The 57,671-nt window shown below is 69.2% G+C and carries 48 protein-coding genes (1 of these 48 running past the window's edge); 19 read left to right on the top strand and 29 right to left on the bottom strand.

Going from position 1 to position 57,671, the window contains the following annotated elements:
- The 3 genes from ABGB08_RS42350 to ABGB08_RS42340 all read right to left on the bottom strand — a co-directional run.
- Positions 1-507, bottom strand: partial view of a hypothetical protein gene (locus ABGB08_RS42350; RefSeq protein ID WP_347602531.1) — the 5' portion only. It extends 390 nt beyond the left edge of the window; 507 of the gene's 897 nt are visible here — the first part of the coding sequence; the start codon lies at positions 505-507; its stop codon lies off the left edge, out of view.
- Positions 508-663: 156 nt separating this feature from the next.
- Positions 664-1,590, bottom strand: coding sequence for a hypothetical protein (locus tag ABGB08_RS42345; RefSeq protein WP_347602528.1), 927 nt, complete (start codon positions 1,588-1,590; stop codon positions 664-666).
- A gap of 107 nt (positions 1,591-1,697) precedes the next feature.
- Positions 1,698-3,533, bottom strand: coding sequence for an AMP-dependent synthetase/ligase (locus ABGB08_RS42340; protein WP_347602525.1), 1,836 nt, complete (start codon positions 3,531-3,533; stop codon positions 1,698-1,700).
- A gap of 119 nt (positions 3,534-3,652) precedes the next feature.
- Here ABGB08_RS42340 and ABGB08_RS42335 point away from each other — a divergent pair, with 119 nt between their 5' ends.
- Entirely contained in the window at positions 3,653-4,267 is a 615-nt protein-coding gene (locus ABGB08_RS42335) for a trimeric intracellular cation channel family protein (RefSeq protein WP_347602522.1), read from the top strand.
- Here the strand turns inward: ABGB08_RS42335 and ABGB08_RS42330 are convergent.
- The gene (locus ABGB08_RS42330) at positions 4,251-5,663 is read right to left on the bottom strand and encodes a PLP-dependent aminotransferase family protein (protein WP_347602570.1); all 1,413 of its coding nucleotides are present in this window, start codon (positions 5,661-5,663) and stop codon (positions 4,251-4,253) included. The genes ABGB08_RS42335 and ABGB08_RS42330 overlap by 17 nt on opposite strands.
- A 79-nt stretch (positions 5,664-5,742) precedes the next feature.
- Here ABGB08_RS42330 and ABGB08_RS42325 point away from each other — a divergent pair, with 79 nt between their 5' ends.
- Entirely contained in the window at positions 5,743-6,342 is a 600-nt protein-coding gene (locus ABGB08_RS42325; protein WP_347602519.1) for a hypothetical protein, read from the top strand.
- Positions 6,343-6,346: 4 nt separating this feature from the next.
- A complete protein-coding gene (locus ABGB08_RS42320) occupies positions 6,347-8,149 on the top strand; it encodes a glycoside hydrolase family 15 protein (RefSeq protein WP_347602516.1) in 1,803 nt (600 codons plus the stop codon).
- A gap of 62 nt (positions 8,150-8,211) precedes the next feature.
- On the opposite strand, the gene ABGB08_RS42315 is transcribed toward ABGB08_RS42320, so the two are convergent.
- Both ABGB08_RS42315 and ABGB08_RS42310 read right to left on the bottom strand, forming a co-directional pair.
- The gene (locus ABGB08_RS42315) at positions 8,212-9,096 is read right to left on the bottom strand and encodes a hypothetical protein (protein WP_347602513.1); all 885 of its coding nucleotides are present in this window, start codon (positions 9,094-9,096) and stop codon (positions 8,212-8,214) included.
- A gap of 95 nt (positions 9,097-9,191) precedes the next feature.
- Positions 9,192-10,109, bottom strand: coding sequence for an LD-carboxypeptidase (locus ABGB08_RS42310; protein ID WP_155356620.1), 918 nt, complete (start codon positions 10,107-10,109; stop codon positions 9,192-9,194).
- Positions 10,110-10,140: 31 nt separating this feature from the next.
- Between ABGB08_RS42310 and ABGB08_RS42305 the strand changes: the two genes are divergently transcribed.
- Entirely contained in the window at positions 10,141-11,034 is an 894-nt protein-coding gene (locus ABGB08_RS42305) for a sulfotransferase (RefSeq protein ID WP_347602509.1), read from the top strand.
- Here the strand turns inward: ABGB08_RS42305 and ABGB08_RS42300 are convergent.
- From ABGB08_RS42300 to ABGB08_RS42245, 12 genes are all read right to left on the bottom strand, one after another.
- Positions 11,009-12,892, bottom strand: coding sequence for an ABC transporter ATP-binding protein (locus ABGB08_RS42300; RefSeq protein ID WP_347602506.1), 1,884 nt, complete (start codon positions 12,890-12,892; stop codon positions 11,009-11,011). The genes ABGB08_RS42305 and ABGB08_RS42300 overlap by 26 nt on opposite strands.
- Positions 12,893-12,953: 61 nt before the next feature.
- A complete protein-coding gene (locus ABGB08_RS42295; RefSeq protein ID WP_347602567.1) occupies positions 12,954-13,769 on the bottom strand; it encodes an enoyl-CoA hydratase/isomerase family protein in 816 nt (271 codons plus the stop codon).
- Between the two features lie 124 nt (positions 13,770-13,893).
- Entirely contained in the window at positions 13,894-14,109 is a 216-nt protein-coding gene (locus ABGB08_RS42290) for a helix-turn-helix domain-containing protein (RefSeq protein WP_155336977.1), read from the bottom strand.
- Between the two features lie 114 nt (positions 14,110-14,223).
- Positions 14,224-15,822 carry an ABC-F family ATP-binding cassette domain-containing protein gene (locus ABGB08_RS42285; protein ID WP_347602503.1) on the bottom strand — a complete coding sequence of 533 codons (1,599 nt, stop codon included), beginning with the start codon at positions 15,820-15,822 and terminating at the stop codon, positions 14,224-14,226.
- A 263-nt stretch (positions 15,823-16,085) separates the two neighbouring features.
- Complete coding sequence (rpiB, locus tag ABGB08_RS42280; protein WP_347602500.1) at positions 16,086-16,535, bottom strand: ribose 5-phosphate isomerase B; 450 nt, start codon at positions 16,533-16,535, stop codon at positions 16,086-16,088.
- Positions 16,532-18,304, bottom strand: coding sequence for a dihydroxyacetone kinase family protein (locus tag ABGB08_RS42275; RefSeq protein WP_347602497.1), 1,773 nt, complete (start codon positions 18,302-18,304; stop codon positions 16,532-16,534). Before ABGB08_RS42275 ends, rpiB begins: the two co-directional genes overlap by 4 nt.
- The gene (locus tag ABGB08_RS42270; protein WP_347602494.1) at positions 18,301-18,963 is read right to left on the bottom strand and encodes an HAD family phosphatase; all 663 of its coding nucleotides are present in this window, start codon (positions 18,961-18,963) and stop codon (positions 18,301-18,303) included. The genes ABGB08_RS42275 and ABGB08_RS42270 overlap by 4 nt, the downstream gene beginning before the upstream one ends.
- A gap of 309 nt (positions 18,964-19,272) precedes the next feature.
- Positions 19,273-20,841 carry an FGGY family carbohydrate kinase gene (locus ABGB08_RS42265; protein WP_347602491.1) on the bottom strand — a complete coding sequence of 523 codons (1,569 nt, stop codon included), beginning with the start codon at positions 20,839-20,841 and terminating at the stop codon, positions 19,273-19,275.
- Positions 20,838-21,932, bottom strand: a complete 1,095-nt coding sequence (gene hisC, locus ABGB08_RS42260) for a histidinol-phosphate transaminase (RefSeq protein ID WP_347602488.1) — start codon at positions 21,930-21,932, stop codon at positions 20,838-20,840. The genes ABGB08_RS42265 and hisC overlap by 4 nt, the downstream gene beginning before the upstream one ends.
- Positions 21,933-21,986: 54 nt before the next feature.
- The gene (locus tag ABGB08_RS42255) at positions 21,987-23,462 is read right to left on the bottom strand and encodes an APC family permease (RefSeq protein ID WP_347602485.1); all 1,476 of its coding nucleotides are present in this window, start codon (positions 23,460-23,462) and stop codon (positions 21,987-21,989) included.
- Between the two features lie 46 nt (positions 23,463-23,508).
- Positions 23,509-24,243: a GntR family transcriptional regulator gene (locus ABGB08_RS42250; protein WP_347602482.1), complete on the bottom strand. Its 735-nt coding sequence runs from the start codon at positions 24,241-24,243 to the stop codon at positions 23,509-23,511.
- A gap of 312 nt (positions 24,244-24,555) precedes the next feature.
- Positions 24,556-25,215, bottom strand: a complete 660-nt coding sequence (locus ABGB08_RS42245) for an acVLRF1 family peptidyl-tRNA hydrolase (protein ID WP_347602479.1) — start codon at positions 25,213-25,215, stop codon at positions 24,556-24,558.
- Positions 25,216-25,482: 267 nt separating this feature from the next.
- Here ABGB08_RS42245 and ABGB08_RS42240 point away from each other — a divergent pair, with 267 nt between their 5' ends.
- Positions 25,483-26,739, top strand: coding sequence for an EAL domain-containing protein (locus ABGB08_RS42240; RefSeq protein ID WP_347602476.1), 1,257 nt, complete (start codon positions 25,483-25,485; stop codon positions 26,737-26,739).
- A 4-nt stretch (positions 26,740-26,743) separates the two neighbouring features.
- Here ABGB08_RS42240 and ABGB08_RS42235 read toward each other — a convergent pair whose 3' ends face one another.
- The 3 genes from ABGB08_RS42235 to ABGB08_RS42225 form a co-directional block, all read right to left on the bottom strand.
- Positions 26,744-27,472, bottom strand: a complete 729-nt coding sequence (locus tag ABGB08_RS42235) for a carbonic anhydrase (protein WP_347602473.1) — start codon at positions 27,470-27,472, stop codon at positions 26,744-26,746.
- A gap of 66 nt (positions 27,473-27,538) precedes the next feature.
- On the bottom strand, positions 27,539-28,384 hold the full coding sequence (gene hisG / locus ABGB08_RS42230) for an ATP phosphoribosyltransferase (protein ID WP_347602470.1): 846 nt from the start codon (positions 28,382-28,384) through the stop codon (positions 27,539-27,541).
- A 63-nt stretch (positions 28,385-28,447) separates the two neighbouring features.
- The gene (locus ABGB08_RS42225) at positions 28,448-28,711 is read right to left on the bottom strand and encodes a phosphoribosyl-ATP diphosphatase (protein WP_155356633.1); all 264 of its coding nucleotides are present in this window, start codon (positions 28,709-28,711) and stop codon (positions 28,448-28,450) included.
- A 327-nt stretch (positions 28,712-29,038) separates the two neighbouring features.
- On the opposite strand from ABGB08_RS42225, the gene ABGB08_RS42220 reads away from it, so the two are divergent.
- The 3 genes from ABGB08_RS42220 (at position 29,039) to ABGB08_RS42210 (ending at position 32,245) form a co-directional block, all read left to right on the top strand.
- Positions 29,039-29,971, top strand: a complete 933-nt coding sequence (locus tag ABGB08_RS42220; RefSeq protein WP_347602463.1) for a sugar ABC transporter substrate-binding protein — start codon at positions 29,039-29,041, stop codon at positions 29,969-29,971.
- Complete coding sequence (locus ABGB08_RS42215; protein WP_347602564.1) at positions 29,971-31,512, top strand: sugar ABC transporter ATP-binding protein; 1,542 nt, start codon at positions 29,971-29,973, stop codon at positions 31,510-31,512. The genes ABGB08_RS42220 and ABGB08_RS42215 overlap by 1 nt, the downstream gene beginning before the upstream one ends.
- A 64-nt stretch (positions 31,513-31,576) precedes the next feature.
- Complete coding sequence (locus ABGB08_RS42210; protein ID WP_347602460.1) at positions 31,577-32,245, top strand: FadR/GntR family transcriptional regulator; 669 nt, start codon at positions 31,577-31,579, stop codon at positions 32,243-32,245.
- Between the two features lie 93 nt (positions 32,246-32,338).
- Here ABGB08_RS42210 and ABGB08_RS42205 read toward each other — a convergent pair whose 3' ends face one another.
- Complete coding sequence (locus ABGB08_RS42205; protein ID WP_347602457.1) at positions 32,339-33,169, bottom strand: FAD binding domain-containing protein; 831 nt, start codon at positions 33,167-33,169, stop codon at positions 32,339-32,341.
- 195 nt (positions 33,170-33,364) lie between these two features.
- Between ABGB08_RS42205 and ABGB08_RS42200 the strand changes: the two genes are divergently transcribed.
- From ABGB08_RS42200 to ABGB08_RS42165, 8 genes are read left to right on the top strand one after another with little or no spacing between them, the layout of a single operon-like run.
- Complete coding sequence (locus ABGB08_RS42200; RefSeq protein ID WP_347602454.1) at positions 33,365-34,384, top strand: ABC transporter permease; 1,020 nt, start codon at positions 33,365-33,367, stop codon at positions 34,382-34,384.
- On the top strand, positions 34,381-35,796 hold the full coding sequence (hydA, locus tag ABGB08_RS42195; RefSeq protein ID WP_347602451.1) for a dihydropyrimidinase: 1,416 nt from the start codon (positions 34,381-34,383) through the stop codon (positions 35,794-35,796). The genes ABGB08_RS42200 and hydA overlap by 4 nt, the downstream gene beginning before the upstream one ends.
- 12 nt (positions 35,797-35,808) lie before the next feature.
- Positions 35,809-36,672: a carbon-nitrogen hydrolase family protein gene (locus ABGB08_RS42190; RefSeq protein ID WP_347602448.1), complete on the top strand. Its 864-nt coding sequence runs from the start codon at positions 35,809-35,811 to the stop codon at positions 36,670-36,672.
- Between the two features lie 29 nt (positions 36,673-36,701).
- The gene (locus ABGB08_RS42185) at positions 36,702-38,384 is read left to right on the top strand and encodes a thiamine pyrophosphate-binding protein (protein ID WP_347602445.1); all 1,683 of its coding nucleotides are present in this window, start codon (positions 36,702-36,704) and stop codon (positions 38,382-38,384) included.
- Between the two features lie 21 nt (positions 38,385-38,405).
- Positions 38,406-38,894: a (2Fe-2S)-binding protein gene (locus tag ABGB08_RS42180; RefSeq protein ID WP_347602442.1), complete on the top strand. Its 489-nt coding sequence runs from the start codon at positions 38,406-38,408 to the stop codon at positions 38,892-38,894.
- Complete coding sequence (locus ABGB08_RS42175; protein ID WP_347602439.1) at positions 38,884-41,238, top strand: xanthine dehydrogenase family protein molybdopterin-binding subunit; 2,355 nt, start codon at positions 38,884-38,886, stop codon at positions 41,236-41,238. Before ABGB08_RS42180 ends, ABGB08_RS42175 begins: the two co-directional genes overlap by 11 nt.
- Before the next feature lie 23 nt (positions 41,239-41,261).
- Positions 41,262-41,894, top strand: coding sequence for an SRPBCC family protein (locus ABGB08_RS42170; RefSeq protein ID WP_347602436.1), 633 nt, complete (start codon positions 41,262-41,264; stop codon positions 41,892-41,894).
- Positions 41,891-43,381, top strand: coding sequence for a CoA-acylating methylmalonate-semialdehyde dehydrogenase (locus ABGB08_RS42165; RefSeq protein ID WP_347602434.1), 1,491 nt, complete (start codon positions 41,891-41,893; stop codon positions 43,379-43,381). The genes ABGB08_RS42170 and ABGB08_RS42165 overlap by 4 nt, the downstream gene beginning before the upstream one ends.
- Before the next feature lie 5 nt (positions 43,382-43,386).
- On the opposite strand, the gene ABGB08_RS42160 is transcribed toward ABGB08_RS42165, so the two are convergent.
- Positions 43,387-44,808, bottom strand: a complete 1,422-nt coding sequence (locus ABGB08_RS42160; RefSeq protein WP_347602431.1) for a serine/threonine-protein kinase — start codon at positions 44,806-44,808, stop codon at positions 43,387-43,389.
- 291 nt (positions 44,809-45,099) lie between these two features.
- Here ABGB08_RS42160 and ABGB08_RS42155 point away from each other — a divergent pair, with 291 nt between their 5' ends.
- The 3 genes from ABGB08_RS42155 to ABGB08_RS42145 all read left to right on the top strand — a co-directional run bounded on the left by ABGB08_RS42155 (position 45,100) and on the right by ABGB08_RS42145 (position 47,627).
- Complete coding sequence (locus ABGB08_RS42155; RefSeq protein WP_347602428.1) at positions 45,100-45,930, top strand: transposase; 831 nt, start codon at positions 45,100-45,102, stop codon at positions 45,928-45,930.
- Positions 45,931-45,935: 5 nt separating this feature from the next.
- Entirely contained in the window at positions 45,936-46,541 is a 606-nt protein-coding gene (locus tag ABGB08_RS42150; protein ID WP_347602425.1) for a transposase, read from the top strand.
- A gap of 225 nt (positions 46,542-46,766) precedes the next feature.
- On the top strand, positions 46,767-47,627 hold the full coding sequence (locus tag ABGB08_RS42145; protein WP_347602422.1) for an alpha/beta hydrolase: 861 nt from the start codon (positions 46,767-46,769) through the stop codon (positions 47,625-47,627).
- A 1-nt stretch (position 47,628) separates the two neighbouring features.
- Here the strand turns inward: ABGB08_RS42145 and fxsT are convergent, their stop codons facing one another.
- From fxsT to ABGB08_RS42115, 6 genes are all read right to left on the bottom strand, one after another.
- Positions 47,629-51,561 (bottom strand): FxSxx-COOH system tetratricopeptide repeat protein, encoded by a 3,933-nt coding sequence (gene fxsT / locus ABGB08_RS42140; protein WP_347602419.1) that lies wholly within the window; start codon positions 51,559-51,561, stop codon positions 47,629-47,631.
- A complete protein-coding gene (locus tag ABGB08_RS42135; RefSeq protein WP_347602561.1) occupies positions 51,554-52,828 on the bottom strand; it encodes a TIR-like protein FxsC in 1,275 nt (424 codons plus the stop codon). Before ABGB08_RS42135 ends, fxsT begins: the two co-directional genes overlap by 8 nt.
- 37 nt (positions 52,829-52,865) lie before the next feature.
- Entirely contained in the window at positions 52,866-53,732 is an 867-nt protein-coding gene (locus tag ABGB08_RS42130; RefSeq protein WP_347602416.1) for an AAC(3) family N-acetyltransferase, read from the bottom strand.
- 11 nt (positions 53,733-53,743) lie between these two features.
- Positions 53,744-55,966, bottom strand: a complete 2,223-nt coding sequence (locus ABGB08_RS42125; RefSeq protein ID WP_347602413.1) for an FxsB family cyclophane-forming radical SAM/SPASM peptide maturase — start codon at positions 55,964-55,966, stop codon at positions 53,744-53,746.
- 958 nt (positions 55,967-56,924) lie between these two features.
- On the bottom strand, positions 56,925-57,089 hold the full coding sequence (locus tag ABGB08_RS42120; protein ID WP_347602410.1) for a hypothetical protein: 165 nt from the start codon (positions 57,087-57,089) through the stop codon (positions 56,925-56,927).
- Positions 57,090-57,173: 84 nt separating this feature from the next.
- Entirely contained in the window at positions 57,174-57,383 is a 210-nt protein-coding gene (locus ABGB08_RS42115; RefSeq protein WP_347602407.1) for a hypothetical protein, read from the bottom strand.
- Positions 57,384-57,671: the final 288 nt, after the last annotated feature.

Below are 57,671 nucleotides of genomic sequence, written 5' to 3'. Positions count from 1 at the left end.
CACGAACCGGGTCCCCTTCGGACTCTTCGGCGGAGTCCAGGTGTGGTGCTTGACGAAGAACGAGCTGTCGCCGAAAACCTTCCGGCCGTTGACGCCCTCGGCGACAACGCGCACGCTCCACGAGCCGACCGGGTCGTTCCAGCCGATGGTCTTGGAGAACGTCTCCGCGAACCAGATCGGCTTGTACTCCGGGGCCGGCGTCTTCTCGTCATCCTTCTTGTCCCACGGACCGTTGCCGCCGCCGTGGCCGCCGCCGTCCCAATGGTGCCCCTTGGGAACGAAGTAGACCTGTGCGGACTTGAGATCCACACCCTTGACGGTGACCGATACGGTCTCCGAGTCGTGGCGGTGCTTGAGCACCACCTCGCTGGGGTTGACCACGATGCTCGTGATCTTCGGGTCGGGCCCGGGATGGTGCCCATCATTCGGGCCGGGATCCGCGTACGCGGGCCCCGCCACCGCGAGCGCCGAGGCGCCCACGGCGGCCGCCACTAAGGCGGTTGCCATTCGTCTGACCATAGAGGGTGCTTCCTCTCCCCGTTAACACACACGCTCTGAGGTAGAGCGCGCCTACGTCATAGACGCGTCAAGACAGGGAAAAGTTGCGTTAAAGACAGTGAAAAACTGATCACGATCTGGCAACGGAACCGTCATCCCGTGCGTCTAATTACGCCGTGGGCGCCGCTCGGGGCTGACATCCGCCGCATAACGCGAGGTAGCGGGGAATTCCACCCGATAAACCCCCTCTCCCGCTGGTTTGACCCGCTGGTCGAACGATCCGTCCCGCCGGGTCAGCGCGGACGCCACCGTCTGCCACTCCCCGCCCGTCCCCCGGAACCGGATGAGCACCTGCTTCCGCTTACGGAACGGCCGGCGGCCCAGCAGCCCGTACGGATCCAGGCGCATCAGCGTCCCGGAGACCCGGACCTTCTTCCGCTCGCTCACCGCGACCCCCTGCAGCGACGTCTCCCGCCGCAGGTGGAACGTCGTGTACGCCTTGACCTCGTTACCCGCCTGATCGGTGGCCGTGGCGGCGATCGTCCACACGCCGCTGGGATACCACCGCGTCAGCCCCACCTGCGGATTGAACCGCCAGGTCTGCCACCCCTCCGCGGCCAGCCGGAACCGGTGGAACCCCACCGGCGGGCGGACCGCCGTCGCCGTCAGCTCCGCGACCGCGGGCTCGGCCACCGGAACGGCGGGCGCCGCGGGCGGAACGGCCGGCGCCACGGGCTTGGTCTCCGGAACAGCGGGCGCCGCAGGCGGGACCGCGGGCTCGGCCGGGGTTTCCGCAGGGGTTTCCGCAGGAGTTTCCGCCGGGGTGAGCTCCGGGTTCACGCCCGTCAGATTCGTGGCGCCCGCCGGCGGGCGCCCGGGCTCGACCAGCACGGTCACGCCCCGCACTCCGTGCGCCCCCCGGGCCACCACATCGATGACCAGTTTCACCGCGCCGGTGGCCCGGACCACGGGCTCCGCCGGCCGCAAACTGATGGACCTGATCGCCAGCTCCGTCTCCGCGGCCCGGGCCGGAACCCCCGGCCAGGCCAGCGTCGTGACGGCGGTCAGCGTCGCGAGAATTCGTCTCGTCATGGCGCAGAACGCTAGGCAGCCCACGGCAAAACGAACGGACCCGACACACACCCCGAATGGCAAACGAACAGGGCCGCCCGGAACGGACGGCCCTGGCGGGAAGCGGATCAGTCGCGGTACATGTCGTCGATGATCTCCGCGTACTTTGCGTGGATCACCCGGCGCTTGAGCTTCAGGCTGGGCGTGAGCTCCTCGGTCTCCGCCGTCCACTCCACCGGCAGCAGCCGCCACTTCTTCACCTGCTGCACCCGGGCCAGCTTCTCGTTGGCCGTCTCGATGGCCGCCTCCACGGCCTTGAGCACGTCGGGGTGCTCGGCCAGTTCGGCGAGGGATTCGTAGGCGATGCCGTTGGCCTGGGCCCAGCCGGGGGCGACCTCGCCGTCCAGGGTGAGGATGGCGACGGGGAACGGGCGGCGGTCGCCGTAGGCGAGGGCCTGGCCGATGAGGGGGTGTTCCTTGAGGTAGTTCTCGATGTTGGCCGGGGAGATGTTCTCGCCGCCGGCGGTGATGATGAGCTCCTTCTTGCGGTCCACGATCCGGACGAAGCCATCCTCGTCGATGGAGCCGACGTCGCCGGTGTGCAGCCAGCCGCCGGAGTCCAGGAGCTCGGCGGTGGCCTCGGGGCGGTCGAGGTAGCCGGTGGTGTTGAGCGGGCTGCGGGTGATGATCTCGCCGTCCTCGGCGATGCGGACCTCGACGCCGGGTTCGGCGCGCCCGACGGTGCCCAGGCGGTAGCTGGCGGGGCTGTTGGCGGTGAAGGCGCCGGTGGTCTCGGTCATGCCGTACACGTCGAGGACCTTGAGGCCGAGGCCGGCGAAGAAGCGCTGGACCTCCAGGGGCATCGGCGCGGCGGCGGTGGCCAGCCAGCGGGCGTTCTCGAAGCCGATCATCATCCGGATGATGCCCAGCAGCGCGGCGTCGGCCTGCTCGTAGGCGGCCTGGACCTCGGGGCTGGGGGTGCCGCCGTGCTGGCCGGCCTCCACGTAGGCGAGCCCGGCGGCCATCGCGGCGCGCACGTTCTCCTGCTGCTCCTCCGGCTGGGTGGCCAGCAGGGCCTGCAGCCGGGCCATCATCTTCTCCCAGACCCGGGGCACGCCGAAGAACATGACCGGCTTGACCGCGCCCAGCGTGGCGCCCAGGTTGGCCAGGTCGGTGCAGAAGTGCACGTGCGAGACCTTGAACACCGGCAGGTAGAGGGACAGGACCCGCTCGGCGATGTGCGCGTAGGTGAGGTAGGAGATCTGGGTGCCCTGGGTGGGCAGCGAGGTCATCCGGTCGGTGGCGCCCACCTCGAACAGCACGTTGCGGTGGGTCAGCGGCACGCCCTTGGGCATACCGGTCGTGCCGGAGGTGTAGAGCACGGTCACCGTGTCGTCGGGGCCGACGGCCCGCCACCGCTCCTCGGCCGCGGCAGGGTCGGCCGCGAGCGAGGACGCGCCGAGGGCCAGGAAGTCCGCCCAGGACAGCTGGTCGCCGGTGGCCCCCTCCAGCATGATGATCTTCGTCAGGCCCGGCAGCTCGGCCAGGATGGGCTCCCACCGGGATAACTCGCGCGGCCCGCCGAGCACGACGACCTTCGCGCCGACGTTCTGGGCCACGAAGGAGACCTGATCGGGCGCGAAGGTGCTGTAGACCGAGACCGGCACCGCGCCCGCGTGCACGGCGCCCAGGTCGGCCAGGACGTGCTCGCTGCGGTTGACCATCATCAGCGCGACCGCGTCGCCGGGCTGGAGGCCGAGGGCGGCGAAGCCCGCCGCGATCTCCAGGACCCGCTGCCGGGCTTCGGCGTAGGTCAGGGTGGACCAGCCGCCCTCCACCGGGTCGGAGTAGGCGGGCGAGTCGGGATACCGCTCGGCCGTCTCCGCGAACTGCTGACAGATGGTCCGGCCGGCGATGTCCTGCTCGATCGCCGCACGTTCCTGAAGGACCTGAGGATCCGCCATTCCACCCTCCGTATGGTTCGTACAGGTGGCCTGCATCGCATCATGTGTAAGCAATCCCTGACAACCCCCCATTTCGACGAGAATTTTCGGCATAGAGCCGGTGATGGGATGATTATTCGGTGACTTCCGTACTCGATCTCGCCGGGATCTTCGTCTTCGCCACCTCCGGGGCGCTGCAGGGCGTGCGGAAGCGGCTGGACGTGGTCGGCATGGCGGTTCTCGCGTTCTTCACCGCCGTCGGCGGGGGCGTGCTGCGAGATCTGTTCATCGGCATCCAGCCCGCCGCCTTCCGCGACGTCGGCTACCTGCTCGTCCCGGTCGCCGCGACCGCCGTGGTGTTCCTCTGGCACCCGCAGGTGGCCCGGCTGATGCCCGCCATCCTGGTGTTCGACGCCGCCGGGCTCGGCCTGTTCTGCGCGGTCGGCACCGAGAAGGCGCTGCTGTTCGGCCTGTCCGCGCCGCACGCGGTGCTGCTCGGCGTCTGCACGGCGGTCGGCGGCGGCATCCTGCGCGACCTGCTCTCCGGCGAGACCCCCACCCTGCTCTACGACCGCCAGCTCTACGCCGTCCCCGCCATGCTCGGCGCGACCCTGATGGCCGTGCTGTCCCGCCTGGGCGTGTACGACTTCGCCGCCACCCTCGCCGCCGCCCTGCTGGCCTTCACCCTCCGCATGCTCGCGATGCGCTACTCCTGGCGGGCGCCCCTGGCCCGCGGGGTCACAACGCCGGAATGAGCGAGGCCCGGGGGCTGCGACCGGCCGCCCCCCTGGACGCGGCGATCCGGCGCACCGCGTCCACGAGCACGTCCGGGGGCTGGGTGAACGGCAGCCGCAGGTGGCCCTCCAGGGTTCCGTCGACGCCGAACCAGGGGCCGGGCGCGAGCCGTACCCCCGCGGCGGCGGCCGCCTCGGAGAGCGGCGTCGCGATCGGCGCGCCCAGCCGGATCCAGAGCGAACCGCCGCCGCCGGGGACGCGGAAGCTCCAGTCCGGGAGTTCGCGGCGGAGCACGTCCACCAGGGCCGCGCGGGAGGCGGCGAGGGCGCGCCGCCGTTCGGCCCTGGTCTCCTCGATGCGGTCGAACAGGCGGGCCACGACGAGCTGCTCGAACAGGGCGCTGGCGATGTCCACGGAGGCGCGCAGCACGGCCAGGCGGCGGACCAGGGCGGCGCCGGCCCTGATCCAGCCGATGCGGAGGCCGCCCCACCACAGCTTGGAGGCGGATCCGACGCTGACGACCCGGCCGTCGGTGTCGAAGACCGCCGTGGGCGGCGGCTGTTCCAGGTCGTCGACGGCGAGTTCGGCCCAGGTCTCGTCCACGATCACGGTCAGGTCGTGGCGCCGCGCGGCGGCCACCAGGGCGGCCCGGTCGTCGGCGCTCATGAGATGGCCGGTCGGGTTCTGGAAATCGGGGATCAGGTAGGCCAGCCGGGCCCCGGACTGCCGGGCCGCGCTGATCAGCAGGTCGAGGTGGCGCCCGTCGGCCGGGATGCCCACCGGCACGATCCTGGCCCCGCGCAGGCGGGCCAGGTCGATCACGTGCGGGTAAGTCGGCGACTCCAGCAGGACCGGATCCCCCGCCCCGGCGTAGAGCGTCATCAGCAGGTGGATGGCCTGCTGCGCGCCGGTCGTGACGATGATCTGCTCGGGCCGGGTGGCCAGCCCGCGCGCCGTGTACCGCGCCGCGATGGCCGCCCGCAGCTCCGGCAGGCCGATCGGGTCGTATCCCATGCCCAGGGTGAACCGGTGGTATCCGGCGCCCGCGTGCGCGAGCGCCTCGTCCAGGAAGCGGGACGCGGCCGGGGCGGCGGCGTGCAGCGGGAGCAGGCCGTCGTCGTCGGCGCTCACCCACGGATTGTCGACGCAGGCGCTCGGGTCCGGCAGCGCCGTCCAGCTGCCCGCGCCCTGGCGGCTCTCCAGGTAGCCCTGGCCGCGCAGCCGATCGTAGGCGGCGGTCACGGTGGTCCTGCTCACTCCGAGCGCCTCGGCCAGCTGCCGCTCCGCGGGCAGCCGCACCCGCACCGGCAGCCGCCCGTCCAGGATGCGATCCCGCACGGCCGAGGCCAGCGCCCGATAGTACGGCCGCGCGTCCTGCGGCACCTCGACCAGCCGGGCCAGCTGCCCCGCGCTCATATCCACCCGCCCAATATAGGGCCATTTCCCGAAATTGGCCCTTTATCAGGACTTTCCGCGCCGGGAGGATGGGGGCACTATGACTGAGCTCACCATTCCCGTCGCGTCCTTTCCGGCCCGCCTGCTCCGCCTCTACTCCGGCCTCGCCCTGTACGGCGCGGGCATCGGCCTGCAAGTCGAGTCCGCGCTCGGCAACGACCCCTGGGACGTCTTCCACCAGGGCCTGGCCGTGCGCACCGGGTGGTCGATCGGCACCTGGATCATCCTGGTCGGCGCGCTGGTCATGGTGTTCTGGATCCCGCTGCGCCAGAAACCCGGCCTGGGCACGATCAGCAACATCGTCCTGCTCGGCCTGTGCGCCGACGCCACCATCTGGCTCGCCCCCACCCCAGGGCACTTGGCCGTCCGCTGGGCGTACCTGCTGGCGGCGGTCATCCTGGTGGCCTTCGCGACCGCCCTCTACATCGGCGCGGGCATGGGCCCGGGACCGCGCGACGGGCTGATGACCGGCCTGCACCGGGCGGGCCTGTCGATCCGGCTGGCCCGCACGATCATCGAGGTCGGCGTGCTGGCGATCGGCTGGCTCCTCGGCGGGACCGTCGGAGTCGGCACCCTGGTCTTCGCCACCGCGATCGGGCCGCTGACTCAGTTGTTCATGCGGTTACAGCGTGTAGCGTGACGGCATGCGGATCGAGGATTACGCGCTCATCGGGGACATGCAGTCGGCGGCCCTGGTCGGGCGGGACGGTTCGATCGACTGGCTGTGCCTGCCCCGGTTCGACTCCCCCGCGTGCTTCGCCAAGCTGCTCGGCGAGGAGTCCCACGGCTCCTGGTGGCTGGGCCCCAGCTCGGGCGGGCCCGCCACGCGCCGCGCGTACCGGGGGGAGACGCTCATCCTGGAGAGCGTCTGGGACACCCCGGGCGGCACGGTCAAGGTGATCGACTTCATGCCGCCCCGGCACATCAACCCGGACCTGGTCCGGGTCGTGGAGGGCGTGGCCGGCACGGTGGAGATGAGCACCGAGATCCGGATCAGGTTCGACTACGGCAGGATCGTGCCGTGGGTGCGGCGCGCGGACGGCCACGTGCAGGCCATCGGCGGCCCCGACTCGGTCTGGCTGCGCTCCTCGATCCCGCTGAAGGGCGGCGACTACAAGCACAAGGCCACCTTCCGGGTCTCCGCCGGGGAGCGCCAGACGTTCGTGTTCACCTGGCACCCCTCGCACCAGCCCCGCCCCGAGGACATCGACCCGATCGACCAGCTCGCCGAGACCGAGGACTTCTGGACGGACTGGGTGGCCTCCGGCCGCCACGGCGGCCCCTGGCGGGACGCGGTGGTCCGCTCCATGGTCACCCTCAAGGCCCTCACCTACGCGCCCACCGGCGGCATCGTGGCCGCCCCCACCACCTCGCTGCCCGAGGACCTCGGCGGCGTCCGCAACTGGGACTACCGCTACTGCTGGCTGCGCGACGCCACCATGACCCTGGACGCGCTCATCCAGTCCGGCTACCTGGAGGAGGCCGGGGCCTGGCGGGAGTGGCTGCTCCGCGCGATCGCGGGCCGCCCGCAGGACCTCCAGATCATGTACGGCGTGGCCGGCGAGCGCCGCCTCCCCGAGATGACCCTGGACTGGCTGCCCGGCTACGAGGGCTCCCGCCCGGCCAGGATCGGCAACGGCGCGGTCGACCAGCTCCAGCTGGACGTGTACGGCGAGGTCATCAACTGCCTCTACCAGTCCCTCCGCCACGGCCTGCCCCAAGACGACCACGCCTGGCAGCTGACCCGCAAGATGCTGGACTTCATCGAGACCGGCTGGGACCAGCCCGACGAGGGCCTGTGGGAGGTCCGCGGCCCCCGGCGGCACTTCACCCACTCCAAGGTGATGGCCTGGGTGGCCGCCGACCGCGCGGTCCGCGTGGTCAAAGAGCTGGGCCGGGCGGGCCCCGCCGAGAGGTGGCAGGCGCTGGCCGACCACATCCACGCCGAGGTCCTCCGCAAGGGCTTCGACGCGGAGCGCAACACCTTCACCCAGTCCTACGGCTCCCGCGAGCTGGACGCGGCCCTGCTGCTGATCCCGATGGTCGGCTTCCTGCCGCCGGAGGACCCCCGCGTGCACGGCACCGTCGACGCCGTGGAGCGCGAGCTGAGCAGCGACGGCTTCATCCTGCGCTACCCGATCGCCGAGGCCAACAGCGTGGACGGCCTGCCCGGCGGCGAGGGCGCGTTCCTGGCCTGCAGCTTCTGGCTGGCCGAGGCGAAGGCCAGGATCGGCCGCAAGGAGGAGGCGGTGGAGCTGTTCGAACGCCTGCTGGGGCTGCGCAACGACGTCGGCCTGCTGGCCGAGGAGTTCGACCCGCGTTACGACCGCATGGTGGGCAACTTCCCGCAGGCGTTCAGCCACGTGCCGCTGATCCACACCGCGCACGGCTTGGCCGCGCCTGTGTCTGGACTGAGGAACGCAGGGTCGCGAAGCGGCCCGGAGTGACGAGGGAAGACACAGGCGCGGCCAAGCCCGCCGTGCCGGAGGTGCGGCCATAGACACAGCCCTCAGTTAGCCCCTCCGGCCAGGCGGGCCAGCAGCCGGGCGAACTCGGCGGGCGGGGTGACCACCAGGCGCACCTGGCCGTCCTGGGCCACCAGGTCGGCCTGGATGCGGGTGAGCCGGTCGTGGTGCCACCAGTACACGTGCGGGCTGAGCCCGTCGGCGCGCCGCTCGTCGAACTCGCGCTGGGCGTAGACGCGCAGGCGTTCCAGGGCCCGTACGACGCCGATGCCCTCGACCGGATGCACAGCGATCGCGCCCGAGTGCGGGAGCACGACCAGCACGCCGTCGGCGGGGGCGGGCATGCGGCGCAGGTGGGCGACGGCGGTGGGCGCGGTCAGCAGGCGCACGTTGACGCCGCCGAGGTCGAGGTGCTCGGCCGTGAGGCGCTCGTCGGCGAGGGCGTTGTCCAGCGCCACGTCGAGGGCCTCGGCGGGCGGGATCGGCCAGCAGAACGCCTCTTCAGGACGGACCGGGCGGCCGCCGATGGTGAGCACCTCGATCAGGTCGGCGCTCAGGTGGCGGCCGATGATCCGGGACGGGTCGGGGATGGACGGGTCGTCGGCGGCGTGCACCCGGGTGCGCAGCAGCGGCTTGATCCGCGGCAGGTTGCAGGCGTCGAACGGCTCGCCGGAGATCGCGCGGGAGAGGTGCTCGGAGACCAGCATCGGCCAGTCCTCGCGGGACCGCCGGGCGGCCTCGCGGCGCAGGCCGACCAGGTTGACGGTGCGGACGGGGCCGGAGCCGTCCCCGGCGCGGTCGCCCATGAGCAGCGAGGTGCCGTCGTTCTCGAAGGTGCACGTGTAGCCCATCGTCTCCACGACGAGCCCGAGCAGCGAGTCGAGGTCCACGTCCTCGGCCGCTCTGGGCTCAGGCTGCACGGGCTGCACGGGCCGGATCCGACCGCGTAGCCGCCGCAACAGACCCAACGCACCCATCCCTTCGCCGCGTTTCAGTTGAAAAGGGCATGCTGAGAAATCCAGCTTCAGGGTGCCTTGTCCGTGTCGCTAATGAGGCCAGTCAGAGAGCACGATTCGGTATCAATGACCCCATCTGCCCCTAGCCACACACTGAACTGTGGTGATCCATGCCCGATCGGCAGCCCCGCGACGATCGGCACTCCCAGCGGAATCAGCCGTTCGGCCAGAATGGGTAGAACGTTCCCGCAGTCCACCCAGGATCCGAGCGCGAAGCCCTTGACCCCGTCGAACGCCCCGTTCTGCGCCAGCTGGGTGAGCATGCGATCAATCCTGTACGGATCCTCCCCCACATCCTCAAGCAGCACGATATGCCCTTCCGCCCGCATCTCGTACGGCGTTCCGCACATCGCCGCCAGCAGCGTCAGATTGCCGCCGATCATGGGCCCGACCGCCCGGCCCTCCGACATCACCCGGTCCCCGGTGACGGCCGTCGGCGTGTGCCCGTGGAACAGCGTCGTGTGCAGGTGCCCCAGCGAGTACGGCTCAGGCCCCTCCGGGTCGGCCAGCGTGGCGCAGGCGGGCATCGGGCCGAACACCGTGGCCAGGCCGAGCCGCCGGGCGAACGCCAGGTGCAGCGCGGTGATGTCGCTGGAGCCGACCAGGATCTTGGATCCGGCCGACTTCATGGCATCCCAGTCGATCAGGTCCAGCAGGCGGCCGGCGCCGTACCCGCCGCGGGCGCAGATGACCGCGGCCACCTCGGGATCGCACCAGGCCTCCTGGAGGTCGGCGGCGCGCGCCACGTCGGGGCCGGCCAGGTAGCCGCGGCGGGTGAAGATCCGGGAGCCGAGGACGACATTCAGCCCCAGGTCGGTGAGGACACGGCGGCCCCGCCAGAGGCGCTCGGCGTCGAGCGGTCCGGATGGGGCGACCAGGGCTACGGTATCGCCGGGAGCAAGCCTCGGCGGGGTGCGTTCGTGCACCCCCCAAAGGGTGTCAGACTAGGGCTCACCTATGCGACATCCGACCCACATTCTCGTGGTAAACGGCGTAAAGGTCCGACAGCCGGTCTTCGTGCTCGGCGCCCCGCACTCCGGCGCGGACCTGCTCGCGCGTGCCCTGAAACGTTCCCCGGGCTTCCATCTCACGATGGGCCGGGCGCCGGTGGCACGCGTGGTCTACGCGTTCGCCCGCAAGCCGTCCATCGCCAGGAGCGGCGGCGCGCCGCGGGTGCTCCGCGACGTGCTGGCCGAGGCCTGGCAGGTGATGCCGGGCGCGTGCGGGGAGTGCGCGGCGCCGTGCCGGGAGGCGGGCGGCATCATCGGCGCGGGCCCGTGCGCGCTGGAGCAGATCGGCGCGGGCACGCTGGCCAGGTTCGGCGACGCCAGCCCCGACCTGCTCTACAGCGCGCCGGTGCTGCTCCAGGCCTTCCCGGACGCCCGGTTCGTGCAGCTGATCAGGGACGGCCGGGACGTGGTCGCCGACATGCTGGCCGACCCGGCGGCGATGGCCTGGTTCAAGCCGCACATGCTGGCCGAGGACACCGAGTTCCCCAACCCGTTCCTGGGCGTGAACGCGGCCGCGCACCGGGACCGCTGGAAGGCGATGGCCACGGCGGGCAAGAGCGCCCTGCGCTGGCGGGCCGCCATCCGGCTCAGCGCCGTCCTGCGCAAGGAGCTCCCGCCCGAACAGCTGCTCACGGTCCGCTACGAGGACCTGCACCGCTCCCCCGCCGAGGCGATCGACACGGTCTCCGCCTTCCTGGACACCAAGATCTCCACCATCGCCCTGTACGGCACCAGCGCCCCCAAGGTCGGCGCCTGGCGACGCCGCCTCACCCCGGACGACCTCAAGATCGTGGAGAAGGTGGCCAGGGAGGAGCTCAAGCGGCTGGGCTACCAACGGTGAACTGCGTGCGGTAGAGCTCGGCGTAGAGCCCGCCCCTGGCCAGCAGCTCCTCGTGGCGGCCCCGCTCGGCGACCCGGCCGTCCTGCATGACCAGGATCGTGTCGGCCTCCCTGATCGTGGAGAGCCGGTGCGCGATCACCAGCGAGGTCCTCCCTTGCAGGGCGGTCTTGAGTGCCTTCTGCACGGCCGCCTCGGACTCGGAGTCGAGGTGCGCGGTGGCCTCGTCTAGGACGACGACGGCGGGGGCCTTGAGCAGTAGCCGGGCCAGTGCGATGCGCTGCTTCTCGCCGCCGGACAGCCGGTAGCCTCGGTCGCCGACGACGGTCTCCAGCTCGTCGGGCAGGCTGTGGATCAGGTCGGCTATCTGCGCTGCCCGTAGTGCCTCCCAGACCTCCTCGTCGGTGGCGTCAGGGCGCGCGTAGCGGAGGTTGTTGCCGATGGTGTCGTGGAACAGGTGGGCGTCCTGCATGACCACGCCCACGGTGTCGCGCAGGCTGTCCAGGGTGGCGTCCCGGACGTCCACGCCGTTGAGCCGCACCACGCCCTCGTTCACGTCGTACAGGCGGGACACCAGGGAGGTCGTGGTGGTCTTGCCCGCGCCGGAATGCCCCACCAGCGCGACCAGCTCACCCGGACGCGCGGTGAACGACACGCCGTTGAGCACCTGGGCGGGTTCGCCCGTCTCAGGCCTGGCCACGGTCTCCAGCGAGGCCAGCGACACCTCGGCCGCGGCCGGGTAGTGGAAGCGCACGTCGTCGAACTCGATCGTGACCGGGCCCGGCGGGATCGCGCGGGCGCCCGGCTTCTCGGCGACCATCGGCTTGAGGTCCAGGACCTCGAAGACCCGGTCGAAGCTGACCAGGGCCGTCATCACGTCCACGTGCACGTTGGAGAGGCTGGTCAGCGGGCCGTACAGGCGCATCAGCAGGGCGGACATGGCGACCAGGGTGCCGAGCTGGAAGGTGTCGCCGATGGCCAGGACGCCGCCGAAGCCGTACACCAGGGCGGTGGCGAGGGCGGCGATGAGGCCGAGCGCGATCCGGAAGACCGTGCCGGCCATGGCCACGGTGATGCCCAGGTCGCGGACCCGGGCGGCGCGCTGGCTGAAGTAGACCGCGTCCTCGTCGGGGCGGCCGTAGAGCTTGGCGACCATCGCGCCCGCCACGTTGAAGCGCTCGGTCATGACCGAGCCCATCTCGGCGTCCAGCTGCATCTGCTCGCGGGTCAGCTGGGACATCTTGCGGCCGACCAGCTTGGCGGGGATCACGAAGATGGGCAGCATGGCCAGCGCCACGAGGGTGATCTGCCAGGACAGGACCAGCATGGTGGCCATCACGATGACCAGGCCGATCACGTTGGACACCACCGACGACAGGGTGCTGGTGATCGCCCGCTGGGCCCCGATCACGTCGGAGTTGAGGCGGGACACCAGCGCGCCGGTCTGGGCGCGCATGAAGAACGCCACCGGCATGCGCTGGACGTGGTCGAACACCTCGGTGCGCAGCTTGTAGATCAGGCCCTCGCCGATGCGCGCGGAGAACCAGCGCTCGCCCATGCTCAGCATCGCGTCCAGCACGGCCAGGCCGGCGATGGCCAGGGCCAGCCAGACCACCAGGTCGATCCGCTTCTGCGGGATGCCGGTGTCGATGATCGCCTTCACCAGCAGCGGGTTGGCGATGACGATCATCGAATCCGCCACGACGAAGGCCAGGAAGGCCGCGATCTGCCAGCGGAACGCGCCCGCGTACCGCGTGATGCGCCGGACCGTGCCCGGCTTGAGCCGCTCGTGCATCACCGAGCTGTCGCGGCGCATGGACCGCATCACCGAGGGGCCGTAGCCCCCGCCCATCATCGCCATAGCCGTCCAAGCGTTGTAATCACGTAATCATCAACCCGCCGGACGCCCCGCCGATTCCGGCTCAGCCAGAGGCGAACAAGGTTCTGATCCGCACGATCTGCTCCCTCCGCTCGGCGATCGCCTGCTCCTCCAGGCTGCGCCCCAGGGCGCCCTGCAACAGCCGCTTGGTCGCCGTCGCGGCCCCGCGGTCGGTCGCCAGCAACGCCCCCGCCAGGTCCTGTACGGCTTGCGCCAGCTCACCCGCCGGAACCGCGAGCTCCGCCAGGCCCAGCCGCACCGCCTCCTCGGCGCCGACCACCCGCGCGGTCAGGCACAGCTCGATCGCCCGGGGCAGCCCCACCAGCTCGACCAGCGGCTTGGTGCCGGTCAGGTCGGGAACCAGCCCGAGCGCCGGCTCCTTCATACAGAATTTCACATCCTCGGCCACCACCCGCAGGTCGCAGGCGAGGGCCAGCTGGAACCCCGCGCCGATCGCGTGACCGTGCACGGCCGCGATCGAGACGATGTCCGGGCGGCGCAGCCACAGGAAGCCGCGCTGAGCGTCCGCTATCCGTCTCTCGAAAGTGGTTTCCCCGAGAGACGCGGCCGAGACGAACGAGCCCTGCCCGGGCACCCCCTCCGGCGTGAACATGCGCAGGTCGATGCCCGCTGAGAAGGACGGCCCCTCGCCTTTCACGACGACGATCCGCACCTGATCCGGAATGTGCTCCCCGATCCGGGCCAGGGCCGACCAGGTGGCGAACGTCTGCGCGTTTCGCTTGTCCGGCCGGTCCAGCGTGATCGTCGCGATCGCGCCGTCCACCTCATAGCGCAGTCCGATCTCCGCGAGCTCGCTCGCCGAGATGGCCTCCGCACTCCCCCCAAGATTCGCGTCCACAGTCACCGGCGTCCCCTTCCCCTGCGGTCGCGTCCGAGCCTACCGAACATAGTTCGGCATCTCAGACGCGGCCGCTCTTGGACATACGGGACTGAGCGGCTGCGGTCGCTACTGTGAGGCGGATCTAGCGCTTGGACTTGCCTCGGGTCGCCCCGCCGCGCCCCCTCAGAGTCACACCGGACTCGGAGAGGATGCGGTGGATGAACCCGTACGACCGGCCGGTGGAAGCGGCCAGTGCCCGGATGCTCTCACCCGCGGCATAGCGCTTCTTGAGATCGCTGGCCAGTTTTTCACGGTCGGCCCCGGTCACCCGGGTGCCCTTCTTCAGAGTCTCGGCCACGAGTACCTCCTGTAGTGCCAGACTTCCGCAGCGTTACTCACGCCATGATCAGTCATTTCGGCGAGATCGGCTACCTACTCCCAGGGAAAAGATCCGTACCCGTCAAAATTACGATCAGGCGAGGGCCACAAGATCGGAAAATTCATCGCTCCACGCGTCTTCAATTCCGTCAGGTAGCAAGATCACCCTATCCGGTTGCAGGGCGTCAACCGCGCCCTCATCATGCGTGACTAGCACAATCGCCCCGGAATAGGACCTTAACGCCGTCAAAACCTGCTCCCGGGAGGCCGGATCGAGGTTGTTGGTGGGCTCGTCGAGCAGTAGCACGTTGGCGCTGGACAGCACCAGGGTGGCCAGCGCCAGCCGGGTCTTCTCCCCGCCGGACAGCACCCCGGCGGGTTTGTCCACGTCGTCCCCGGTGAACAGGAAGGACCCGAGGGTCTTGCGCAGGTCCACGTCGGCCAGGTCGGGCCCGGCGGAGCGCATGTTCTCCAGCACGGTGCGGCCCGGGTCGAGCGTCTCGTGCTCCTGCGCGTAGTAGCCGATCTTGAGCCCGTGACCTGGGCGGACCTCGCCGGTGTCGGGCTTCTCCAGGCCGCCGAGGATGCGCAGCAGGGTGGTCTTGCCGGCGCCGTTGAGGCCCAGGATGACCACCCGGCTGCCCCGGTCCACGGCCGCGTCCACGTCGGTGAAGACTTCGAGCGAGCCGTAGGACTTGGACAGCTCGACCGCCGTGAGCGGGGTCTTGCCGCACGGCGCGGGGGCCGGGAAGCGCAGCTTGGCGACCTTGTCGGAGCGCCGCTCGCTCTCCAGGCCGGACAGCAGCCGCTCGGCCCGGCGGGTCATGTCCTGCGCGGCCTTGGCCTTGGTGGCCTTCGCCCGCATCTTGTCGGCCTGCGACATCAGCGCCGAGGCCTGCTTCTCGGCGTTGGCCCGCTCGCGCTTGCGGCGCTTCTCGTCGGTCTCCCGCTGCGCCAGATACGCCTTCCAGCCGACGTTGTAGGTGTCGATCACGCAGCGATTGGCGTCCAGGTGCAGAACGCGGTTTACCGTCGCTTCAAGTAGGCCAACATCGTGGCTGATAATGATCAAGCCGCCTTGGTGTGATCGCAAAAAATCACGAAGCCACCCAATTGAGTCGGCATCGAGGTGGTTTGTCGGCTCGTCCAGAAGGAGAGTCTCCGCTCCGCTGAACAGAATTCTGGCCAGTTCGACCCGTCTGCGCTGGCCGCCGGAGAGGGTTTCCAAGGGCTGCCTGAGCACCCGGTCCGGCAGGCCGAGGCTGGAGGCGATGGAGGCGGCCTCGGACTCGGCCGCGTAGCCGCCGAGCACGTGCAGCCGGTCCTCCAGCCTGCCGTACGCCCGGACGGCCTTGTCGCGGGAGCGCTCGTCGGCCGAGGACATGCCGAGTTCGGCGGCGCGCAGGTCACGGATGATCTCGTCGAGGCCGCGCGCGGACAGGATCCGGTCGCGGGCGAGGACCTGCAGGTCGCCGGTGCGCGGGTCCTGCGGCAGATAGCCGACATCTCCGGAAATGGTGACGGAGCCGCTGGCGGGGATGCCCTCACCCGCGAGCACCCGGGTGAGGGTGGTCTTCCCGGCCCCGTTCCGGCCGACGAGACCGATCTTGTCACCCGAGTTGACCCGGAAGCTGGCCTTCTCGATGAGCAGGCGCGATCCGGCGCGCAGTTCGACGTCAGTTGCAATGATCATGATGAGCGGAACACTCCGTGGCAGGCGTGGCTGAGGGGACCCGGTACGAGGAAGTCGATCGATACGCGGGGAGAAATCAATCGGGAGTGCCCATGCCAGCAATTGTAAGACCACCCGGAAGCCCGGCCACCTCGTTTACCGCCCGCGCCAGGGGTGGGGCCCGGCGCGAGCGCTCGGTTTCCAAGGGTCGTTCGGCGAGTCGGTTCGGAAGCTCAGGCCGGAGGTTCAGGTCGAAGGGTCAGGTCGGAGGCTCACGTTGGGGGTCAGGAGGCGCGTTCTGCGTCCAGGGCGTTCATCTTGGCGACCTTGCGGGCCGAGCCGCCCGCCTGGAACTCCGAGGCCAGCCAGTGGTCCACGAGCAGCACGGCCACCTCAGGGCCGACCACGCGGGCCCCGAGGCAGAGGACCTGCGCGTCGTTGGACTTGCGGGCGCGCTCGGCCGAGTACGGGTCGCTGACCGAGGCCGCGCGCACGCCCGGGACCTTGTTGGCGGTGATGGCCATGCCGATGCCCGTGCCGCAGACCAGGACCGCGCGGTCGAACGCGCCGGCGGCCACCGCGCGGGCGACCACGACGGCGATGTCGGGGTAGTCGGCCTCCCGGGCGTCGGGCACGCCGAAGTCCACCACCTCGTGGTCGAGGGCGGTCAGGTGGGCCTTGACGGTCTCCTTCAGCGGGAAGCCGAGGTGGTCGGCGCCCAGGGCGATCTTCACTTGTCCTCCTTCAGGAGCCGTTCCAGGATCCGTCCGGCGGCGCTGAGGGCGGCCGCCAGGGAGACCGCGCCCGGGTCGGGCGTGCCCAGGCCGCGGGCGCCGTGCACGGCGGCGCGGCCCTTGCGGCCCGCCAGGTCGGCGGTGTCGGCGGCGGCCTTGGCGGCCACGGTGGCGGCCTCCCGCCAGACCTTGGGCAGGAAGGTCTCGCGGGAGGCGCCGAAGGTCGCCACGAAGGGGGCCAGCGCGTCCACCATCGTCTTGTCGCCGACCCGCGCGCCGCCGAGACCGGTGATCGCGGCCAGCGCCGCGGCCAGGGCGGTGTGGACCTCGGCGACCGAGGGAGTCGTGGCGAGTTCCGCCCCGGCCGCGGCGAGTCCCGCGCCCCACAGCGCGCCGCTGGCCCCGCCCGCGGCCTCGCTGAAGGCGGCTCCGGCGGCGGTGAGCACGTCGGAGCCGTGGGGTCCCGCGGCCGTGGTGGCGGCCACGGCGGCGCGGAAGCCGCGGACCATCCCAGCGCCATGATCGCCGTCCCCGGCGACCGCGTCCAGGCGGCCGAGTTCGGGTTCGATGGCCTCGATCACCTCGGCCATCTCGGTGATCATGGCGGCGACCACGTCGGCGCAGCCCGTACGGGGAAGATCGGCTCGCGCCTCCGCGACCGGCGCGGCCACCGCCACGACGGACGCGGCCACCGCCTGAACGGACGCGGGCATCGACTGAACGGGCGCGACCAGGCTGGCGGCTACGGGGGCGGGGAGGTCGGCGGTGACGGCCAGGCCGGTCCGGTAGCCGGGGGCGGCGGCCGGGGTGTCCAGGTAGGGCTCGATCTCTGGGTCCAGCCAGCACAGCGTGAGCGAGCAGCCCGCCATGTCAAGAGATGTCACATATTCGCCGACTTCGGGCCGGACCGCCTCGACGCCTTCCCGGGCGAGGATGGCGTCGATATCGCGATAAAGGACGAACAGCTCCTCGTATTTGGTGTTGCCGAGCCCGTTCAGCAGGACGAGGGCGCGGCGTGCGCTGGGAGGGCGTTCCCGGAGCAGCGGGGCCACCAGCAGTTCGGCCAGGCGCGCCGCCGGAACCCAGTCGGCGGTCTCGATGCCGGGCTCGCCGTGGATGCCGAGGCCCAGCTCCATCTGCCCGGGTTTGACGGTGAACAGCGGCGCGGACCGGCCCGGGAACGTGCACCCGCCGAAGGCCACCCCGAAGGTGAAGGTCGCCGCGTTGACCCGGCGCGCCAGGGCCTCCAGATCGTCCATGGGCAGGCCCGCGTACGCGGCCGCGGCGGCCGCGCGGAACACGAAGAAGCCTCCGGCGATGCCGCGGCGCCGGTCCCGCCGCTCGCCCGGCGCGCTGGCCACGTCATCGGTGACCAGGACGATCCGGGCGTCCACGCCCTCCCGCCTGGCACGTTCCGCGGCCGCGCCGAAGTGCATGACGTCGCCGGAGTAGTTGCCGAAGGACAGCAGCACCCCCGCGCCGCCGTCCAGCGCCTTGACGCAGCGGTAGACGTGCTCGGCCGACGGGCTGGTGAACACGTCGCCGACGACCGCGCCGTCGCACAGGCCCGGCCCGACGAGCCCGGCGAACGCGGGATAGTGGCCGGATCCGCCGCCGATGAGCACCGACGCCCGTCCCCTGGCGGGGGCGGAGACCGACATGACGCCGGAAGCGGACGGGACTCGCCGCAGGTAGCGACCGTAGGCGGCGGTCAGGCCGTCGAGGAACTCGTCCTTGAAGCCCGTTTCGGCGTTGTAGACGTGTGTCATGGATCGACCTCCAGCAGTGCGGTGAGCTGGTCCAGGACCTGGTCGAGGGAGTGACAGACAGCGACGGCGAGCGCGACGGCGTCCTCGGCCAGTGGGTATCGCTCGTGTTCGATGGCCAGCACGGTGAGCCCGGCCGCGGCGGCGGAGCGAACCCCGTTGCTTGAGTCCTCAACCGCGAAACTGGCCCTTGGGTCGATGCCGAGCTTGCGAGCGGCCTCCGCATACACGTCCGGGGCGGGTTTGCCCGCGCCGACCTCAGCGCTGGAGACGGTGACGCGGAAGTAGCGCCCCAGGCCCATGGTGCCCATGACCGTGTCGATGATCGTGCGCGGCGCGGAGGAGGCAAGCGCGATCGGCACCCGGCGAGCGACCTCGGCGACCATCTTCTCGGCGCCGGGCAGCAGACTCACCCGGCCCGAGTCGTAGGCGCCCGCGACATACGCGACCACACTGTCGGCCGCGTACCGCGGCTCGGCGCCCGCACGTCCCGCCAGGTAGGCACCCCACTCCTGGACACTCATGCCCTGGCAGGCGCGGGTGTCGTCCGGCGTCCAGGCATACCCGTGCCCGGCCGCGAAAGAGGTCCAGCCCTCCTCCCACAGGAACTCGGACATGACCAGCACGCCATCCAAATCGAAGATCACCCCCCGTCCACTCATCGCACCTCCCCGTGCCTGCTCACAGCCGCCTCCGTCTGCCTGCTCATCGCAACCCCCATACCTGGTCACAGCCGCCTCCTGTGCCTACTCATCGCGACCCCCGGTGCCAGCCCATCGCGACTCCCCGTGCCTACTCATCGCGACCCCCGTGCCGGGCCATCACGACCCCCGTGCCGGGCCATCACGACCCCCGTGCCGGGCCATCACGGCCCCCGTGCCGGGCCATCACGGCCCCCGTGCCGGGCCATCACGACTCCCCGTGCCTACTCATCGGGCCTTCGTGCCGGGTCATCGCGACCTCCGTGCCGGTCATCGCGCCTCCCGCCGGTAGACGGGGCGGAGTGCCTCATACAAGCGGCGGAATTGTGCGTAACGATCGGTGTAGCCGGTCATTCGGGTCCGGTCCGGCTGGTACGTGCGCTCGATGGCCACCCGGTCCTTCAGTGATTCGAAACCGGGCCAGTGGCCGAGGCCGACCAGGGCGCATGCGGCGGCGCCGATCGCGCCCGCGTCCTGGGGGTTCTCGACGGTGTGCAGGGGGCGGCCGAGGACGTCGGCGATGATCTGGAGCCACTGGGTGCCGATGGTGCCGCCCCCAACCGCGCGGATGGAGCCGATGGGCTGGCCGAAGGACTGGCCGTACTCCAATGCCCAGCGCATCTGGAAGGCGACTCCCTCCATGACGGCGCGGAGCAGGTGGGCTGGGCCGTGGTTGAGGCCCAGGCCGATGAAGGCGGCACGCGCGCGGTCGTCGAAGACCGGGACGCGCTCGCCGCTCAGCCAGGGCGCGAAGAGTAGATCGTCCATCTGGCCGGCACAGCCGGACACCAGACGGTCGACCCTGGCGTAGTCGATGCGGCCGTTGTCCCGCCCGTCGCTATCCGAGCCCGCCAAGCCCGCCGAGCCCGCCGAGCCCGCCGCGTCCGCCGTGTCCGCCGCGTCCGCCGCGTCCAGGCCGAGTGTGCGGCCGATCCAGGCCAGTGCCGCGCCGCCGGTGGCGATCTCCAGCCAGAGGATCCAGCGGTCGGGATCCATGTGCCCGATCGCGCCCAGTTGCCCGGCCGGGTCGCGTCCCGGCTGTGCCATGGTCACCCCGAAGTAGATGGCGGTGCCCAAGCTGACGTGCACGTCGCCGGGACCGACCGCGCCGGAACCCGCTTGGCTGGCCGGGACGTCGCCCGCGCCGACCACCACCGGAGTCCCCGGCGCGAGCCCCAGCTCGCGGGCGAGTGAATCCCGGATCGGCCCGGCGACGTCGGTCGCCGCCTTCACTTCGGGCAGCAACTGGAGGGGAATGCCCAGTTCCTGGCAGGCTAGCCAGTTCCAGCCACGCCGGCCGGGGTCGTAGAGCCGGTAGGCCGACGCCCCCGCGTGGTCGATCACCGCCTTGCCGGTCAGCCACATGACCACGGCTTCCTTGCAGTCCAGCAGCTTGAAGGCCCGCGCGAACACCTCCGGCTCACGGTCTCGCAACCAGAGGATCTTGGGCAGGACGTCCTTGGCCGACACCACCGAACCGAGCCGCTCGAACTGCTCCCCCGGCCCCATACGTTCCGCCAGCGCGACCGCCTCCCCCGCCGACCGCTGGTCCAGCCAGCTGAGCATCGGCAGCAGGGGACGGCCCGCCGCGTCCACCGGGACCACGTTGAACATCTGCGCGGTCACGCTGACTCCGCCGATGCCGGGGTTCCCGGCAGCCAGCACCTGGCCCACCTCCAGGGTGGCCGCCAGGATCTCCTCCAGGTCCTGGTCGACCCAGCCGCTCTCCTTGGCCCGCAGGCCGTACGACCGGAAGGCGCTGTCCAGCAGGCGGCCCTCGGCGTCGGTGACGACGCCCTTGACACCGCTGGTGCCCACGTCGAACGCCAGGATCCTCATGAGCCGCTGCCGAGGATGTCGGGGAGGATGCCCAGGAAGCGGTCGTTCTGCTCCTCGGTGCCGACCGTGACCCGGATATGCGAACCCCGCAGCCGGTGCGCGCTCATCGCCCGGATGAGGATGTTCTGGGCTAGGACGGCGTCGACGACCGGCTGAACTTCCTGTCCGGTGCCGGAAATGTCGGCGAGCACGAAGTTCCCCTCAGACGGGTAGGCGACGACGCCGTCCATCTCCTGCAGGCCCTTGTAGAGCCGGTCGGCCTCGCCGCTGATGTGGCGGCGCCGCCGTTCCAGCTCCGCCGGCTCGCCGAACGCCGCCAGGCATCCCCAGATGGCCATCAGGCTGATGCTGAACGGGATCCGTACCCGGTCGACGACGTCCGCCAGCCAGGGGTCCGCGATCGCGTACCCGACCCGGAGCGCGGCGAGGCCGAAGCCCTTGGACATCGTCCGGGTCGTCACCAGGTTCGGATATTTCGCGACAAGGTGGGCGAAGGACTGGCCGTAGCCGCATTCCAGGTACGCCTGGTCGATGATGACCGGGATCTCGGTCTCCGCGAGGCGCTCCACCTGCTCGACGGTCCAGCCCCTGCCGGTCGGGTTGTTCGGGCTGCACAGGAAAATGATCTTCGTGCGCGGGGTGATCGCCCGCAGCACCGCGTCCACGTCCAGCTCCCAGGACTCGGTCAGCGGGACGAACACCGGCGTGCTCCCGCAAAGCCGGGACTGCGTCTCGAAGAACGCGTACGTGGGGGTCGGGATGATGGTCTCGTCGCCCGGGCCGGTCAGCACCCGGGTCAGCACGTCGAGGATCTCGGTGGAGCCGTTGCCCAGCACCACCGACTCGACCGGCACCCCGCAGTGGGCGGCCACGGCGGCCCGCAGGTCCTGCCCCGAGTACGGATACAGGTGCCCGACGGCCATCGCCTCGGAGACGGCGCGCAGCACGGCGGGCGACGGCGGGATCGGGCATTCGTTGGACATCATCCGCGCGAGCTCGCGCCGCCGCCAGGCGAAGTCGTGGTGGGTCGCGTTGTACGGCGCCGCCTCGGCGAAGCCCGGCCGGACGAAGCTCTGGATGGAGCGGGTCACAGGTCTAACCTTTCGATGCGGGGCGGCGGCGGGCAGGCCGCCGCCCCAGGTGGTTCAGTGCGGGGCGTCCGCGCGGGGAATGCCCGCCTGGCCTCGGGTGAGCCGGGCGCGCAGGACGGTGACGTACCAGACGGCGGCGATGAGGAAGAAGATCCCGGCCATCAGCGCGGTCTGCCGGTTGGCCTCAGGGATCACCAATTCGCCGACCACGAACAGCGACCACAGGAACGCCACCCAGCGGACGGGGGTGGCCCAGATCCCGAGGTTGAACGAGGACGTCTTCGACAGCCGTTTCGTGGCCGACGCGTAGAGGACCGCGCCGATGGTGAGGGCGTAGACCGCGTAGTAGCCGACCGAGGCCATGCCCACGATCAGGCCCACCGTCTCCTTGGCCAGGTAGGTGCCGACCGTGATGAGCGCGACGCTCATCAGGGCGATCACCGACAGCGCCCAGGCCGGGGACCGGCGGCGGGACACCTGGGAGAGCCTGGCCGAGCCCGGCAGCATCCGGTCCCTGGACATGGAGAACATCAGCCGGGAGGCCGCCGCCATGTTGGCCAGGCCGCCCGCGTACAGGGCGATCATCGCCACGATCTCGAACACCGCGGACCCGGCGGTGCCGAGCGCGCCGCGCAGGATGTGCGTGATCGGGACTTCCGCGGAGGTCGTCTCGGCCAGGTTCCCGATGTTCATGGTCAGCGCCACGAGCATGAAGAACCCGATCGTCAGCGACACGACCAGCGCCGTGACCACCGCCCGCGGCACCTGCTTCTTGGCCATCTTGGTCTCTTCGGCCAGGTCGGCCGCGCCCTCGAAGCCGGTCAGCACCCAGATCGCCAGCAGCGACGACATCAGCAGGGCGCCGGTGAACCCGGGCCCGTCCACGGAGGAGGTGGTCAGGAAACCTAAGTCCTGTACGGGGTTGGTGACGAAACCCACCACGAGCAGGATGATCGTCAGGACGATGGACAGGCCGAGCTCGGCGACGAACGCGGCCGCGTTATTGATCTTGGCGGCGAGCTTCACGCCGATCAGGTTGATGATGAGCTGGGTGAGGGTGACCACGATGACGACGACCAGCGTCGAGGTGGGCGTGATCGTCAGCCCGAGACGCTCCTGCAGGATCGGCGCGAGACCGAAGTTCAGGCCGGTGAAACCCGGGATGAAGGCCATCAGACCGGCCCAGCCGACGAACCAGCCGTAGTGGGAGTTGATCAGGCGGCTGGTCCACTGGAAGGCGTAGCCGCTGATCGGCATGCGCCCGGCGAGTTCGGCCAGCACCAGCGCGACCAGGACCTGGCCGACGGCGACCACCAGGAAGGTCCAGACGAAGACGGGCCCGATCATGCCCAGGGAGTAGGCGTAGGTGGTGAAGATTCCCGCGGTGATGCACATGCAGGAGATCGAGATGGAGAGCGAACTCATGAGGCCCATGGTTCGGTCCAGCTGCGGTTCGTAGCCGAAGGACCGGAGTTCCTCGTCGTCCGTCAAACCATCCTGGATCCCCCGATCGTCGCTTTTTGGAATCACGAAATCACCCTTTCTCGGATGTGCAGGCCGGGTGAGGGGAGCCCGGCTAGGTGGTGCTGTCGTCCCCCTCGAACAGGTCCGCTCTGCCGTGGCGCAGTCGCCGTACGGTCAGGTGGAACACGCCCGGGACGTAGTGCTCGCGCGAGGCCAGCACAGGGTGCCCGTCCGCCGACTTCTCGGTCTGGTCGAGACGCAGGACCGGGCTGTTGCGACGGCATCCCAGCGCGGCGGCCATCCGGGTGTTGGCCAGCGTGGCCGACACCTCCGCGACGCCGCCGAGCAGATGGATCTTGCAGTCGCGTTCCAGGAAGCGATAGATCGACCCGCCGTCGTACACCGGGGATCCCGAACGCTCCAGGATCTCCAGCGGCATGACATCCAGGCCGTGGGCCGCGGGAACGCCGTCCACGCGGATGATCCGCTCAACCGAGAAGACCCGGTCGTCGGTCTTGAGGTCCAGCGCCGCGGCCATCCAGCTCGACGCGGCCTCCTCATGCGCGCTGACCACCTCCACGCCCAGCGTCGCGTTCGCGGCGAGAACGGCTTCGGTGACACCGATGTCGAGGTCGAGCGAGGTCTGCACCCGAGGCTGCTTCTGGGCCACGAAGGTTCCGACTCCGTGCACCCTGCGCACCAGCCCGTCCGCCTCCAGGCCGCTGAGGATCTCCCGCAGCGTGGGACGGCTGATTCCGTACTGCTTCGCCAGCGCGGGCTCGGACGGAAGACGCTGACCTGGCTGCAGCCGACCGTCGGCTATCTGCGCCACAAGCAGACTCCGCACCTCTTCGGAGAGAGGCAGTCGCTGTCCAGGTGGGATGAAGGATGGGCCATTCGGCATGTGTTGTAAGATGTCAGACAACTGGGGATGGGTCAAGGGTGGCGGGGTTTTGGGGTGTAGCGCTTTGATAACGGCGTGATTGCCTGGGATGGCCTGGTCAGCGTTGAGTGCGGGTGCTGCGCTTTCGCGATGCGCCGTTACTGGCCGCTGTGACACAAAACGGCCCGCCCGGGCTGGCGCCTCGACGAAGCGAGGTTGGCGCGGGAAGCCGGGCGGCCGCTGTGACGGGCGCGCTTGAACCAATCAGCCGTCCGTTCAGGCTGGGGGCGCATCGGTGATTCTTATTCGAACCGCGCGGAACAGAGACGGGGTCTCGGTCAGGACGGCGAGCTTGGGGTCGGGGACCGTGAGGAAGGGTTCACGTTCCAGGGCGAACAACGCCGTGAGGCGGCGATCTTCGCGAAGTTCGTCGATGGCTCGTTTGTCGCCGCCGACGATGAGAGCGTCCAGGCTGTCGATGTGCGGGAGCAGCACCCGCGCGGCGACATCGGCAGCGGCTTGCAGCGCCTCCGTGGACTGCTTCTCCCGCCGCCGGGCGAATCTGTGCTGCGACCAGCCGCCCGCCGCGCTGCGCCCGTGGACCAGGCGCGCGCCCACCTTCGAGGTCACCAGGCGATCGCCGTCGAAGACGCCTGCCGCGTAGCCGCCGAGACGTACGAGGAGCACGCCGACGCGTTTGGAGCTGTTCGCGTGAGCGATCAGGCCGGCGATGGCGTCGCCGTCGTGAGCCAGGGGCGGGAACGGAACGTGACACTCGGCCACCGAACCGTCCGGCGCGCTCAACGTGACAAGGCCGGGCGAATCCTTGACGGAGGGTTCACCATGACGGTCAGCGAAGCCCCGGATCCACCGGCCGACACGTTCCGGCCCGACCGAGACCCATCTCCCCCCGCCCGCGGCGGGCCTTGCCGTCATGAGAAGCCAGCCTAGCCATTACGCAACGCGAAGCGCCCACATGGGCGGGAGCGAATGGGGGCAGGGGCGAAGCCCCGGAAACGAGGGTGAGCGGGTGGGAGGATCCACCGCAAAGTCGCCAGATCGGGGGCCGGGGCGAAGCCCTGGAAGCAAAGCCCGGGGGACAAGGGTGGACGGGCTGGTATTCACCGCAACAAACGGGGAAATGTCGGTGAACTTCATTTCACACGGCAGCTGCCGTACCTGCGAGGAGACCAGAATTCAAGGGTGTCGGTTCCCATTCCCCTCTCGGCGCCGGTCGCGACCTCTCCGCCGTCCGCGGAACACTCGCCCTCCGGGCCGTTCACCGTGTCGGGGTACATCCCCGCCTGGAACGCCGCCCCGGCCACCGGAATGCCGGGCCACGACGACCCCCAGGCCAGCACCAGCGGCCCCGCCGCCGTCTTCACCCCCGTCGTCGACCTCGACACCGGCGGCGTGATCGCGGTCCAGGTCACCACCGAAGGCCGTTACGGCGCGCACGCGACCGACCTCACGGCCACCGTGAACGCCGTACACGCCGCCTCCACCGAGGAGGCCCGGCTGCCGCTCGTCCTGTCCATCCCGGCCGCGGCCGTCATCGCGGGATCCGCCGGACTCGCCCCCCTGAACGAGGCCATGCGCGCCGGCGGCCGCCGCCCCCGCGAGGTCATTCTGGTCCTCGAGGGCGACATCCACACCGAAGACCGCCCCCACCTGCTCGCGGGCATCGACGGCCTGCGCGCCGCCGGCTACCTGATCGCCTTCGGCGGCCTGGGAGTCAGCCAGCTCCCCCTCGACGTGCTGGCCGACACCTCCCCCTACGTCATCATGATCGGCACCCAGCTGGTCGACCGCATCCCCCGCGACGCCCGCCGGGGCGCCCTCGCCGAATCCCTGGTCACGATGGCCCGCGGCATCGGCGCCCACGTCCTGGCTCCCGGCATCCGCGACGAATCCCAGCTGGGCGCCATCCGGAGCTGGGGCATCCGCCTCGCCCAGGGCCCCCTCCTGGCCCCCCACGACTGGAAGCCCTCCCACGGCCGCGTCCACGTCCCCGTCCCGATCCCCGAGGCCACCCCGATGGCGGCCCTCCTCGGCCCCCGCGTCCAGGAGTTCCTCCTCCCCGCGATGACCGTCTCCCAGAACGCGAGCGCCGAAGACGTCGTCAACGCCTTCGGCTCGGAATCGTCCATCACCAGCGTCATCCTGGTGGACGAGTACCAGCGCCCGCAGAGCATGATCGACCGCAGCCGATTCCTGCTCTTCATGGCAGGCGCGTACGGCCACGCCCTGCACGCCAAGAAGCCCGCCCACCGCGTGGCCGACACCGCCCGCCTGGTCCCCAAGACCACGCCCGCCATCGCCGCCATGCAACTCGCGGGCCGGGAATCCGAACGCGTCTACGATGACCTGGTGGTGGTCGACGAGGTGGGCCGCTGCCTGGGCATCGTCCACGTCAGCGACCTCATCCGCCACGTCGCCAACCAGCCGGCGAAAGTCTGACCGCTCAGAGGAGCCGTGAAATCCGCCCGGTCTCCAGCGAGTAGTACGCCCCCACCACCCGCAACCCACCACCGCGAATCCTCGGCGCGAGCAGCGGATCACGCGCGAGCTGCCGGGTCACGTTCACCGTGTGGTCCCGCACCATGCTCTCCACCAGCAGCGGATCGACGATCACCCGCCCCCGCCCGGTCATCCGCGCATACGCGGGCCGCAGCGCCGTCACGATGTGCTGCATGCCGCCCGGCAGCCGATCCCCCTTGCTGAGCGCCTGCGCCGCCGCCGTCACCGCCCCGCACCGCTGATGCCCGAGCACCACCACCAGCGACGCCCGAAGATCCTCAGGCCCGTACTCGATGGCCGCCGTGACCAGCGGATCCACCGTGTGCGCGGCCGTACGCACGGCCAGCACGTCCCCCACGCCCGCGTCGAACACCATCTCCGGCGGCACCCGCGAGTCGATGCACGACACCACCACCGCGTACGGCGCCTGCCCGCCCGCCACCTCCAGCCGCCGCGCCACATCCTGATTCGGGTGAATCGACCGCCCCGACGCCCACCGCTCGTTCCCGGCCATCAGCAGCCGCCAGGCCTCCTCCGGGGTGCGCGGCGCCCGCTCCGGCAGCAGTTCGGGCCGATCGCTCGACCCGACCGCCACTCCGCCGACGAACCCGGCGCCCGCCAGGAGCCCTCCCGCGAGCACCGCTCCGCCGTACAGGACCCGCCTACGCTTCACACGCGCGCCACTACTCACAGTGACAATTGTCCGCGCGCGAACCCGCGTTGTCCGCCGCTTCGCGAACTACAAGCGACAGGCGTAGATATCGGTCACGAGGATGGCCTTCGCGCCCAGATCCCAGAGCTGATCCATGATCGACTGGTGGCCCTTACGCGGCACCATGGCCCGCACCGCCACCCAGCCCTCGCGGTGCAGCGGCGAAACCGTGGGCCCTTCCATCCCCGGCGTGATGTCGATCGCCTCATCGATCCGCTCCGCGCGGATGTCGTAATCCATCATCACGTAGTCCCGCGCGACCAGAACGCCCTGCAACCGCCGCACGAACTGCTGGAATCCGGGATTGTCCGCCGCCCCCACCTGCTTGATCAGCACCGCCTCGGACGTGGCGATCGGCTCCCCGAACACCTCAAGCCCGACATTCCTCAGCGTCGTCCCGGTCTCCACGACATCGGCGACAGCGTCGGCGACTCCCAGCCGCAGCGCCGTCTCCACCGCTCCGTCGAGCTTGATCACCCGCGCGTCCACGCCCTGGTCGGCGAGATACTTGCTGAGCAGTCCCGCGTACGACGTGGCGATCCGCTTCCCCATCAGATCCTCGACACCGGTGTACGCCCCCGGCGTCGACGCGAACCGGAACGTCGACCGCCCGAACCCGAGCGGCACGACCTCCTCCGCCGGAGCCCCCGAGTCGAACAGCATGTCCCGCCCGGTGATCCCGGCGTCGAGGGTGCCCTCCCCCACATACACGGCGATATCCCGCGGGCGCAGGAAGAACAGCTCAGTGGAGTTCTCGGGGTCGACGACCACCAGCTCCTTGCTGTCCTTCCGCGGCCGGTATCCGGCCTCTTTGAGAATGGTCTGGGCGGCCTCGGTAAGAGCACCCTTGTTCGGTACGGCTAGACGCAACATGATTTGCCCCTCGGCATCGGATCTTCACCTGGTTTACCTGGGTTGCCGGACTCACGCGGAGTCCTACAGATGCTTGTACACCTGGTCCAACCCGATTCCCCGCGCCACCATCAGCACCTGCAGGTGATACAGCAGCTGCGAGATCTCCTCAGCAGCCCGATCCGCCGACTCGTACTCCGCCGCCATCCACACCTCGGCGGCCTCTTCCACGATCTTCTTCCCGATGGCATGCACCCCAGCGTCCAGCGCCGCCACCGTCCCCGACCCTTCCGGCCTGGTACGCGCCCGCTCGGACAACAAGGAGTACAGCTCATCGAAGGTCGTCATGATCCACTCTCACACTCACGGAATCTGCCAGGTCAACCCTAGCTGCCACTTTCCCGATTCCGTGTGACCGTCCACGCTCCGAGACCCCATGTCGGCGCACGACAGCACATCACTCCAGAAAATTGGTCAGGCCAAATCTTGACAGGGCTACGCCCCGGTGGCACGCTCAACCGCACCACCAACCGCCAACTAGCGACTCCCCTCCCTGGTCACTGGAGATAGATCATGCGTCGTTGGACAATCGTCGCGGCAGGCGTCCTCTTCATCCTCCCCACCGCCTGCGCCACAGAAGAGACATCAACCGGAACTGGTAAGACCACTATCGGTATGGTGACGCAAGCGTGGGACAACCCCGCGATCAAGGACATGGCCGATGCCGCCATCGCGCAGGCCGGTAAGCACGCCGATGTGGAGTTGCTGGCCCAGGACAGCGCCAACATGCAGGACATGATCAGCAAAGTGCAGACCATGATCTCGCGTAAGGTCGACGCCCTCGGCATCGAGCCGTGGGACAAGCAGCAGATCATGCCGATGCTTCAGCAGGCCAAGCAGGCGAACATCCCGGTCTTCATCCTCCAGTCGGAGGTACCCGGCACCGACGGCAACGGCCTGGTCGTCTCCTCGCTCATCGGAAACGAGACCGAGGGCGGGAAGGTCGCCGGCCGGTGGCTCGGCGAGCAGCTCGGCGGATCCGGCCGCGTTCTCGTGCTGGAGGGAGCCCCGGCAGATACGCCGGGGATCGAGCGGGCGAACGGTTTCGAGCAGGGCCTGGCCGAGACCGCGCCGGACGCCAAGGTGGTCGCCCGCCAGCCCGCCGACTGGGCACGGGACAAGGCCCTGCGGGTGACGACGGACCTGCTCACCGCCAACTCCGACATCGACGCCATCTTCGCCGACAACGACGAGATGGCGTTCGGAGCGCTGTCCGCCCTGCGTGCCCGCAAGCTGGAGGACAAGGTGACCCTCATCGGCTACAACGGCACGTGCATCGGCCTGCAGGCGACCTACCAGGGAACCTTCGCCGCCGACGGGGTCCTGTTCCTGGACCTGATCGGGGCCGAGTTCATCGACGCGTCCCTGGCCACCATCAAGGGCGAGAAGGTTCCCGCCAAGATCGAGCCGCCCATCACGCTGCTGACGACCGCGCACCTCAAGGAGATCGAGCAGGGCGCGACGAGCGTGACGGTGAACGGCAAGCCGTTCGAGGTGGACGACCTGCTCCGGGCGCGCGTCACCAAGGCCATCTCGGGCACGTGCTGATGACAGCGGCGACACTCCTCAACGCCGTCGAGGTCAGCAAGACGTACTCCAGTGTCAGGGCGCTGGACAGGGTGAGCTTCACCCTCGAGCCGGGTGAGATCCACGCCCTGGTCGGGGAGAACGGAGCCGGCAAGTCGACCCTCATCAAGGTGCTGACCGGCGTGCATTCCCCCGACCCCGACGGGGGGCGTCTGGAAGTCAACGGTGAGCAGACGGTCCTGCGCAATCCGCTGCACGCGGAGAAGCTCGGCATCTACGCCATCCACCAGCACCTGCCGCTGGTGGACGGGCTGAGCATCCTGGAGAACTTCCTGCTGGGCAAGTCCCGGGCGGCGCAGCGCACGACGCGGTGGGGGATGCTCGACCGGCGCGGCGCCAGGCCCATCGTGGCGGAGACGCTGGCGCTGATGGGGCTGGACTTCGACGTGACGACGCCGATCTCCGCGCTGTCGGTGCCCGAAGCCCAGCTGGTGCAGATCGCCCGCGCGCTGGCCACCGACGCCAAGGTGCTGATTCTCGACGAACCCACGGCCTCGCTGACCGCGGCCGACCGTGACGCCCTGTTCGACCGCCTGCGGGACATGCGCGAGCGCGGCGTGGGGCTGGTCTACGTCAGCCACCGCCTGGACGAGATCACCACGCTGTGCGACCGGGCCACGGTGCTACGCAACGGCGCGGTCGTGGAACGGCTCGGCACGGCGAACCTGGACGTGGGCTCCATGATCGCCGCGATGCTGGACCGGCCGGTCCAGGCGATGTACCCGCCGACGGCGGAGCCCTCCGGCGAGGCGCCGGTGCTCACGCTCTCGGACGCCGTGGTCGGCACCGCGCCTCCGCTCTCGCTGGAGGTCCGGGCCGGCGAGGTCCTGGGCCTCACCGGCCTGGTCGGCGCCGGGATGGTGGAGGCCGCGGAGACCCTGGCCGGTGTGCGTCCACTCGCCCGCGGCCGGATGATCGTCGAGGGCAGGCAGATCCGTGCCTCCTCCCCCGCGCAGGCGATGCGCGAAGGGATCAGCCTCGTCCCGGAGGACCGATCGCACGCCCTGGTGGCCGGGATGAGCATCGAGCGCAACCTCGCGCTGACGATCGCGGCCTGCCCGGCCGTGCGGGATTCGATCCGCGGCGCCGGCACGGTGCTGCGGCGCCAGCGGGTACGGCGGGCGGCGCTGAAGGCGATCGGCGACTTCAACATCCAGCCAAGGGATCCGGCGGCGCCGGTGGGCGGGCTCAGCGGCGGCAACCAGCAGAAGGTGGTCATCGCGAAGGCGGTGGCGACCCGTCCGAAGGTGCTCATCCTGATCGAGCCGACGGCGGGCGTGGACGTCGGCGCGCGGGCGGAGATCTATGCGATCCTGCGCGAACTGGGCCGCACGGGCGTGGCCGTGATCCTGGTCAGCTCGGACGGCCAGGAGATCTGCGGCATGAGCGACCGGGTGCTCGTCTTCCGTCGCGGTACGGTGGTCGCCGAATTGCCTCGCGGGACGGACGAAAAGGAGATCATGCTGCATGCGACAACCTCCTCCGTGCATCCCGCAGTCTGATGCCGTGACGGCGCCCCCTCCTCGCCTCTCACATCCGCAACGGGCCTCCGGTAGCGTGAAGACCGTGTCGGGCCCTCTCCACGACGTGAAAGAGCATGTCGTCAACCTGATTCTGAACGGCGAGCTCTCCCCTGGAGACGCGCTGCCTGCCGAGCGGGAGCTCGCGACCCGGCTGGGGGTCTCCCGGCCACTGGTCCGCGAGGCGCTGCGGAGCCTGGAGGCCGTCAACATCGTCGAGTCCCGGCGCGGCGCGGGCACCTACGTCACGGATCTGAGCCCGGAGTTCCTCCTGGCTCCGCTGAGCTACGCGTTCCGGCTGGTTCGCGGCTCGGAGATCGACCTGTTCGAGGTGCGGCGCTTTCTCGAACCGCAGGCCGCGGCGATGGCGGCGATGCACCTGCCGGAGGACGATCTCAGCGAGCTCGACCAGTTGCTCGACGAGCTGGACGCCTCCGACCAGCGCACCTTCCCCGAGCTCGACATCGCCTTCCATGAGTGGATCGTGCGCCGCACGAACAACCGCCTGCTGCTCAGCGTGATCCGCGGCATCCGCGATCTGGAGTATCAGGTGCTCGCGGTGACCGCGACCAGCGCCGAGTCCCGGCTGCTGTCCGCCGTCGAGCACAGGACGATCGCCTCGGCCATCCGGGCACGTGATCCGGAGCGGGCGAAGGCGGCCATGCTGCTGCACCTGGCCCGGGTGGAAGACCAGTTCCGCCCAGGTAAAGCCTGAGAAACGCCACCCACGCCAGGCCGGTCGCGAACCCGTGACCGGCCTGAAGCGTCCTGGTCAGACCGCCAGTCCCTGGCCATTAGTCCCTGGCCATTAGTCCCTGGCCATGGCGGCGGCCCGCAGCACCATCGCGGCGAGCAGGCGAATCTTGGCCCGGTCCGCGACTCCCGCCTGCTCCGCGTCCCGTGAGACGGCTAGCCTGAGTGTCTCGGCGTCGGCCGCCGGGTCCGCGGCCAGAGCCGACTCGGTCTCCGCGGCCCGGAACGGCCGGTCCGCCGCGCCGAACGCGACAACGCGCGGGCGTCCGCCGGGCGGCAGCAGGCAGGCGGCCCCGGCCTCGGCGAAGTCACCGTGCCGCTGCGCGAACTCGCGGAAACCCCAGCGCGTGCCCGGCGGGGGGATCTCCAGGGAGAGCCGTACCAGGATCTCGTCCTCTTCCAGCGCGGTGGACATGTATCCCCAGAAGAAGTCCGCCGCGTCCACGGTGCGAGAACCGGTGGCCGAGCGGACCTCGAGGCGGGCGTCGGCCAGGAGCATGGCGGCGGGCATCTCCGCCGACGGGTCCGCGTGGACCACGCTTCCTCCGACGGTGCCCCGGTTGCGGATCTGGTCGTGGCCCACCCAGGTCGCCGCGTGGGCGAGCAGGGGCCAGTCGCGCCGTACCAGGCTGGAGGAGGCGACGGTCGCGGTGGTCACCATGGCGCCCAGGGACAGGTGGGAGCCGGTCACCTCCATCGAGGTGAGTTCCGCCACCCCGCCCAGGTCGATCAGCACCGGCGGCCGGACCAACCGGAAGTTCATCATCGGGATCAGGCTCTGGCCTCCGGCGATCACCTTGCCGCCGTCCGCGGCGGCCTCGGCCAGCAGGGTCGCGGCTTCGTCGAGCCCGGTGGGGGCGTAGTACTCCATCATCGCGGGCTTCACGGCGACCTCCAACATCTGGACTGACCAGTTTCTCGCTGACTAAGGATAGATTCCCTGATGAAGACCTGCAAGATTCCGAACGCTATCCCCATTCACTAAGGATTGGTCAGGCCAATCGCTTGACTGGTTTCGATGGTTTCTGCCAGGCTTCCTGGCATTCCCCTTGGTTCGACCCTCGGAAGGGCAGGAGGGCACGTGAAAACCCAACAGGCGCCGGGCGCGCACACGCGGGCTCCGGCACCGCCGGCCGGGCGCGCCGGCCGGATTCTGCGCGGCGCGCGGTCCTCGGTCGGCGGAACGGCGGCGGCCCTGATCATCATCTGGATCGGCCTCACGGCGGCCGCGCCGAGTTTCGCCACCGTGTCGAACCTGCTGAACATCTTCCTGGCCGCCTCGACCCTGGCGATCATCGCCGGCGGGCTGACCCTGGCGCTCATCGCCGGGGAGATCGACCTGTCCCTCGGGTCGGTGGAGGCACTGGCCGGATCCCTGGCCGCCGTCCTCATCGTGACCGCCGGGCTGCCCTGGCCGCTCGCCCTGGTGCTCGGCGTGCTGGCCGGGGCCGCGGCCGGCGGGGTGAACGCGTTCTTCACCAGCAAGCTGGGCGTGCCCTCGTTCGTCACCTCCCTGGCCATGCTCAGCGTGGCGGGCGGCGCGGCCTACCTGCTCACGCAGGGCACCTCGGTGTTCGGGCTGGGACCCCAGTTCGGCGCGATCGGGCAGGGCAGCCTGTTCGGCGTCCCCGCGCCGGTCCTGATCGCCGTGGTGATCCTGGCGGTGCTCGCCTTCGTCCTGCAGCGCACCTCGTTCGGCCTGAACATCTACGCCGTCGGCGGCAACCCGGAGGCGGCCCGGCTGTCGGGGGTGAACGTCCGGCGCACCAAAGCGGTCGTGCTCGTGCTCAGCGGGAGCCTCGCCGGCGTCGCGGGCATCATCCTCGCCTCCCGGCTGGACGCCGGCTCGGGAACCGTCGGGGCGGCCGACCTCATGGCGGCGATCGCCGCGGTCGTGATCGGCGGCACGTCGCTCAACGGCGGGGTCGGCAGCATCGCCGGGACGGTCGTCGGAACCGTCCTGATCGCCAGCATCCAGAACGGGCTGGTGCTGCTGAACGTCACGGCCTTCTGGCAGCAGGTGGCGATCGGTTCGCTGATCCTCATCGCCGCGCTGCTCGACCGTCTTTCCAAGATCAGTACTAAAGGAGTCACCGCATGAGCGCCCCCGAACAGTCCGAGATCCAGTCCCTGGACCTCATCATCCGCGACGGCATCGTTGTCAACGCGGAGTCGATGGGACAGCTGGACGTCGGGATCAAGGACGGCGTCATCGTCGCGGTCGGCCAGATCGACACCCCCGCCGCCGAGATCGTGGACGCCTCCGGATGCTTCGTGGCGCCCGGCGCGATCGACGTGCACACGCACTTCCATCACTGGGTGAGCTACGTCGGGTCGCACAACGCCGACGACTACGACACCGGCACCCAGGCCGCGGCCTCCGGCGGCATCACCACCGTCATCAACTACGCCTTCCAGGAGGAGGGCGAATCGCTGCGTACCGCCGTCGACCGTGACCTGGAGCTGGCCGGAACCCAGGCGAACATCGACTACGGCCTGCACGTCGTCGTGACGAACCAGGCCGACACCGTGGTGAAGGAGTTCCCCGCCCTGGCGGCCGACGGATTCACCAGCGTCAAGGTCTTCGGCGCGGTGACCGGATTCCAGCTGCCCGACGCGGGCATCCTGCGGGTGCTGGAGGAGGCGGCGGCCAGCGGCATCCTCGTCAACGTGCACGCCGAGGACGGCGCCCTCATCGAGCACCTCACCCAATCCTTCCGCGACCGCGGGCACACCGGCGTGGAATACCTGCCGCGGGCCCGGCCTGCTCAGGCCGAGGCGATCGCCACCCGGAAGATCGCCGAGTACGCGGCCTTCCTCAAGGCTCCGGTGTACTTCGTGCACCTGTCGACGGCCGCCGCGCTTGAGGCGGTCCGCGAGGTGCGCACCCGCTTCGACAAGATCTTCGTGGAGACGCGGCCGGTCTATCTCTTCCTTGAGGAGAGCGTCTACGAGCTGCCCGAGTCCGAGGGCAACAAGTTCGTGTGCCTGCCGCCGATCCGCTCCACCGAGGACAGCGAGGCGCTCTGGGAGGGTCTGCGGCTGGGCGACATCGACACCTACGCTACCGACCACGCTCCGTGGCGCAGCGAGCAGAAGCTCGCCGAGGCTCCGTTCTGGAAGATCCCCGCGGGCGTGTCCAACCTGCAGACCAGCGTGCCGATGCTGTTCTCCGAGGGGGTGCGCACCGGACGCCTGCACCCCTGCCGCTTCGTCGCCGTGACCTCCGCGAACCCGGCCAAGCTCTTCGGGATGTATCCGAAGAAAGGCGTCATCGCGGTGGGGTCTGACGCCGACATCGCCGTCATCGACCCGGGTGACGTGCGGGTGCTCACCGCCGACCAGATGCACTCCAAGGCCGACTACGACCCGTACGAGGGGTACGAGTGCCACGGCTGGCCGCGCTACGTCTACTCGCGCGGCGAACTGGTCGCCGAGCGGGGCCGGGCCATCAGCCGCCCTGGCCGCGGGCAGCTCATCCGGCGGGGCGCGAGCTCCTTCGACACGGTCTGAGCGGGTGATGACGTGGCCAGCGAACGCATGCTGACGGCGGCGCAGGTGCCCGCCGGAGGCGTCGACGCCGACGCGATCGACGCCATCCACCTGGCGGCGGGCCGGCACGACCTGATCGTGTTCCCTGAAATGGCGAACGTCCCCTACTTCCCGGTGGCCCCTGCCCTGCACGAATGGCTCGCCGACACGTTGGCCGGCCAGGACGAGGAGAGCCTGTTCTCCCCCTACCGCCGCCTCGCGCGGCGTACGGGCAGCTATGTCGTCGCCGGCCTGTGCCTGCCGGGTCCTGACCTCACCCGCAACGCGGCGGTCGTCTTCGACCGGGCCGGGGAGCTGCTTCCCGGCCGAGGCCTGCTGTCCGGCGAGGCGGCACTCAGCTATGACAAGACCCACCTGTGCAACGTCCGCCACTACGGTTCGGTCTTCCTCGAGGATCAATATTTCCGGGCGGGACCCGAACTGGTTGTCTGGGACCTCGACTTCGCCCGGATGGGCGTGCTCATCTGCTACGACCGGCACTTCCCCGAGGCATGGTCGACGCTGCGCGCGAACGATGTCGGCATCGTCGCCGTGCCCACGGCCTCACCGGCGGGGACGGCGCCGACCTTCCTCGCCGAGATGCAGGCGATGACGCTGCAGCAGTCGGTGTACGCCGTCGTGGCGAACCGCGCAGGACCGGAATCACTGCCGGGGATCTGGACTACCGAATATCTGGGGCAGTCGGCCGTGTTCGGCCCCGACGGGTCCGTTCTGAACGTGGCCGGCGACGGCCTCTTCGCGCAGGCCTGCGCCCCGTACGACACGGCGGCCCTCGACTCCGTCCGCGCGGCGATGGGGCTGGCCACGAGCCGGCGCCCCGCCCTGTACCAGATCTGATCCCGTCCATTGAACCTAGGAGAGCTCACGTGAGACGAGTGGCCGATGCCGTCGCCGAGACCCTGCGGGCCCAGGAGATCGACGTCTTCTTCATGCTGACCGGCGGCGACCCCGCGCTGTGGACCGCCCTTCAGCGCCAGGGCATCAGGATGATCCCCTGCCGGAGTGAGCAGGGCGCGGCCTACATGGCCGACGGCTATGCCAGGATGACCGGCCGCCCCACCTTCGTCTACGGCCAGCACGGCCCGGGGTCGGCCAACATCTCCTCGGCGCTCGCGGACGCGTACTGGGCGATGAGCCCGGTCGTCTCCCTGACCAGCTCGGTGCCGGCGGCGACCCGCGACCGCCACGAGTACCAGCTGCTGGACCAGCTGGCGATGCACCGCCCGGTGACCCACTGGGCCGGGGAGGCGCTCCGCGGCTCCCACGTGCGATCGATGCTGCTGCGCGCCATGCACGAGGCCACCAGCGCGCCCGGCCCCGCGCACCTGGACATCCCGCGCGACGTGCTGGCCGAGCCGCTGGAGGACGACGGCACGCCGGACGCCCCGGCGGCCACGCTGCGGGCCCCGCAGTACCGGACGGCTCCCGCGCCGGAGGCGGTCAAGGCGATCGTGGCGCGCCTGTCCGGCGCACGCCGAGTCGTGATCATGGCCGGGTCCGGTTCCCGGGTCTCGGGGGCCGACCCCGAGGTGCGGCTGCTGGCCGAGGCCCTGCGGGCGCCGGTCGTCACCTCCATCGGCGGCAAGGCGTCCATCAGCGAGGCGCACCCGCTCGCGGTGGGCGTGGTGGGCCGCTACGCGGCCGGAGTGGCCAACGACGTCGTGGACGAGGCCGACCTGGTGCTCGTGCTCGGCAGCCGGCTGGGCAGTGTGACCAGCGACTCCTTCACGATGTTCGCCGCCGCGGACCTCATCAGGGTCGACACCCGCTCGGACGCGCTGGACCCGTCGGCGGCCCTCAACGTGCTGGCGGACGTGAAGCTCACCGCCCAGGCCCTGCTCTCCGAGCTCGGCGCCGACCCGGGGGCCGCGCGGGACACCGCGTGGGTGGCCTCGGTGGGCGAGCGGGTCGCCGGGTGGCGCGAGAACGCGCTCAAGGTGCCCTCCACGGGAGGCGAGTCCGGGCAGATGCACCCCCGCGAGGTGGTGTCCGCGCTGTCCGAGTCGCTCTCACCCAGCGACGTCGTGGTCGCCGACACCGGCTACATGGCGGCCTGGGCCGGAGTCCTCTACCAGGCGCGTGCGGCGGGAACCACCTTCCTGCGGGCCGCGGGCTCGCTCGGCTGGGCGATCCCCGGAGCGCTCGGCGCCCAGCTGGCGGCGCCGGAGCGCCGGGTCGTCTGCGTCACCGGTGACGGCGGGACTGGATACAACATCGCCGAGCTGGAGACCGCGGTACGGGTGGGCATCCCGGTCACGATCGTGGTGGTCAACAACGGCACCCTGGCCTTCGAGTACCACCTGCAGAAATACGTGGAGAAGAACGTCATCCCCGAGATCAACGACTTCTCCGACGTCGACTACGGAGCCGTCGCGCGCTCGCTGGGCGCGGCAGGCGTGCTGGTACGTTCCAAAGGCGAGCTGGATGACGCGCTGGCGACCGCGGCGCGGAGCGAGGCTCCCACGCTGATCGACGTCCGCGTCGACCGGGAGGCGATCGCCCCCGTCACCTCGTACGCGAATCAGGGCATCGACCCGTCCGCTCTCTGATCTGTGCCAAGGAGGCCGCCGATGCCTTACGTCCGGACCACCGTCAACGGCCAGCCGGTCGAGCGCGAGGTGGAAGCTCGCCTGCTGCTGTCCGATTTTCTCCGCCACGAGCTGGACCTGACCGGCACGCACGTCGGTTGCGAGCACGGTGTCTGCGGCGCCTGCACCGTGCTCGTCGACGACCGGCCGGTACGGGCCTGCCTGATGCTCGCCGTGCAGGCGAACGGCAAGCCGGTGCGGACCGTGGAGTCCCTGGCCGAGCCGGGGCAGCCGCTCTCCCGCGTGCAGGCGGCCTTCAAGCGCAACCACGCCCTGCAGTGCGGGTTCTGCACCCCGGGAATCCTCATGTCGCTCACCGCGGTGCTGGAGGAGGAGAGACCTGTTTCGAAGGAGCGGGCCGTCGACGCCCTTCGCGGGCACCTGTGCCGGTGCACGGGCTACCGCAACATCATGACCGCGATCGACGAGATCTGCGCGGAGCCGAAGGAGGTGGGAGGCGGTGCCGGGTAACGTGGGGCGGCCGATGCCGCGGCTGGAGGACGACCGGCTGCTGCGCGGGAACGGGATGTATCTCGACGACATTCACCTGTCGGGCTCGCTGCACGCGCACGTCGTCCGCAGCATGCACGCGAACGCGCGGATCGCCGGCATCGACGTCGAAGGCGCCCGGCGGGCGCCGGGGGTGCGGCTGGTCCTGACCGGCCACGACCTCGGCGACCTCAACGGCCCGCTACCGCTGCTTGGCCCGCACCCCAGCCTGCTGGCGCCGCGCACCCAGCGGCCGCTGGCGGTCGACCGCGTCCGGTACGTGGGCGAGGCCATCGTCATGATCGTCGCCGAGGACCGCTACCTCGCCGAGGACGCGGCGGACCTGGTCCAGATCGACTACGAGCCGCTGCCGGAGGTCGTCGAGTTCGACGACGCCCGGCGCGGCGACCGGTTCGTGCACGACGACATCGCCGACAACGTGGCCGCCGTCGTGTCGCAGGTCAGGGGTGATCCCGAAGGGGTGATCAGGTCCGCGCCGCACACCCTCGCGCTGAGCCTGGACATCGAGCGCAGCTGCGGCAGCCCGCTGGAGGGCCGCGGCGTGCTCGCCGACTGGGATCCGCGCCGGCAGAAGCTGACCGTGTTCGATTCGACCCAGTCACCGGTCGCGATCCGCCAGGGGCTCAGCCGGATCCTGGACGTGCCGCTGGACCGGCTGGAGGTCTCCGCGCCCGACGTCGGCGGCGGGTTCGGAACCAAGATCATGCTGTTCTACCCGGAGGAGGTGCTCGTTCCCTACGCCGCGCTGCGGTTGAGCCGGCCGGTGAAGTGGACCGAGGACCGCTGGGAGCACTTCATCAGCGCCAACCAGGAGCGGGGACAGCACCACGAGGCCGTCGTGGCTTTCGAGGACAACGGGCGGATCCTGGCGGTAAGCACCGATTTCGATCACGACACCGGCGCCTACGTTCCGTACGGGATCGCCGTACCAGCCGTTACGGGAACACACCTGCCCGGACAGTACGACATCGAGCACTACCGCTACAGCGGCCGGGTGCTCTACACCAACAAGCCGCCGGTGAGCCCCTACCGGGGCGCCGGCCGGCCGCAGGGCGTCTTCGTCATGGAGCGCCTGATCGGGGCGGTCGCCAAGCGGCTGGGCACGGAGCCGTGGCGGGTGCGCCGCGCCAACCTCATCCCGTCCAGCGCATTCCCGTACGACACGGGGCTTGAGCTGCACGACCGCAGCCGGGCGATCTACGACAGCGGCAGCTACGTCGAGGGCTTCGACCGGATGCTCTCGCACGTCGACGTCGAGGCGTTCCGGGAGCGGCAGCGCGCGGCGCGAGCCGAGGGCCGCCACCTCGGGCTGGGCATGGCCACCTATGTCGAGGGCACCGGGGTCGGCCCCTACGAGGGATGCGCCGCGACGCTGAACAGCAGCGGGCGGATCGTGCTGGAGGTGTCCGTCCCGTCCCAGGGACAGGGCCATGCCACCACCTTCGCCCAGATCGCCGCGGACGTCATCGGCTGCGCGGCCGAGCAGGTTCACGTGGTCACGGCGGCGGGAGGCCCCACCGCGGTCGGCCACGGCACGTTCGGCAGCCGGGCCGCGGTGATGAGCGGCAACGCGGTCGCCGCCGCCGCCCACGCGCTGCGGGCGAAGATCCTCGCGGCCGCGTCAATGCTGCTCGAATGCTCCGCGGAAGACCTGGAGACCAGGGACGGGAACGTCTTCGTGCGCGGTGCCGAGAACGCCCGGGTGAGCCTGGCCGACATCGCGAGCGGCGCCAACCCCATCCAGTACCCCGGCACGGACAGACCCACCCCCTGGGTCTCCCGGGAGCCCGGCTCCGACGCGCCGGTCTCGCTGTCGGCCACCGAGTACTTCCGCAGCGGTCAGTGGGTGTTCGGCAGCGGGGCCCACGGCGTGATGGTGGAGGTCGATCCGGGCACGGGACGGGTCACCATCGACCAGTACGTCGTCGTCCACGACTGCGGGCGGGTCATCAACCCGCTGGTCGTGGACGGCCAGGTGGTCGGCGGGCTGATCCAGGGCATCGGAGGCGCGCTGCTGGAGCGGCTGACCTTCGCCGACAACGGCCAGCCCACCACCACCAGCTTCCTCAACTTCCACCTGCCGACCGTCGACGACCTGCCCCCGCTGGTCCTCGATCATCTGGAGACCCCCTCCCCGTGGAACCCGCTCGGGATCAAGGGCACGGGAGAGGCGGGCATCATCCCGGTCGCAGCGGCGATCGCCGAGGCCATCGAGGACGCGCTGTCCCCGTTCGAGGTCCCCGTCACCTCGATGCCACTCTTCCCGGCGGAGATCCGCACCGCTATCGATAGGACCGAGCCGTGAACCTCGAACATAGTTTCGATATCTTGGCGGAGCCGGATGCCGCCTTCGCCTACCTGATGGACGTGAACCGGGTGGCGGCCTGCGTACCGGGCGTGAGCCTGCAGGAAGAGCTGGGCGAGAACGCCTACCGGGGCACCCTGAAGGTCAAGGTCGGTCCCGTCACCGTGAAGTACGGCGGCATCGCCCGCATCATCTCGGCGGATCCGGTCACCAGGGTCGCCGCGATCGAGGCGGAGGGCGAGGAGAGCGGCGCCGCCGGGTCGGTTCGCGCCAAGGCCACGATGTCGGTGGTGCCGGCGGCCACCGGATCGCGCGTCACCGTGAGCACGGACCTCGCGCTCACCGGTCGCGTCGCCACCATGGGCAAGGGAGTGATCGAGCAGGTCGGCAACCGGATGGTGGCCCAGACCTCCCAGCGGATCGAGCAGGCCATCCTGGAGTCGGTCGCGACTTCTCCGGCGGTGGACGTCACCGGCCCGCTCGCCACCGGCAGTGTGCCTCCCGCCCGGCCGGCTTCCGCCGGGGACGGATCGGCGCTGCGGGTGATGCCGTTGCTGGGATCCCTCATCGCCGACTGGGTCCGCCGGACCTTCGGAAAGATCTTTGGTGCTCGCCGGAACCGCGCGAGCCGCACCACTCCCGGGGAGCGGAAATGACGCACACGACGCACTGGATCGACGGCAGGCCGTGGGGCGGCGCCGGCGAACGGCGCGGCGAGGTTTTCGACCCCGCGACGGGTCAGGTGACGGGACGCGTCGACCTCGCATCCCCCGCCGAGGTGGACGAAGCCGTCGCCGCGGCGGCCGGCGCCTTCCACGCGTGGCGCGAGGTGTCGCTGACCAGGCGCACGCAGGTGATGTTCGCCTTCCGGGAGTTGCTCAACGCCCGCAAGAAGGAGCTGGCCGCGATCATCACCGCCGAGCACGGCAAGGTCCTCGCCGACGCCCTGGGCGAGGTGACCCGCGGGCTGGAGGTGGCGGAGTTCGCCTGTGGCATCCCTCACCTGCTCAAGGGCGGTTTCTCGGAGAACGTCTCGACGAGGGTGGATTCGTACTCGATCCGCCAGCCGCTCGGCGTCGTGGCCGTGATCTCGCCGTTCAACTTCCCTGCCATGGTGCCGATGTGGTTCCTTCCTGTCGCCATCGCCGCCGGCAACACCGTCGTGCTCAAGCCCAGCGAGAAAACCCCCGGCGCGGCCGATTTCATGGCCGCGCTCTGGAGTGAGGCGGGGCTGCCCGACGGCGTGCTCAACGTCGTGCACGGCGACAAAGCGGCGGTGGACCGGCTGCTCGACCACCCCGACGTCGAAGCCGTCTCGTTCGTGGGTTCGACGCCGATCGCGAAATACGTCTACGAGCGGGGCACCCGGGCCGGCAAGCGGGTCCAGGCGCTCGGCGGCGCGAAGAACCACATGGTGGTGCTCCCCGACGCCGACCTCGACCTGGCCGCCGACGCCGCGATCAACGCCGGCTTCGGGTCGGCGGGAGAGCGGTGCATGGCGATCTCCGCGCTGGTGGTCGTCGAGCCGGTGGCCGACGCCCTGATCGCCAAGATCGTCGAGCGGATGGCGCGGCTGCGGATCGGCGACGGCCGGCACGGCTGCGACATGGGGCCGCTGGTCACCCTGGCACACCGCGACCGGGTGGCCTCCTACCTCGACGCGGGCGTGGAGGCAGGAGCGGAACTCGTGGTGGACGGCCGCAAGCAGGGCATCGACGGCGACGAGCGGGGCTTCTGGCTCGGCCCGACGCTGTTCGACGGGGTCACCGCGGAGATGCCGCTCTACACCGACGAGATCTTCGGGCCGGTGCTCTCCGTGCTGCGGGTGCCGACGTACGAGGCGGCGCTCGACCTGGTGAACGGCAACCCGTACGGCAACGGCACCGCGATCTTCACCAGGGACGGCGGCGCGGCCCGGCGTTTCCAGCACGAAGTCGAGGTCGGCATGGTCGGGATAAACGTGCCCGTTCCCGTGCCGATGGCCTACTACTCGTTCGGCGGCTGGAAGCAGTCGTTGTTCGGTGACTCCCACGCGCACGGCACTGAGGGCGTGCACTTCTTCACCCGCGGCAAGGTCGTGACCTCCCGATGGCCCGACCCGAGCCACGGCGGAATCAACCTCGGCTTCCCCACCCAGGACTGATTCAGTCACTTGGTCTCGATGGGCAGGCCGTCGAAGAGCCCGAGACTGGGAATGTCCACGTCCGCCTTCACCGCCGTCGTCTGTACGTCCGTGAAGGAGTTGTAGAAGGGGGCAGTCTCCCCCTTCTTCCACCGCTTGTCGTAGAGGGGCGAGCACAGGCAGCCGTTCTGGTTCGCCGTGGGGTGCCTTACCCCGTTGACGGTGTCGATCAGCACGACGCCATCGGTGCTGTACTGGAAAGGACCGTTCGACGACTGTCCGAAAACGTTGCCCGGTTCCCATATGCCAGCGGGGTCGGTCGGCTCGTACCTCACCGACCATTTGACTGTCACGGTCTTGCCGACCCTGCGTAACGAGTCGATCCGCACGTGCAGGCTGTAACCGTTCCGGGACACGACACTCTGTGCCAGCGGATCGCCCTCCGTGGTCTGGTCGAGCACTCCGCCCGGCCGCAGCACGACCAGCAGCACCACCGCCACCACCGCCACGGCGGCTAGGACCGCCGCCGCGGCGACCCACCGCTGCCGCTGCCGCCGCTCTCGCAGCGCGTCGGCGGCGAGGCTCGTCGCAGGTCCCTCGACCGGGTCCCAGATGTCGCTGACGACCTCGGTGGCGGTCTCGATCGCCACCTTCTCCCGGCCGAGCAACCGGTCCAGGACCTGCTGCGCGGTAGGGCGCCGGGCGGGGTCCTTGTCCAGCGCGCGTTCCACGAGAGGCAGCAGCCGCTCGTCCAGCCCGTCCAGCCGTGGCGCGTTGTGCACGATCCGATACAGCAGCTCGGCGGGACCGCCGACGCCGAAAGGCGGGCGGCCGGTGCCCGAATAGGCGATCACACCCGCCCAGGCGAACACGTCGCTCGCGGCTGTCACCCGCTCCCCGTTGGCGTGCTCGGGTGACATGTAGGCGGGGGTGCCGATCACGGACTGGGTGCCCAGGGTGTCGGCGAGCTGCGCGATGCCGAAGTCGATGACCCGCGGTCCAAGCGGGCTGAGCAATATGTTCGAGGGCTTCAGATCGCGATGGACGACGTCGGCCTGGTGAATGGCGACGAGCGCGGTGGCCACGCCCACCGCAAGCGCCTCCAGATTGCCGCCGGTCATAGGGCCCTGCGCCTCCACCACGGCGGCCAGGTCGGGACCGTCGACGTACTCGGTCACAAGGTACGCCTGCCCGTTGTCCACCCCGGCGTCCAGCACGGGAGCGGTGCAGAACCGTGCCACCCGCCGTGCCGCCTCGGCCTCCTTCTGAAAACGCCGCTGGAAGTTCGCCTCGGTCGCCAACTCTGGACGCATCACCTTCAAGGCCACCCGCCGCCCCGAAGCGTCATTCGCCAAATACACCCTCCCCATGCCCCCTTCACCCAGCCTCCGGACGAGGGCGTAGGGACCGATGGTTCGCACAGGCGTCGCTGTAGCGTCAGCATCCATGAGCGCCAGCCTTTCGGATCTCCAGATCGCTGGCAACGTCGGTCACACCTATTCGATCCGCAGCAAGGTCAGAGACGTCCACCGCCCCGGCAAGGTCATCTGAGCGTGCCCGGCGCTCGGCGGCGGGCAACAGCAACGCAGTTCCCGATCCTCCAGGCCGCGTGATTTCCTCGAGGACCGTAACTTGCCCGTATTCCCACAACAATGGCCCCACCGATACCAGCGAATCGTAAGCATTCAGGTCATGCGCACGGTGTAACGGTTCGACTGGATCTGTAACCGTCCGTCACTTTGGAGCTGATCGCTCTGACGCGTGCGCTGATGGCCGAGAACGCCGCGCTGAAGGCGGAGGTCGCTCAGCTGCGGGAACGCGTGGTCAAGCTGGAGCGGCTGGTCTCGCGTAACAGCGGTAACTCCGGGATGCCACCCTCGGCCGATGACCTTCCCGGCCGCAAGAAGCCGAAGGATCGCACAGCCGGCAGCACTGGGCGGCGTAGGCCTGGTAAGCAGCCCGGTGCCGAGGGCAGGGCGCTGGCCTGGTCGGACAAGGTCGCCGACGGCGACATCATCGATCACTACCCGCAAGGGCCGTGTGGGTGCGGGGCCGATCTCGCCCTGGCCTCCGATCTGGGGGTGACCGGTGCTCACCAGCAGATCGAGATCCCGCTGGTGGTGGCCCGGCGCTTCCAGCACAACCTGCACACGGTCGTCTGCCGGTGCGGCCGGGTGCACACCGCGCCGCGTCCGGCGGGGGTGAGCACCGCGCCGGTCGGTCTCGGTGTCAATCTGCAGGCCTGGTGCGTATATCTACTGGTCGTCCACGCGATCCCGGTGCACCGGTGCGCCGAGCTGGTGGCCTCGCTAACCGGGGCCGAGCCCTCATCCGGGTTCGTGCACGGCCTGATCGGCCGGGCCGCTGCCGCGGTCGCGGCGGCCAACGCGCGCATCCGGATGATGCTCACCCTCGCCTACGTCGTGTGCTGCGATGAGACCCCGGTCCGGGCAGGACCGAAGAAGGCCAAGAAGTATCTGCTGGTGGCCTGCACCGACCTGCTGACCTGGTACAACATGCTCGGCGGACGCGACCTGGACACCTTCAAGCGGTTCGTGCTGGCCGACTGACCGGCGTGGTGGTGCACGACCGCTACCAGAACTACGACGCCGCCGGCCTCGGGACACGAGACCATCAACTCTGCGCGGCGCACCTGATCCGCGATCTTGAAGACTGCGCCGAGACCTACCCCGAAGCCCGCTGGCCCCGGCAGCTCCAGATGGCGCTACGCGGCCTGATCCACGCCGCCAACCTCGCCCGCGAGCAGGGCAGGGACGCCATCGAAGCAGGCACGCTGACGATGTTCACGAAGATGTTCCGCGGCGGGGTCGCCGTCGGCCTGTCAGAGGTCAAGCGCATCCCCGGCCCGGCCAAGACCGTCACCCAGCCAGTCGGCCGCGTCCTGCTGGAGGTGCTACGCGACCGCGCCGGCGACGTCCTGCGCTTCGCCCACGACCTGCGGATCCCACCCACGAACAACCAGGCCGAGCGCGACCTGCGACCCGCCAAGACCCAGCAGAAGATCTCCGGCAGACTCCGCTCCGAGCGGCACACCCGGCATCGGTACGCCATCCGCGGCTACCTGTCCACCGCGATCAAGCACGGCCTCGACATCATGACCGTCCTGCGCGACGCGCTCCTCGGCAAGCTCTGGATGCCACCCGACCCGGCTACCGCCTGACAGTCCGGACCAGCCGTACTCACGCGCACCTCGGGACGATCACACAGCGCGATCACCGCAACCCGAAATGCGCTGGACGTGAATGCTTACAGCGAATCGTGTTCATGCTCAATATCGCGAAAAATACCGACTGCTTGCTGGCTGACCTTTTCTCCTGGATGCTGAGGACGCACCCTTAATGGACCCTTGCCAGGGGAGGGCAGGCGTTTGACAGAGGATGTGGTGATGTCGGCCGACCGCGAGCGAAGGCTTTCGGTCGAGCAACGGGGAAAGATCAACGGCGGGTATCCCGTCTTCCTGCTCCACGGAACCCCCGGCAGCAGAGTCGGCCCCCTCCCACGGGACGGCCTCCTCTACCGCCTGGGCGTCCGCCTGATCACCTACGACCGCCCAGGCTACGGCGGCTCCGACCGCCAGCTCGGCCGCCAGGTCTGCGACGTCGCCTCCGACGTCGCCGCCATCGCCGACCACCTCGGTGTCGACCGCTTCGCCGTGGCCGGCCGCTCGGGCGGCGGCCCGCACGCCCTCGCCTGCGCCGCCCTGTTGCCCGACCGCGTCACCCGAGCAGTGGTTCTGGTCAGCCTGGCCCCCAAGGACTCCGAAGGACTCGACTGGTTCGAGGGCATGACCAGGGGAAACATCGAAGAGTACAGCACGGCGGCGCGGGGAGTCGCGCTGCTCACCGCCCGGCTGGAGCCCACCGCCCGCACGATCAAGGCCGATCCGGTGCAACTGGTCAACGACCTTTACGACGAGCTGACCCCCGCCGACCGGCGCGTCGTGGCCGACATCGGGATCCGTTCGATGCTGGTGAGCAACTACGCGGAGGCGCTGAGACAGTCGCCCGCTGGGTGGATCGACGACGCGGTGGCCTTCTGCACGCCCTGGGGATTCGACCCTGGAGAGATCACCATCCCCACCCTGGTATGGGCGGGCAGAGAGGACGTGTTCTGCCCGGTCAGTCACTCCGAGTGGCTCGCTTCCCGTATACCGACCGCCCAAGTCCGCATCGCCGGCGACGCTGCCCATTTCGACGCTATCCACGCGTTCCCTAATCTGCTGCCCTGGCTCGTCGGGTCGAACTAGGTCACCAGGGCAATGGTTCGAGGTCGCGGTACACACGCCGCCAGTCGAGTACGGCGGTCACGACGGGATGCGCTTCGCCCAGGGTGCGGCGCAGGTGCACCAGCACCGACTCGCGCAACTTCCGTGCCTCGTCGGCACGCCGCGAGTCGCGCAACGTGATCGCCAGGTTCGCCTCACAGATCAGCGTGTCGGGGTGAACCCCGCCCAGGGTCTCCCGCAGCAGTTCCAGCGTCTCGCGCTCCAATGCCTCGGCCGACTGGTGATCCTCCAGGTCGGCCAGGCAGTTGGCCATGTTGATCGCGCAGGCGAACCGGTGCGGATGCTTGCGCCCGAGCGTCTCGGTGAGCCGATGCAGCGTCGCGGCCGCCCGCTCTCGTGCCTGCGCCACATCCCCGGTCTCGCGAAGATAGATGATCAGGTTGTTCGCCGCGATCAGCGTGTATGGGTTCCCCTCCCCCAGTTCGGCCTGATATGTCCCGAGCACCTGTTCGGTGAGATCGCGGGCCTGGCGAAACTCCCCGGCAGCAGCCAAATCGCACGCGAGATTTAGGCGGCAGACGACGGTCTCCGGGTGATCAGAGCCGAAACGCTGCACGTAGCGGTCGTAGACCGACTCCGTGAGCTGGCGTGCTTCGACCAGCTGGCCCGCCTTGCGCAACGAGACGGCGAGTGTCCGTTGGGCGCGGAGCGCCTCGATGATTTCGTTGCCCAGGACGCGCTGGTAGCTGGCGATCGTTCCCCTCAGCAGCTCGGCCGACTTGGCGTACTCGCCCGATTCGCGCATATCGACGGCGAGGTTCTGTTCGGTCAGCAGCGTCTGCGGGTGATCGCCGCCAAGGACGGCGCGCAACAGGTCGAGCGTCTCCTGGTCCAGGCGCCGCGCCGCGAGAAAGTCCCCGACGTGCCGGAACGAGACTGCGAGGTTGCTGGCGGCGATCAGAGCGCGTGGATGGTCGTCGACGAAAAGCTCTTTGATCTGCGTATAGGTGTTCTGTTCCAAGGCGAGCGACTCTTCCAGTCGTCCGAGGGCGCGCAGGTCGGCCGCCAGCCCGGCCGCCGTGCTCAGCGTGTGGGGGTGCGGGACTGGCAGCACGTGGAGTTGGTCGGTCATGACCGCTTCGTCGAGCTCGCAGGCCTCGGCGTACTTGCCCTGGGAGCGCAGCACATTCGCCATCTGGAATCGCAGGTGGAGGGTCTGCCGGTCGACGTTGCCCAGCTTGCGGATCCAGCGTTCCTCCAGGCGGTGCCCGATGTCCAGGGCGCGCTCGAACTCGCCGCGCTTCCACAGGTAGCGAACGCGGTCGATGAGGAGCTGCCGAGTCTGCTCCTCATCGCAGTCGTCCGCCTGCGAGATGCCGAGGTGCGGCCAGATCTCGTCATAGCGCGGCCAGTTTCCGGGGTCGTCCGTGTCGCCCTCGCGAGGCCGGGCGCCCAGGAGAATCCGATGCACGTCGTGCCGGGTCTCCTCCTGTGCGCTCTCCGACATCCGGTCGCGCAGGACGGCCTGCACCAGACGGTGCACTTGGACCGAGTTGTCGCGCTGGTCGACCTTGGCGAGAGCGAAACGGCTCAGCTCGCGGACGAGACGGCCGATCATGATCTTCTCGCGCAGCGAATCGTCGTACTTGACCAGGCAGCGGATGGTCTCGTCGCCGTACAGCATCGACAGCGACACGGGTTCGGCGGCGAAGTAGGCAAGGAGTTCCAGCAGCCGGACAGCGGCGGGTGAGCGCTGAGTGAGGCGGTCGAAGGAGACATTCCAGGTCATGATCACCGGGACCGGGTAGTTCGGGGTGTCGCCGAGGGCCAGCGCCTGGGCGGGCTGGCGGTTCAGCGTCTCCACATACTCGCCCACGGGCATGCCCGTCTCCTGGAGCCACGCACTGGCCTGTTCGATGGCCAGTGGCAGATCGCCCAGAGCCTCGGCCACCCGATCGGCGTCCTCGACCGACAGTGAGGGGACACGCCGCTGAAGGTGTTCCAGGCTCTCCGCCCTGGTGAACACGTCGATCTCCAGAGGTGTGGCCGCCTGGGCCCAGGTTTGATGACGTGAGGTGATCAGCACGTGGCCGGTGGAACTGCCGGGCAGGTAGTTGGCCAGATCTTCAGGTTGGTCGGCGTTGTCGAAAATCAACAGCCAGCGCGAGTACGGTTCCCCCCGCCGCAGCGCCTCACGCGCGGCCTGCGCCGCCTCGGCCACGTTGTCGCCCACCCGGAGGCCCAACCGATCGGCCAGCTCGGCCATGGCGCCGTTGAGCAGTTCGGGCTGCTCCGCCGAAATCCACCACACGACGTCGTAATCGGTCATGAACCGGTGCGCGTACTCGATCGCGAGCTGTGTCTTGCCGACGCCTCCCAGGCCGTACAGAGCTGCCTGAGTGACGACCGTCCGGCCGCCGCTGCCGCCGCCGATGAGCTGTTCGCGCAGCCGCTGCAGGACCTCGGCGCGCCCAGTGAAAGTCGCGTTCCGGGTGGGCAGATCCAGGACGGTGGGCTGAAGGCCGGGGAAACGCGGGATGATCACTGGGGTGGCGGGTTCGACGAGCTGCGCCGGCCGTTCCAGCGCGCGCAGGACCGCGACCTTGGCCTGGGACTCATCCAGCCGGATCAGGTCGACTGGTGTCGGGTCGGTGTAAGGGAGGGACAACCGCACGTCTGCCACGCGTACCGGAACAAATTGCCCTCGTAGTCCTGACAGCTCGCTCAACGACATCGCGTGCCAGATCTCTCTGGCCTGCATCGAGCGCAGGTAGGCGGGGGAAAGAAGCGCCATCGTGCGGGAAGCGCCCTCGGACGCGCGAACCGTGTCGGAATCCTCCTGCTCGCCGGTCAGGCTGTGCGCGTGGACTCGGAATCCCGACTGAGTCAGCACCGCCTTGATCCACTCGACCCACAGGCGGTCGTCCGCCACATAGCTGAGGTAGACGTCGGGCGACGTGACTGGCCGCTTGCGAACGAACAGGTCGCGATAGCTGAGGCGGATGTCCTCGGCCAGCGGTGGCAGCCCGCGCACCCGGCCTTCGGTGATGACGCTCACCAGACGCTCGTACGCCGACAACAGCGACGCCGGAAGGCCGGGAGCGTCGCCAAATGTCGCCAGCGTCTCTTCATACGCGTAGAACGGCTTGTAGGGGATCTCCACCGCCCCCCAGTAGGTGTTCATCTCGTCCTGGTGCATCCCCGCGGGAAAGCGCTCGAACTTGCTCCGCGCGAATCCACGGCCCGCGTCGAGCTTCTCCTTCTCCGCGTCGTCGACCCGCATCGGCACCGGCAGGATGCGGATCCCGCGGTCCCGGAAGCGCTCGGCGATTTGCCCGGCCACTTCGGCGGCGCCTTCGATGCTCTGGTCCGACAGGGTGAAACACGTGATCAGGACATCGGGAAGGTGCACCGTGCAGATGTCCGCGATGTCACTGAGGCCGGTACGGCTGTCGATGAGCACGTAGTCGTAACTGGCGCACATCCCCTCGCGCAGCGCGTCGAGGAACTGGCCGCCGCCCAGGCGCTCGTAAAAGGTATCCCAGTCGAAGCTGGCCACGAGAGAGGAGTAGTCGCGGTTCTGCCTTCCCGCGGACAAGAAGTCGATCGCCCCGTCGCCGCTGAAGTGATCCCAGTCGATGCCTACGACGTGCGGTGCGACCTGGGCGTACTGCCGATGCCAGTCATCGGGCCTCGAGTCCGTCCTCTTCGTGGCGGCCCAGGAGAACTCAGAGATCAACTCGACCACGCCGGGGGCTTCGACGATCTTCTCGGCGTCCAGGAACGGCCGGAAGAATTTGTGCAGTCCGGGAGACTCCAGGTCCCAGTCCACTGCTAGGACGCGATAGCCGTTCGCCGCCAACAGCCATGCGGAGTTGGCCAGCGCCATGGTTCGGCCGGTCCCACCCTTGAAGGAGTAGAACGTGATAATCCGTCCGTCGCGCAGGTCACTCATCGTTCTCCTCTGGCAGAGGGTCTCCTGAAGGGTCGTCGCCGTACAGGCGGCGACGTGGTCGGGCAGGCGGAACTTGGGGTGGGAAAACCTGCGCGTTGCGAAGGTATGGGCGGGTGACCGTCGTGATCACTTGCCGGAGCGCCAGATCGATCTGGTCGAGGTCGAGAGCGCCGCTGATCGCCTCCCGCGACATCAGCCGGATCTGCTGAATCTTCAACGGCAGGAGTGCCTGCAGATGGTCTCGGAGCAGGTCCCCGGAATGCGATAGCTGCTCATCCGCGGAATGCCAGGGAACGACCAGGCCCACCCACGGATGGCCGCTCTCGTTGAGCTGAGTCAGCGCCGCCTGACAGTCGGGCATCAGGGTCGCGTATGGATCGACGAGCACGATTCCCGGGCACATCGGCGGCGCTTCGCTCAGCAACTCGGTGCGGTGATCGAGAAAGGAACCGATTTCCGGCTCAAAACCCCGGTCGCGGACGATCCGAGCCGCAACCTGAGCGATCGGCTGCGATCGGTCGGGATGGTAGGGATTCCACTCGGCGGCCGAGGCACCGTAGTACTGCCGGTCCCGTCCCGGCGGGCTTGTACGGACGGTCGGTGCGATCACGGTGATCTGGAAACGCCGAGACTCGTCCCGGTCGAATGCGCTTTTCATCGCGCCGAAGTCGCACGGCTCCGCGGGAGGCAGATTGACTTCCTCCGCGATCGTTATGATGCGCCGGGCCAGCGTGGTGACCGCGCTCCTATAATGGTCGCGCAGCCGATTAATGTTCATCAGACCGTAAAGGCCGCGCTCGTCGTAGTGCGGACCCATGTCCAGTTCGTTGAACTGGATCGGCCGCGCGATCCCCGGGAGCTCGTACGTCGGCACGGGCACCCAGAATGCGGGCACGATGACCTCGGGCAATACGTAACTCGCATTCAGGTGCGCCCGGCGCCTGAGCTCGAAAGCCGCCCACTCCTTGCCGCAGGCGTCGCTGCGGAAATAGCGGCGCGAGTACAGGGGGACGAATACCCGGCACTTGGCGAGTTGTGCCGCGAGATGGCGTTCCCACTCCGCCCCGGCCGGCATGTCGCGATCCATGAATCCCACCTGAGCGCCGGCGGGAAGATCGGTGTGCTGAAGAATTTCCTGGGCCAGCGAGCGGTAGAGCCGGATCACCATTCTGTCGGGTTCGCGATCGTTCGGATCACTCGGCGGGGTACGCGCGTAGCTGAGAAAGAAATATGGTTGGTGTTGGTCTGAACTCGAGGTACTCGCCACCCGCACCTCCACCCACTTCAGACTCCCACCGTCGACATCAGGTTATGTCAACCATGCGCATTTGTGGCCGTTGTACGTTGAGGTTTTTCGTTGATCGGTTTTCCGTCAGCCACTTCTCGGTGAAGTCGACCGCCTGTCGCAAGGGAAAAAGCCTGGCCGGGGCCGCACCAACATGTCCCATGGACAGGTCCATCTTGGATTCGATTGCAGTCCCGCAACCGCCGAAATCCGAGTCGTCGAGAACGACGTCGTCGTACTGGTGCCAGATCGGCATGCCGCCTACGGTGATGCGGCATCGGTACTGCATGAGCGGCTGTCCGACGGCCTTGCCGTACTCGGCCAAGTGGAATGCCGAGCAGCACTCGTATCCCACGCCAAGCAGGAGGATGACTGCATGCGCTTGATACAGCTTGGCGAGCGGGGACGACCAGCCGAGATGGTCGTCGAGAGAATGATCGGCCATCAGCCATCGAGCGCTGGCGCCTACGGCGGCGAACGACGTCTGTGGATGATCGCTGCGGAACGCGTCGGACCGGATGCGCAGCTGCTCGGCGAACTGACCGCATTCGGCAGCGGAGCTCGTGTTCTTGTCGAACGGGGGAAACCCATCGCTATAGCGAGCGAGTTCGGCGGCGTCCATCCCTTGCGTGCGCGCTCGGTAGGCACGAGATGTGTCGGAGTTGTCCGACGTGAATGTCGGGACCACGATGGTGCCTTCGACTCCGAGGACCCGCAGCAATGCCTGGCTCAGCGTGCGTGCTCCATCTAGCAGTGGCCCGATGGCGCGCAAGGAGCTGTGGACCAGGACGATCTGCCCGGTGCCCAGACCCATCGCGCGAAGGTCGTCGGCGAGGTGAGTGTCGGTGAGATGGGAGGTTCCGAGCGGCAGGGCGGAGGTGTCCATGGCATCAATCTTCAGGGATGACGGGCGAACTCACGGGAGCTCATCGCGGACAAGAACTCTCGCCCTAGCTGAGTGATCGGCCCGTTCATGAGCGCGCCCATCGTGACATCGACATCTCGAAGATCCGCAGCGGTCAGAGGCCGCAGCTTGGCGCCCGAGATCGTGCCGTACACGTCCTGCAGGGCGGACTGCAGCGCGGCGTCGCCCACCAGGTTGTAGCCGTCGAGAAGCGCGCCCGCCTGGGCACTGTGGGCCAGTCGGGTGACCATCAGGGCCGTGGTCTCGGGCGCCAGAGGTTCGGACAGGGCCAGCGCCCCGAACGCCGAGCGGCTTGAGGCCCCCCGCCCCGGCGCACCCGACAGGGGGGTGATCACCGACAGGCCGGTGGCGACCGCCGCCGTCAGGCGCGGCACTCGCCCCAACCGTGCCCACGCGGCTTCGAGAGCCTCGGCCCAGGCGCGGAAGACGGCCGGATCCAGCCGATCGGCAACCGTCTGGTCGTAACAGTCGCGGAACGCGTCAAGGTCGTCGAAGACGAAGGTTCGGCCCGCGAGCGTCAGGCGTCGCACGGGCTCCCACGCCGGGTCGGCGCTATCGACCCAGTCGTCACCAGCATGAATCGCGTAGTCCCCGGGCCCTCGGACGCGCACAACACACGCGGCGGCACCCTTCGCCGACATCCGGCCGATCCCCGGGAGATGCACGTGACCATCGATCGCGGGGATGGCGATCTCCGCAGTGAATCCCGCGTGCACCGCGGCGGCCGCGGCGACTGCTGCCAGATGACCGGGTTCGGTCTCGCCCCTGGCCGCCCACGCCCGGACGTATGGGTAGTCCAGAACTCGTGCGACGGCAGGCCGGTGGAGGCGGTCAAGATGTCCAAGGAGTTGCCACGCCTGGCTCTCCGGCTGGGCCGCGCCTATGCCCGCCACTCGTTGCCGGACGAGGCTCCGCTGGGCGGAGAAAGCGGTGGTGAGATCGTCGGGCGTCGCGGAGAGGGAGGCCAGGCGCTGGAACACGGAGATGGGCAGTTCGTGCCGGGGATGAGCGGCGGTCTGAACCTGAGGGATCAACTTCTTGAGGTCCGCACAGTAGACGCTCGGCGTCTTGAAGCCTGTTTCCGGGTGCCACCGGTGGGCGTAAAGGCCCCCGCCACAGCTCTCGACGATCGGGCAGCGGCGGCATTCATCGGCGAGCGCCTCGATTCCGAGCTGTCTGGAGCGCATCCCCGGGTGGCCCACCACTTCGTCGAGGGAGTGGTCGGCGACGTTCATACCAGTGGACGGAGCACCGTCAAAGGTGGCCTTCAGTGAATCGGCCTGTTCATAGGCACCGTCGGTCTCGATGACGACCAGATCGCTCGGGCTGATCCCTAGGGACTCCGTCTGGCTGGTGCCACCGATGTCCGTCGCGGCGATGGAGTCGAACATGCGCACAGCCACCGGCCGTCCGCTCGCTACCCACCGCATGTGGATGGCGCCAAGCCAATCGGCGTAGTCGAACCGGCCGTTGGTCGGACGGGGCGGCGGATTCTGCCAGGTCGCGTGGGGAAGCAAGAAATCGATACGCGGCGGGTCGAATGCCAGAAGCGCTTCATAGACAGCGATGGGATCATTACGGACGTCTACCGTGCACAGAAGCCCAGCGTAGAGCTGTGCGTAGGAATGGCGAAGTAGATCGATGGCCTGGACGACCTTGTCGAAGCTGCTGTTGCCATTGGCGTAGCGGCGATGCCGGTCGTTCGCGGCCCGGTCGCCGTCGAGCGAGATGCCTACCTTGATGCCCTCTTCGGCGAACATCTCGCAGAAGGCGCGGCTCAGAAGCACCCCGTTCGAATGAACCCGGAGGTCGAGCTCGACCCCTGGGGGGAGCGCCGCGCGCAGGCTGCCGGCCACTCGCCGGAGCCTCGCGACGCCCGCGAGGAGGGGTTCGCCGCCGTGAATGACGACATGAATTCGGCCGAGGCCGTTGGCGAGTGAATGCTCGGCGATTCTGGCCGCCACCAGATCGATGGTGGCGTCGGCCATGACCATCGGCCGTCCACGCCAGCTCTGGTCCACACTTTCGTAGACGTAGCAATGGTCACAGGCGAGATCGCATCGACTAGCGATCTTGAGGACGAACTGCCGGAACGGCGCGATGGGTTCACGCATGCGGGTAGCGTAAGGCTCAAATCGACGAGCTGAAGGAGACTCCGGTGAGGTCTGGGGACTCTTTCTGATCCGCAAGGTCAAAAAGGGGTCGCTCCGCGCAGTCGATGACCAGCGAGGCAATCGTAGATTCTTTAGTCATTTTTAGCCCATTCGTCAGGTAGGGATGCCTTGCCTGCTGTCCCGCTACGGCGCGAGACCCAAGGCCAACCTACAGTAATCGCGTAACTCGATCGCCGCGCAGCTTGAACCGGGCCCTCGTGGGTAGGGACAGATAACGCTACCATCCGCCGTCTTTTTGCGGCTCTGTAGTGTCGCATCTTGGATACCCCGACATAATTACCCGGACGCCTATTACTTGGCCAAAATATAGCAAACCGGGCTCTGTATCGCTCCTAGGCCAACGCTATATCGGTCCAGGTCGCGACGATCTTCCTAGCCGCTCGATCGGGTGTTGACGCACTGCTCATGATGCATATCGGTTAAACGTCAGTTCTGTGTCATTTCGGAATTTCGGACGCCAGGCCGACCTCCGGCCCAGGTTTCGGCATGGCCGAATTCTCGGTGTGGTCGTTGATGGGCTTGTCCTGGGAGACGTCTCGGCATAGGGAGTGACCAGCGCACCAGCTACCTGCCGCGATCACAGCCGAGCTTGAACGGGTCACCGGCTCGTGGCCGGCGGCGCGCTCGCCGAGCAGGAGGTCACCGGCTTGCTAACCGGCGCCGCCGCCCAAATCGGTCAGCCCTACAGCGAAGCCTCACGCACCATGGCCTCCGGACTACGCGCTGGCTCCCGGCGGCCCCGCAGCATTCGGGTAACCGTGGCAAGGGTCGCGGGCGAGACGAAGAAGACCATCGCCGCCCAGCGCCGCCGGGTCTACGCGTTCCTCCTCGCGTCGATCCCGATCGGCTTCCTCGTCAACTGGTACTCGTGACGGCCAGAGGAAGCGAGCTCCTTGACATCAGAACAGCAGTCCAGCGAAGACGGCGAAGGCCCCGCCTGGTGACCGGCGGGGCTTCAGAGCCGACGTGCGAGAGAACCTCAGTTGAACGGGTTGTCGTAGAACCCGGAATTGGTGTGGTACGTGCTGTTCGGCGGGTTGAACTTCACTCCGTCCACCGTGAGCGTCACATTGCTGACGGTCCCGCCGGGCGTCACCTCGCCGCTGACGAGGTAGGCCGGGTTCGTGCACTGCGGAATCGTCACTTGGGTGCCGCCCCCGGACCACAACGTGGTCCGTAAGCCACCGTTGACGGACGCGTACAGATTGGGCCGGGTGTAGCTGGCCTGCTAGCACATCGCGATCGAGTAGCGGTACTTGGCGTTCCCGTTGTCGAACGCGATCGTCCCGTACGCCCCGGACAGCTTGAAGCCCTGGCCGTACACATCGATGCTCACCACGATGTCGGACCCGTACGCGGCGTGCGCCGGCGCCACCGGCACCACGAGCGCGGCGACCACCGTCAGAGCAATCGTTAGGACTCGCGAAAAACGTGCCACCAATTTCCACCTTCCCCTCGACGAATATCGCTTTGAGGTGATTATTTTGGCGGGGCTTCCGGCCGTCCACTTGCCGAATATCGACAAAGATATAACCCTCACATATTCAGAATGTTCGGACTTTGAATATTCTTTCTCGAACCGTACCTTGCCGTTCCCGCGTAACCATTCACACCTCCTGATCTTGGTGTCGCCGGTTTGATCGTCTCGCCGGAGTCCGGCATGATCGCTGTTCGTGATCGAGGAATCCGCGTCTTCGAGCGCGCCCTCGATGGAGGAGTTCGCGCG

This window comes from Acrocarpospora sp. B8E8, assembly GCF_039871605.1.
GTDB classification, from domain to species: domain Bacteria; phylum Actinomycetota; class Actinomycetes; order Streptosporangiales; family Streptosporangiaceae; genus Acrocarpospora; species Acrocarpospora macrocephala.
This window is presented reverse-complemented; position numbering and strand designations above follow the sequence as displayed.

Coding starts and splice junctions, on each gene's coding strand:
- ABGB08_RS42345 (WP_347602528.1), bottom strand. CDS start 1,590: ATGACGAGACGAATTCTCGCGACGCTGACCGCCGTCACGACGCTGGCC.
- ABGB08_RS42340 (WP_347602525.1), bottom strand. CDS start 3,533: ATGGCGGATCCTCAGGTCCTTCAGGAACGTGCGGCGATCGAGCAGGAC.
- ABGB08_RS42330 (WP_347602570.1), bottom strand. CDS start 5,663: ATGAGCGCGGGGCAGCTGGCCCGGCTGGTCGAGGTGCCGCAGGACGCG.
- ABGB08_RS42325 (WP_347602519.1), top strand. CDS start 5,743: ATGACTGAGCTCACCATTCCCGTCGCGTCCTTTCCGGCCCGCCTGCTC.
- ABGB08_RS42320 (WP_347602516.1), top strand. CDS start 6,347: ATGCGGATCGAGGATTACGCGCTCATCGGGGACATGCAGTCGGCGGCC.
- ABGB08_RS42305 (WP_347602509.1), top strand. CDS start 10,141: ATGCGACATCCGACCCACATTCTCGTGGTAAACGGCGTAAAGGTCCGA.
- ABGB08_RS42300 (WP_347602506.1), bottom strand. CDS start 12,892: ATGGCGATGATGGGCGGGGGCTACGGCCCCTCGGTGATGCGGTCCATG.
- ABGB08_RS42285 (WP_347602503.1), bottom strand. CDS start 15,822: ATGATCATTGCAACTGACGTCGAACTGCGCGCCGGATCGCGCCTGCTC.
- ABGB08_RS42275 (WP_347602497.1), bottom strand. CDS start 18,304: ATGACACACGTCTACAACGCCGAAACGGGCTTCAAGGACGAGTTCCTC.
- ABGB08_RS42270 (WP_347602494.1), bottom strand. CDS start 18,963: ATGAGTGGACGGGGGGTGATCTTCGATTTGGATGGCGTGCTGGTCATG.
- ABGB08_RS42265 (WP_347602491.1), bottom strand. CDS start 20,841: ATGAGGATCCTGGCGTTCGACGTGGGCACCAGCGGTGTCAAGGGCGTC.
- ABGB08_RS42245 (WP_347602479.1), bottom strand. CDS start 25,215: ATGACGGCAAGGCCCGCCGCGGGCGGGGGGAGATGGGTCTCGGTCGGG.
- hisG (WP_347602470.1), bottom strand. CDS start 28,384: ATGTTGCGTCTAGCCGTACCGAACAAGGGTGCTCTTACCGAGGCCGCC.
- ABGB08_RS42225 (WP_155356633.1), bottom strand. CDS start 28,711: ATGACGACCTTCGATGAGCTGTACTCCTTGTTGTCCGAGCGGGCGCGT.
- ABGB08_RS42220 (WP_347602463.1), top strand. CDS start 29,039: ATGGTGACGCAAGCGTGGGACAACCCCGCGATCAAGGACATGGCCGAT.
- ABGB08_RS42215 (WP_347602564.1), top strand. CDS start 29,971: ATGACAGCGGCGACACTCCTCAACGCCGTCGAGGTCAGCAAGACGTAC.
- hydA (WP_347602451.1), top strand. CDS start 34,381: ATGAGCGCCCCCGAACAGTCCGAGATCCAGTCCCTGGACCTCATCATC.
- ABGB08_RS42180 (WP_347602442.1), top strand. CDS start 38,406: ATGCCTTACGTCCGGACCACCGTCAACGGCCAGCCGGTCGAGCGCGAG.
- ABGB08_RS42165 (WP_347602434.1), top strand. CDS start 41,891: ATGACGCACACGACGCACTGGATCGACGGCAGGCCGTGGGGCGGCGCC.
- ABGB08_RS42160 (WP_347602431.1), bottom strand. CDS start 44,808: ATGGATGCTGACGCTACAGCGACGCCTGTGCGAACCATCGGTCCCTAC.
- ABGB08_RS42145 (WP_347602422.1), top strand. CDS start 46,767: ATGTCGGCCGACCGCGAGCGAAGGCTTTCGGTCGAGCAACGGGGAAAG.
- fxsT (WP_347602419.1), bottom strand. CDS start 51,561: ATGAGTGACCTGCGCGACGGACGGATTATCACGTTCTACTCCTTCAAG.
- ABGB08_RS42130 (WP_347602416.1), bottom strand. CDS start 53,732: ATGGACACCTCCGCCCTGCCGCTCGGAACCTCCCATCTCACCGACACT.